We start from the raw sequence: 57671 nt of genomic DNA, 5'->3' as shown, positions 1-57671 counted from the left end.
CTTCCATCTACGATAAAGTTGTCAATTCTTTGGAAAGCCTGATTAGAAATAGCTCCTGAAACGAAAGCAGATAACTTATCATTGGAATATTCTAACTGTCCAAACCCACCATACCAAAGTACTTCACCATCGTTGTTGTAACCGATTCTGTTTTCAATCGGGTCAATTTTCCCTCCGAAAGGGTTCCAGTTTGGTTCTGCTTTTGAAGTGTTGGATACATAATTGTAACCAGGTGAAAATACGTTGTTGTTATTTGGAGCATAAAGATTTCTGTTTGCAGAATCTCTATAAGAAGTACCACCTAATAGATCACTTACTACCTGATAGTGGTATCCATAATAATATCTACCATCAATACCTACTGAAAAGTTTAAGTTGTCAGTGATTTTGTGATTAAAGCTGGAAATAATTCCATACCAGTTGTGAGAGTTGATAGATGCATTTCTGATAAGGATTCCCTTGTCTGCAGTTGAAGCCGCATTAGAAGCATAAATAGCATCCATATCTAAAATACCTTCACTCGTTACGAAAGATCTTTGAGTTGGATTGTAGTTGATAGATTTTCCGTTTGAAGTTCCCACGTTTCCTGTTCCTGCTCCTCTACCGAATGATGCATATGCAACAGTATTCAATTTAGACTTGCTTGAAATATTCCAATCCCAGTTAATTGACATTACCGGTTTGTGATAATAGTTTCTTCTTAAACTGAATTCAGATCCATTTAAGTAACCATAATCTGGATTGTATCTTGTATCTGGAGTTCCGTCTTTATCGGAATTATAGAAAATATAATTTGAAATTGGAGCATAAGTACTTCTTTGGTTGTGAGCTTGTGGAGCTCCAGTAATAGTAAACTGGAAATCATGTTTGCTTCCAGGCTTGTTATATCCTAAAGCAAAATAATAATTGTATCCCTCAAACTCAGTTCCTCTTGCAAAAGTTGATCCGGCGGCTCTACTCATTAAGAATGAAGAAGACCATCCTTTAGAACTTTTTCCTGTATTATACGCAAATAGAGTTTTGAAATAATCGTCATTACCAACTGTCAAAGAAACAACACCTCCTTGTTTTTTATCTGCTGCTCTGGTTAGGATATTGATTGTACCTCCAACAGAAGCAATTGCTAATTTTGAAGAACCAAGACCTCTTTGTACCTGCATAGATGATGTTACATCAGAAAGTCCAGCCCAGTTCGACCAGAAAACACGTCCGTTTTCCATATCATTTACTGGCATACCATTTACCATTACAGCAATGTTTTCTTGTGCAAAACCTCTAATGTTGATTTTAGAATCTCCGAAACCACCGCCTCCTTTAGTAGCATACACAGATGGAGTTGTGTTTAAAATTTCCGGGAATTCCTGATTTCCTAATTTCTCAACAATTTGTGCTTCTTTAATTGTTGAAACTGCTACAGGAGTTTTTCTGTCTTTAGCTATATCAGCAACACCTGTTAATACTACCTCTTCAATGTCCCTGGATTTCGAAACCGTATCCTGAACTTGTTGAGCATAATAAACGCTTGCTGTAGAAAGGGAAATAACTACAGTCAGCATTGATTTGTTGATTAATTTCATAATCGTTATAATAGTTAGATTTAAATTTTATGCAAAATTCGGGAAATAAATTTTAACTATTATTAACTCAATGTTAATTTTTAATCAGTCTTAATAAGGTTTAAAGTGTTGATTTTCAGCATTATGTAAAAAAGGCGCCATTTTTATGAAAAAAATCATATTATTTAATTTTTAATAAAACAGGGTCATTTTTGTTAAAAATACAATGCTATTTCACGGCTTTGAGGCTTAAATCTATGTTTTCGGCCGAGTGAGTAAGGGCTCCCGCAGAGATATAGGTAACTCCTGTAGAAGCAATTTCTTTGAGCATATCTCTGGTAATTCCTCCGGATGCTTCGGATTCACAAGAACCATTGATCATATCTACAGCGAGTTTCATGGTTTTCACATCCATATTATCAAGCATGATCCTGTCTGCTTTTGCTTTAATGGCTTCCTGGACTTCTTCCAGATTTCTGGTTTCAACCTCGATTTTTAATTTTTTCTTATTCTTTTTGATATAGTCTTTAGCCATTTTCACGGCATTAGTAATGCTTCCGTTATAATCGATATGATTGTCTTTCAGCATGATCATATCATAAAGCCCATATCTGTGGTTTGTTCCGCCTCCTATAGCAACTGCCCATTTTTCACATATCCTAAAATTAGGTGTGGTTTTGCGCGTATCTAATAATTTGGTTTTTGTTCCCACCAATCTGGAGTCCCACTCATGAGTAAGCGTTGCAATTCCACTCATTCTTTGCATACAGTTGAGGACAAGTCTTTCTGTAGAAAGGATTGATCTTGCGCTACCAGAAACAATGAAAGCAACATCGCCTATTTTTGCTGTTTCACCATCTTTGATAAAGGTTTCAACTTTCAGATTTTTATCAAAGGTTTTGAAAATGATCTCCGCCAATTCCACACCGGCAAGAATGCAATTCTGTTTTACTAAAAGTTTAGCGCTTTGCTTTAAATCCCCTGGAATGGTGGATAGAGTGGAATGATCACCATCCTGAATATCTTCTTCAAGGGCGGATTTTATGAACGTTTTTAATGCTTTATCAGTTACGTAGCTTGGTCTTTTCATATGGATGTGCTTTTAGGCTAAATCTTTATTGTAAAATGCTCCCTTGTTTTCTTTCATTTCCATAGATTGGGTAATGATAAGGTGAGCTACAGTGGTTAAATTTCTTAATTCTGATAATTGCGGGGAAAGAATGGAGTAGTGGTAAATTTCATCAACAGCCGCCGCAATTTCCTGGTGCTTTTGCAAAGCCATTTTTAAACGTCGGTTACTTCTTACAATTCCTACAAGGTCACTCATCATTTCCTGAAGCTGTTTTCTAAGGTAGCTGATGATCACCATTTCATCCATGATTTTCATGCCTTCTTCATCCCATTCGGGAACAGCCTTTAAATCCTCAAAATTGAAATTGTTTTCTTTCAATAATTCAATGGTTTTCATGGCAGCGTTGTGTCCGAAAACTAAGCCTTCCAACAAGGAATTGGACGCTAGTCTGTTGGCCCCATGTAGTCCGGAATTGGTACATTCTCCTACAGCAAAAAGATTTCTGATAGAAGATTGTCCGTCTTTATCAATTTCAATACCACCCATTAAATAATGGCAAGCCGGAACAACGGGAATCAATTGCGTGAAAGGATCAATACCTTCATCCTTACATTTCTTATAAATATTAGGGAAATGTTCTAAAAACTTATCGTGATTCATTTCACGGCAATCCAAGCCTACGTATTCATCACCGGTGATCTTCATTTCATTGTCAATGGCTCTTGCTACAATATCTCTTGAAGCCAGCTCTTCACGTTCATCATATTTATGCATGAACTTTTCGCCTCTTTTGGTTCTTAATTTAGCTCCGTCACCACGGACAGCTTCGGAAATTAAAAACAGCATTCCATCTATTTTACTATATAAAGCGGTAGGATGGAACTGGTAGTACTGCATATTGGAAACCTTACCTTTGGCACGGGCAACAAAAGCAATTCCGTCTCCGGTAGCAATGGTTGGGTTAGTGGTGTTCTTATAAACATGACCGGCTCCTCCGGTGGCTACCAATGTTATTTTTGCTGTAATTTTTTTGATGGTTTTGGATTTTTCATCCAGAATGTATGCTCCATAGCAGTGAATATCCCCTTCATTCAGTTCTTTTCCCGGAACGTGGTGTTGAGTAATAATGTCAATCACATAATGATGATCCAGGATTTCTATGTTGGGACTGTTTTTGGCAGTTTCTAAAAGCGCTCTTTCAATCTCAAACCCTGTGATGTCCTTATGATGAACAATTCTGTTTTCGGTATGGCCGCCTTCTCTTCCTAAAGCGAACTGGCCGTTTTTCATATCAAAATTGGCACCCCATTCTACGATTTCATTAAATCTTGCAGGGGCTTCTTTCACCACCATTTCTACTACATCGCGTTTGTTTTCGCCGTCACCGGCACGCATGGTGTCTTCAATATGTTTATCAAAATTATCTTTTTTGAAATCCGTAACGACAGCCAAGCCTCCCTGTGCATATTTGGTATTGCTTTCGTCTTCGTCTGATTTAGTTACGATAATTATTTTGGCTTCAGGAAATTGTTCAGAAACTTTTATGGCATAAGAAAGTCCCGATATTCCGGAACCAATTACCAATACATCCGCTTTTATCATATGCTTGCTTTAAGACAATTGTCTAAAATAATTAAATAAATTTAAACAATTTTTCATTGGGTTTTCTCACTTTTTTCATATGCTGAAAATGATCTTCCTCAGAACGGTATCCTAACGCAAGAGTTACGGTTACTTTTTCTGTCTCAGGATTGATATTCAATAGCTCTTCTATTACCTCTTGCCGGAATCCTTCCATCGGGCAGGTATCAATATTTTCAATGGCCGCGGCATACATTAAATTTGCCAATACAATATAAGATTGTTTTTCTGCCCAGTTGAAAATCTCGTCATTCGTTTTTTGATTAATATGCTGATTAATGCTGTTTTTAAAAAGATCAAGGGATTCCAGTGAAACCTCTCTCACTTCAGAAATATGATTGAAATAGCCACGGATATAATGTTCTTCAATTATTTTTTTTGAAATAATAACAATAAGATGTGAACACGTGGAAATTTGGGAAGGATTGTAAAATGCCGGAATTAATTTCTGCTTCATTTCCTCACTTTCAACCACTACAATCTTATAAGGCTGTAGTCCCATTGAGCTTGCGGCAAGCTTACCGGACTCAAGAATATTATGTAAGGTTTCCTGAGGAATAATTTCTTTATTAAATTTCTTTACAGAATATCTTCTGCTTAAAGCTTCCAAATAATTCATAGAACAAATTTAGGAATTGAATGTGAATAAATAGGTTTTCAAGGTAAATATATTGCCTTGATATATCGTAAAAAAAACTCCACTTCAATTTTGAAGTGGAGTTTTTATATAGAATGGTTGAAGGTTATTCTCTGTTTTTCACCATAATCCAACCTGAAAATTTAAATGGAGTGTTATGTTTATCATTTTCATTCCATGTTACGGAATACCAATAGTTTCCGGTAGGAACTTTTCTTCCGGCAGAAGTAGTTCCATCCCATCTGTATTTGTTGGTTTTATCACCCTGATGGATTTTGTACCCATATCTGTCGAAAATACTGAATTCCAGATTTTGTTTGTTCGCTAATGAAGAATAATCAATAGCGTCATTCACTCCGTCTCCGTTTGGTGTAATAACATTGATCAAATTAGGAACTGTAATATCAATATCTATAGGTTCACAATCGTAAGCATCTTTTACATATACGGTATGGTCTCCTCGGGAAATGTTATTAAAAATATTGGAGTCCTGCCAGTTTACATTATCCAGAGAATATTGATAAGGAGGAGTTCCACCAATGACATTTACAGTAATTGTACTGCTTGAAATATCAATATAAGTAACAACTGGCTGTTCAGCAGGATATACTTTTACATTCTGAGTAGTAATACAGTCTCCTGTTTTTAATTTCACCCAGTAAGTACCTACACCTACGCCTGAAACGGTTTGTGTAGTAGCTCCTGTACTCCAAAGGTACGAAGCAAAACCTGGTCCTGCATCTAGTGTGGTTTTATCTTCCATACAGATGATCTTATCTTGCAGAACAGAAGAATATACTGGCGGAAGTACGATAAGAGTTACTTTAGCTACGGCAAAACAACCATTGGCGTCTGTCACTTTTATATAAACTACTCCGTTAGGAGCGATATAATTGGTCGGATTTGAAATTTCATTGGTTCCGTTAAGCGCATCAGTTAAAGATGGATAATATTTCTTGGTTCCTCCCTGAGAAGTTACTGTAGCTACGGTAAGGTTGAAAGATCCCAATGAAGGATTAGACTCAATGAAACATGTTCTTAAAGTAGCATCATTTACTACAACAACAGGAAGAATATTCAAAGTAATCTGGGCAACATCCACACAGCCTTGTGGAGTGGTCACTTTTACAAATACGGATCCTGCAGCAGAAGGATAAGCTGTAGGGTTTGTGATTTGATTCGTTCCATTATTAAGATCAAATAAAGTAGGATAGAATGCTTTAGTTACCCCCGGGATATTAGTTACTGCGGCAGTGGTCAGATCAAATATAGCGACACCGGCATTATTATTATTACATCCCGATAAAGTAGCATCATCTGCTGCAAAAGGAGTTGGGTTAAGCTGAATGACTCCATCTCCATTATCACATAAAGTGGATGAAGGGTCTTTAACTACTACCGTAATGGTTGTGTTCCCGGTATATTGAAAACTGGTTGGATTCGCAATCGGAGTAGAATTACCCAATACGTAATAAGTGAAAATATAATTTCCAGGATTGTTTACAAATTGAGAATTGAACGAAGTTAAATCCACGGTTCCGTTTCCTGTAGCCGGGTTTACGCATACGAAAGGAGTAATGGTATTCTGTAAAATAGGAACTTTATCTATATAGATCTTAGCATTTTTGATGGAATGTCTTGCACTGGCTCCTCCTGTAGCTGCAGAAAAACCGAAATATCCTTGAGTCATTCCTATCGCACCGCCTGACGGAGCAAATGACTGGTTAACGATTTGTACACCATCAATTTTTATAGATATGATCCAGTTGGTAGGATTTGTTAAATCAGTTTGTCCATTCACTTCAACATGCTTATAGTTTGTTCCTACAAATGGCTGTGTAGGATTAAGGTCAGGAGAGTGGAATGTACTTCCTACAGTATTGTTATATTCTATGTTATTGTTGAGAGAGTTATTGGTCCCATATAAAAGATGGACCTTGCTCATTTGTCCTTCTGTAGTATTATTGAAAATATCGAAACCAACCATCAATCCTGATGCATTGGCAGGAATTCCAAGACCACCACCGGATACAAAGCCTGTAGGTGGATTAGCAAGATACCAAAAAGTAAATCCGTCACCTCTTCCAAATTGTGTGGTACCGTTTCCGTCTATCCTGAAATCAAATTCTACTTTCCATTTGTCACAATACTTCAAGTTAATAGGAGTAGACAATTTAATAGCACCATATTGATTTCCGACATCCTGGGTGAGTTGAATAAAATCAGTGTTAACGACAGCACTTGAAACCAAATCCCAACCTGTTGTAACAACAGGATTTCCTGTAAGCTGATACGTCTGGGCGAATCCATTTCCGGATACCCCTAATAATATGATTAAGAAATAAGAGTATAGAAGTTTTCTCATTGTACGTGGATTGGATATTGTTAATTTTTAAAAAATGATATACATCGTAATGTTTTGAGTATATATTATGAATTATCAAAAAAATAATAAAAATCACTCCAATGAGTGATTTTCAGACATAATTATTCTCTATTTTTTACCAATACCCAACCCGTATATTGTGTAGGGGTATTGTTTTTGTCATTTTCATTCCAGGAAATGGTGTACCAGTAAGTTCCGGTCAATATTTTTTTGCCAAAAGCAGTTCCATCCCATTTGAAATTTCTGATCTTATCTGCTTCATAAAGTTTATTGCCATATCTGTCATATACCACAAATGTTAAGTTCTTTTTATAAGCTAAAGCAGAGTAATCAATAAAATCATTTACATTATCTCCGTTAGGTGTAATAGCATTGATTAAATTAGGAACGGTAATAGTTACATCAATGGGTTCACAATCATACGAGTCTTTTACGTACACCTTATGATCTCCTCTTGAAAGTCCGTTGAATACATTAGAATCCTGCCAAGTGATTCCATCTAAAGAATAGTGATAAGCAGGTGTTCCTCCTTTTACATTCACGGTAATTGAACTGTTCACTACATCAATGCTTGAAATGACAGGCTGATTGGAAGGGTTTACCTTTACAAGCTGGGTTGTAATACAAGTTCCTGTTTTCAGTTTTACCCAATATAGCCCTACAGGAACATTGGAAATAGATTGTGTGGTGGCTCCTGTGCTCCATTCATAACCATCAAAACCAGGACCTGCATCCAATGTCGTTTTGTCGTCTATACAGATGATCTTATCTTTTAAAACAGAAGAAAACACAGGTGGAAGAACAATAAGGTTGATCTTGGCAATCATATAACATCCGTTCGCATCAATTACTCTTACGTATACAGCTGTGCTGGTAGAAACATAGATCGATGAATTGATGATTTCATTGGTTCCACTCACCGCGTCGGCTAATGTTGGATAATACTTTTTAATAACTCCTGCTTGTGCTGTTACATTTGCTGTTGTTAAATTAAATGAAGCAGTTGTTGGGTTTGATTCTATAAAACAAGAACGCAGTGTTGCTTCAGTTACTACTACTGATGGATAAAAGGCAAGTGTAATTTTAGCATTTCCGGTACATCCTTGTGGAGTCGTTACTTTTACGTATACTGTACCCGGTGCGGATGTGTAGCTGGCTGGATTTTGAATTTCATTAGTTCCGGCATTAAGATCGGCCAATGTTTTATAATATTTCTTTGTTACTCCGGGAACTCCGGTTACCACTGCGGAAGTAAGATTGTAAGTGGCCGTTCCTACATTGTTATTATTACATGCGGTTAAGGTAACATCATTGGCGGCAAATGGCGATAATGATAGTACAATTGTTCCGTCTGCATTGTCGCATAAAAGAGAAGAATTATCTTTAATCCTTACAGAAATCGTAGTATTGGTATTATACTGGAAGTTGGTAGGATTAGCAATAGGAGTAGGGTTACCTAAAACATAATACGAAAATGTATAGTTCGTAGGGTTAGCCACAAACTGTGAATTATAAGCAGTAAGATTTACGGTACCATATCCTGTTGTAGGATTAGGACAAACAGATTGAGTAACAGAGTTCTGAAGGATAGGAACTTTATCCGTGTAGATCTTCACATTTTTGATAGAATGTCTTGACCTTGCGCCACCTGTAGAAGCTGAAAAGCCGAAATAGCCCACAGTCATTGCAGCCGCAGTGCCTGAAGGTGCGAAAGACTGGTTGCAAATTACATTACCATCAATTGTTATTTTTACAATCCAGTTGGTAGGAGCTGCCGGATCAACCTGAGAGGTAACTTCAACATGCTTATAAGTAGTTCCCTGGAAAGGCTGGGTGGTATTCAGATCAGGGGAGTGAAATGAACTTCCCGCAACATTAAAGAACTCTACATTGTTGGTATCCGTTGTATTAGGAACTTGTCCGTAGGCGACATGCACCTTACTCATTGTAGCAGTAGTGGTATTATTGTAAGTATCAAAACCTACAATAAAACCCACAGCATTTTGAGAAACTCCAAGTCCGGAACCTAATATACTTGCAACAGGAGGGTTGGCAAGATACCAGAATGCAATTCCGTCTCCATTGGAAGTTTGGTTAGAATCCATTCTGAAATCGAATTCCACTCTCCACTTATCACAATATTTTAAGTTGATAGGGTCATTCAGTCTGATAGAGCCGGATTGGTTATTGGTATCCGGAGTAAGCTGAATGAAGTCCCCATTCACACTTGCAGAAGGAACCATTGTCCAACCTGTTGTGTTTACAGGGTTACCTGTAAGTTGATAGGTTTGAGATAAAAGTTTTCCAGATAAACAGAGTAAAATAAGGGTAAAATAAACTAGTAGTTTTTTATTCATTTAATACACACTTTTTAATTAGACACGTAAAGATATTAATTCCGAATTAATAAATGTGTATTTAATGTTAATAGTGTTAAAAATGACAAAATTTGATAATAAAATGCAAAAATATTAGAAGAATTTTAAATGAAAGTAGGGTATTGGTATGTGAAATTTTTAAAAAAGAGAATTGTTCTCTAAATTTTCAAAATAAATATCTACCTCCAGATCCGGAGATGCAGCGGCAGCTACGGCAAGCCTGTCGCAAAGTTCATTTTCAGGATGTCCAGCGTGGCCTTTTATCCAATGCATTTTGGGGTTATGCTTCTGATAAAGGGGGACAAATTTTTGCCATAAGTCCGGATTTTTCACGTTTTTCCATCCTCTCTTAATCCAGCCTGCAATCCAATTCTGATTGATAGCATCAGACACATACTTGCTGTCTGTGAAAATATGAATGTCATTTTCCGTGGATTTTAATTTTTCCAGAGCTGTAATTACAGCCAGAAGCTCCATTCTGTTATTGGTGGTTTTCCTGAAACCTTTTGAAAAAGTTTTCTGGTATCTTTTTTCAGGAACGCGCATGAGAATTCCATATCCGCCTTTTCCCGGATTTCCGCTGCAAGCACCATCGGTGTATATTTCGATTCTCAAAAATTATAATTTAAAAATGAAAGCATTTTTAGAAAGGGAAATCTTCATCATCATCAAAATCGTTCATGGACGATCCTGAAAGTTGAGAATTATCAGGAAGATCAAAAGCAGCACCCGGCTGAATGGTTGTTTTTATCTTGTCAAAACCACTCTGCTCATTCTGCTGACCAAAACTTTGGGATGGATACCCATAATCATTTCCGAAAACATCCAGATCTCCAAATTTGGCAATGTTTTTCATAAATGAAAGCCTTACATCAGCAGTTGCACCATTTCTGTGCTTTGCAATAATGATTTCCGCCTGATTTTCCGTTGAAGTTTCCTGTCCCGGTTCATCATTATCCCAAACCGAAATTTTATAATATTCTGGTCTGAAGATGAAAGATACAATATCGGCGTCCTGTTCAATCGCTCCGGATTCCCTCAAATCTGAAAGCTGAGGTCTTTTTCCCGGACGGTTTTCCACACTTCTGGATAACTGGGAAAGAGCAATTACAGGGACATTCAATTCTTTTGCAATCGCTTTTAATGAACGTGAGATCATTGCTATTTCCTGTTCACGGTTTCCACCACCTTTTCCACCACTGCTTGCGGTCATCAGCTGAAGGTAATCCACCATGATGATCTTTACGCCATGTTGCATTACCAGTCTTCGGCATTTGGCACGGAAGTCGAAGATGGAAAGAGAAGGAGTTTCATCAATATAGAGTGGAGCATTCTCCAGGTCAGAAACATTGGAAAACAGCCTTTGCCATTCATCATCGGACATGGTCCCTTTTCTTAATTTCTCGGATGAAATTCTAGTCTCGGAAGCAATCATTCTAGTGATCAACTGTACCGATGCCATCTCCAGAGAGAAAAGAGCCATTGGGATTTTATGTTCTACTGCTATATTTCTCGCCATGGAAAGCAGGAATGCGGTTTTACCCATCGCGGGACGGGCTGCGATAATAATAAGGTCAGAATTCTGCCATCCTCCGGTTTCTTTATCAAGATCCCTGAATCCTGATGGCACTCCGGAAAGCCCTTCTTTATCTTTTAAAGATTTGATAGTATCGATGGCCTGTTTTACCAAAGAGTTCGCCGTGTCAAATCCTTTTTTAATGGTTCCGTTCGTAATCTCAAAAAATGACTGTTCTGCTTTGTCCAGAAGTTCAAATACATCGGTTGATTCCTTGTAGGAAGAATCAATAACATTAGCCGATACATTGATAAGGCTTCTCAGGATGTATTTCTCAAGAATAACACGTACATGATATTCAATATGAGCGGAAGAGCTTACCCCCATGGTAAGGTCAATAATATAATGATCACCGCCGGCCTGGTTTAATTTATCTTCTTTTTTAAGATCCTGGATGATGGTCATTAAATCTACCGGATGGTTTCCTTCGTATAATTTTAAGATGGTTGTAAAGATCACCTGATGCCTCGGATCATAGAAAACTTCCGGAGTAAGAAGGTCAATGGAATAGTCAAGACCTTTTTTATCAATCAAAAAAGTTCCAATTACGAGTCTTTCAAAATCTACAGCATTAGGCGGCATTTTCCCGTCAGAAATTGATAATTCCTTCGCGAAATTTCCGTGTGTAAGAGATGATAGTGTTTCTTTCTGCGCCATACTGCAAAGATAATCGATTTGAAAAAAAATAAAAAAATAGTAACTAACATTTTACTGTCAAATTACGTTAAAATGCTTTACCAATATGTGATGAGTTATGTTGATAAAAAAATCACCCTGATTCAGGGTGATTTTTTATCTTATATAAAAACTGAATTATTCTCTGTTTTTAACCAATACCCATCCGCTGTATTGTGTCGGAGTATTGTTTTTGTCATTTTCATTCCAAGTGATGGTATACCAATAAGTACCTGTAAGGATTTTCTTGCCAAAAGCAGTTCCGTCCCATTTGTATCCTCTTGTTTTATCTGCTTCATAAAGCTTGTTTCCATATCTGTCGAATATTACAAGGACAAGATTTTTCTTATAGGCTAATTCAGAATAATCGATATAATCATTCACATTATCTCCATTCGGCGTAATTGCATTAAGAAGATTTGGAACTGTGATCTGCACCTCTATTGGAAGACAGTCATAAGAATCTTTTACATACACTTTGTTTTCACCTCTTGGAAGCCCTGTGAAGACATTAGAATCTTGCCAATTAACACCATCTAAAGAGTATTTATATGGAGCTTTTCCTCCGGATACATTTACAGTAATGGTATTGTTTGAAATATCAATGCTTGAAATCACGGGCTGTTGTGAAGAATATACCCTTACTTCCTGCATTGTATAACATTTTCCCGTCTGAAGTTTTACCCAATACAGCCCAACTCCAACACCTGAAATAGATTGTGTGGTGGCACCAGTGCTCCATTCGTAGCTGTCAAAACCTGGACCTGCATCCAGAGTTGTTCTGTCTTCCATACATATCGTCTGATCTTTTAGCACAGATGATTTTACAGGGGGAAGAACTTTCAATGTGATTTTAGCAATGGCAAAACATCCGTTGGCACTGGTTACTCTTACGTAAACATCGGTTGATGTTGTAACATAAGCATTGAAATTGGCAATTTCATTAGTAAGGTTTAATGCATCCGTTGATGTTTTATAATATTTTTTTGTCATACCTGTTTGTGAGTTAACAGCTGCCTGAGTTAAATCAAAAGAAGCGGTTGCAATATTAGTATCAATATAACAAGACTCAAGTGTGGCATTAGTTACCACTACTACAGGATAAAAAGCAAGTGTAATCGCAGCTGTATCAGAACATCCTTCATTGGAGGTTACTTTTACATATACTGTTTTTTCTGCCGAAGTATAAGCTGCCGGGTTTGTTATTTCGTTGGTTCCGGCATTGAGATCAGCAAGAGTAGGATAGTACTTTTTCGTTGATGGTCCTGAATAAACTGGTGCTGCTGTCAGGTTAAATGTTGCTGTACCGGCTCCGTTATTGTTGCAGGCATTAATAGTGACGTCAGCGGCTTCAATATTTCCTTGCTTGAATTTAAATTTACCGAGTTGGAAACATCCGTTCGCCGGGTTATTCGGATTAGCCGGATCCTGATATACAATTCTGTAATAATATACGGTAGTTCCATTGACAGTAGTTACTGTAAGTGGGTTTGCTCCTGTAATAGCATCATTCTGAAGACTGTGGTAAGTAACCGAGAAGTTTTGGTTACCATTCAGGATTCCAGGGGTTAATGTTGTAAAGTCAAATTGAGTCGGTAACTGGCATTTTAAGATTTCTCTAGGGTCATTAGGATTGGCAGCCGGGTTTCCTGGTGTGATGAAAGGATTCGGAGCCAATGCAGGATCGGAGAAAGCTGAAGTAAGCGTTGCAGTACCACTCCAGGTCAAAGAAAATCCGTTTGCGGAATTACTATAATTGTCAATAATTAAATAATACGTTTGTCCAGCTACTACATCCATATAAGCTCCCCAGTAAACGGAACCTGTTGGTGTAAGTTCAAGACCTGTGTTCCCTGTAGGAGATGATCCTGCAAAATTACATCTGATAGGAGCTCCTAAGTTGCTACATTGCACATTAGGCCCATAAACTGCAAAGTCATAATCATCACTGTTTACGTTAGAATCAATGGTGAAAGCCAATGTTCCTGAAGTAGCAATGGTAAAAGAATACCAAACTGAAAAGTTCTCATTATCATTCAGACATCCTAAAGTATCCAGATCTTCCAGGATATTTCCAGGTCCGGAAGGAGTATAAGAAATATTAGAATTTCCACATACCGGAATCGCAGTAGGGCAGTCTGATTGGGAAAAATATAGTTGAGTGAGTAAAATTGTTAAAAATAATAATAGTTTTCTCATTTTTAAATGATTTTATAAAACAAAAATAAGGAAAATAAAGAAAAAGTCGATGGTAAAGGATAGAGAAAAGAACCGCCTGAAGCGGTTCTTTGATTTATGTATTATTCTCTGTTTTTCACCATGATCCAGCTGGAGAATTTGAAAGGCGTATTATGCTTGTCATTTTCATTCCATGTTACGGAATACCAATAAGTACCGGTAGTAACTCTTTTGCTGCCATTAGTGGTTCCATCCCATTTGTAGCCATTGGATTTATCTGCCTGATAAATTTTGCTTCCGTATCTGTCATAAATGCTCAATACCAGATTTTGTTTGTGAGCTAATGCAGAATAATCAATAACATCGTTTACACCGTCGCCGTTAGGAGTGATCACATTGATAAGGTTGGGAACAACGATGCTAATATCTATCGGCTCACAATCGTAAGCATCTTTTACATATACTGTATTGTCACCTCTCGGAACATTTGTAAATACATTAGAATCCTGCCAGTTTACATTATCCATAGAATATTTGTAAGGAGCTGTTCCCCCTACCACAGACACAGTAACCGTGTTGGTAGCAATGTCAATATTAGAAACAACAGGCTGTTCGGCAGGGTAAACTTTTACAGTTTGGGTAGTGATACAATCTCCTGTTTTTAATTTCACCCAATAAGTACCTACTCCTACGCCTGAAACGGTTTGTGTAGTAGCTCCTGTACTCCAAAGGTACGAAGCAAAACCTGGTCCTGCATCTAGTGTTGTAGTGTCTTCCATACAGATGATCTTATCTTCCAATACAGAAGAATATACAGGCGGAAGTACTATAAGAGTCACTTTAGCAACCGCATAACATCCGTTTGCATTGGTTACTTTTATGTATACAACTCCACTTGGGGCAATATAGTTAGCAGGGTTTCCAATTTGGTTGGTTCCATTTACAGCATCTGTTAAAGAAGGGTAATATGTTTTAGTTCCTCCCTGAGAAGTTACCGTAGCTACCGTAAGGTTGAACAATGCTGTTGAAGGATTGGTTTCAATGAAGCATGATCTCAAGGTAGCTTCATTTACCACTACTACCGGATGGAACTTCAAGCTGATTTCAGCAATATCTGTACATCCGTACTGTGAAGTTATTTTCACATATACTGTTCCTTCTGCAGAAACATAAGAATAAGGATTGGTGATCTCGTTGGTTCCTGCATTCAGATCATGAATGGTAGGATAATATTTTTTAGTAACGGTTAAAGTAGGGTCAATAACATCCGCTGTAGTCAAGTCATAGGTAGCTGTACCCGCATTGTTATTATTACATTCCGTTAATGTATCATTATAGGCTTCAATGGTTCCATCCTTGAATTTGAAATTCCCATACTGTTTACATCTGTTAACAGGATCGTTCGGGTTGGCAGGATTGGTATAGTTAATACTATAATAATAAGTTTGCCCTACACTTACAGAAATTGGTGATGTAATAGGATTATTCCCTGTTAAAGCATCATTTTGGCTTGTATGGTATTTTACAGAGAAATTCGGGTTACCGTTGATGATACCAGCAGACAATGTACTGAAATCAAAAATAGCCGGATTTGAACAGATTACAACCTCTGGAGGGTCATTTGGGTTCACAGCCGGAATTCCTGGCGGAACAAACGGATGCGGAGTGATATTAGGGTCATTAAATGGAGAAGCCAGCGTTGCTGTTCCAGACCATGTTAAAGAAAATCCGTTAGCTGAATTACTATAGTTATCAATAATTAAATAATACGTTTCTCCTGCTTGTACATCTAAGTGCGGGCTCCACCATCCGTTAGGAGGTGCAGTTAGTGAAAGACCTGTATTTCCTGTAGGGGAAACTCCTGCGAAATTACATCTGATAGGAGCACCTAAGTTGCTACATTGTTTGTTGGGTCCGTAAACCCCAAAGTCGTAATCATCATTATCAACATTGGCGTCGATGGTGAAAGCTAATGTTCCTGAAGTGGCAATAGTGAAAGTATACCACACGGAAAAGTTTTCATCATCAATAAGACAGCCACCCAAATCTTCCAGGATATTTCCCGGCCCGGAAGGGGTATAAGAAATATTAGCATTCCCACAAACAGCAATTGCCGTAGGGCAATCTGATTGGGAAAAGAATATCTGTGACGATATCAGCAGAAAAAATAATAGAATTTTTTTCATAAAAGGGGAATTTTATAAAGCAAATATAAAAATTATTAATGGTTATTTGAAAAAAATGTAATATATTTAGTAGAATTATCTGTAAACTAGATTTAGTATTGCATTTTTCTTAATTTGGGATTGGTACTTCCTACAATTAATGCGATGAGAACTGTCATACTACCGCCAAATACAACAGAGCGCACCACTCCCATAAGCTTCGCCGCCAAACCGCTTTCAAACTGCCCCATTTCATTACTGGACATAATAAATATAGAATTGGCACTCAGTACACGTCCGCGAATATGATCCGGAGTTTTCAGCTGTACAATGGTTCCGCGAATCACTACGGAAATTCCATCAAGCATTCCGCTTAGTACAAGGAACATAAACGAAAGCCAGTATAGGTGAGATAACCCGAATCCAATAATACAAATCCCAAAACCAGCCACGGCAACCAGCAATATTTTTCCCTGGTTTTTTCTTAATGGAATAATTGATAAGATGGTAATGATGCACATAGACCCGATATCCGAAGCGGCATTCAGAAGACCTAAGCCGTCTGCACCTGTTTTTAAAATATCAGTAGCATATACCGGAATCATGGCTACAGCACCACCAAAAAGCACGGCAAACATGTCAAGGCACAAAGCTCCTAAGATTTCCTTTGTTTTGAAAATGTAAGACACTCCTTCACGCATGCTTTCAACCACATTCACTGATTCTTTTTTGTATTCTGAGTGCTGCTTATTCAATTGCCAGAAGAATAATGAAGCAATAATTATTAATACAATAACCGCCACCAATGTCCATTTGATTCCAAAGCCTTCAATAAGAAATCCTCCTAATGCATGGCCCGATACGGAAGAGATAAGGAAAACAGCCTGATTGAGTGTTATGGCATTGGAAAGATTTTCTTTTTTAACAATTTTAGGAAGCATGGCCGGAGCAATAGGCCCAAGGAATGCTCTTGCTATTCCGGTAAGAAAGATGACTCCGTAAATATAGTAGGTAATTTCATGCCCTGTAAAATGTAATTCAACATTGTAAAATGCAGGAATCAGCAAAAGGCCTATAAGAATAACATATGTATAATTGCAGATCAGCAAAAGCCGTTTCTTTTCATTCATATCGATAACGTGGCCTGCATACAAAGCACAGCTCACCGCCGGAATTACCTCCGAAAGTCCGATAAGACCAATCGAAAAAGGATCTTTTGTTAATTGATATACCCACCATCCCAGTAAAGTAGCGAGCATTCTAAAGGCTATTACAATAAAAAATCTTCCTGTAAGGAGATTCCTGAATTCAACATTTTGCAATGTCTTTAACGGAGTCAGTGAAATCATGCACAAAAATAGCCCTAAATATTTATTTAAGGCTATTGCTATAATATATTTTTAACTGATAAATCAAATATATCCTGAAAGATAAAATCTATTTAATCCGCTCTTGAAGAGCTTAATACAAGGGCTGCAACACCTGCTGCTCCAATTACAGTTGCGCCTGCAACTACACGGGCTTTAGACCTGTCTTTTACGGCAGCCACGTTAGATTTTGGAATAATTACTTCCGTACTATCTTTTTTTCCTGCTGTACCGACAATATTATCACCTTCTACATTACGGAATAATATTTTTTGTTTTTTAGAACCGTCTTTCAGGGTAACGATGTACATTCTTCCTGCTTCAAGATTAGAGTAATCGTTTTTGGAGACATCTTCGGAATACTTGGTAGTAGCACAAGATGAAATAACAAATAAAGACGTTAATAAAGATGATTTTAAAAGTACAGCTGCTTTCATTATTATTTTTTAGTTTTTCAAATTTATAATTTTTTTCGAATATACGTTTTTGTAATTGAAAAAATGTGTTTAAAATTTATAGATTTCCAATAAATCGGCAATTTTTCTGTCATTGGCGAGTCTTGGAATTTTATTCTGGCCTCCTAGTTTGCCTTGTGATTTTGCGTATTCATGGAATGCATTTTTCTTCAGCTGAGTAATATGAAGAGGTTGCAGAATATTTCCGGAGATCAGGTCATCATAATATGTATTGCGTTTTCTGAGCTGTTCGTCAAGTTCATTTCTGAAGGCATCCGGATTTTGAGGCTCTTTTTCAAATTCAATAAGCCATTCGTGGTAAGGAAGTCCTTCTGCCGGATTTACCTGTGGTGCTAAATGAAATTCTGTGATCTGAGCCGGATGTTTTTCTAAGGCAGCTTTCATAGCTTCTTCCACTTCAAAGGCAATCACGTGTTCTCCAAAAGCTGATGTAAAATGTTTAGTCCTTCCGCTTACGAGGATTCTGTGTGGGTTTTTATCAATAAATCGTACCACATCACCAATGGAATACGCCCATAGCCCTGAGTTGGTCGTTAAAATCAAAGCATAATCCTTATGAAGTTCAATATCTTTTAATGTTAGTCTTCTTGCATTAGGCTTTCCATATTCTTCCAGAGGAACGAATTCATAGAAGATTCCATGATTGGTTAAAAGGAGCAATCCCTCTTTGGTATAGTCATCCTGAAAAGCAAAGAAACCTTCTGAAGCAGGAAATGTCTGCACAATATCCACTTTTCCTCCTAACAGATCTTCCATTTTATCCCGATAAGGCTCATAATTAACACCTCCGGTGACAATCAATTGAAGATTCGGGAAAATCTGTTTGATTTTTTTGCCATGTTTATCAATTAATTTTTCAAAATACATGATCAGCCAGGGAGGTATTCCTGAGATCAGGGTCATATTTTCTTTCTCCGTCTCTTCTACAATTTTATCCACTTTAGTTTCCCAATCTTCCATAACATTGGTTTCCCAGCTAGGCAAACGGTTTTTTTGTAAGTAATTGGGAATATGATGAGCAACAATACCGGAAAGGCGACCTGTTTTTATTCCATATATTTCTTCCAATTCAGGGCTGCCCTGAAGAAATATCATTTTTCCTTCCACGAAATCTGCATTGTTTTTCCTGGCTATATAGTGGAACAAGGCACTTTGGGCTCCGGCTATCTGATAAGGCATTCCTTCTTTTGAAATCGGGATGTATTTAGAACCTGAGGTAGTTCCGGATGTTTTGGCAAAATATTCCGGATTAGCCGGCCATAAAATATTGGCTTGCCCCTTTTTCATCCTTTCTATATAGGGTTTCAGGTCTTCATAATCGGCAATAGGAACCCTTTTTTGATAGTCTTCTATGGAATGGATGTTCTCAAAATCATGTTCTCTTCCAAAAAGCGTTTTTTTTGCTGTTTCTACAAAAGAGAGAAGTTGCTCTTCCTGTTTTTTCTGTGGATTCTGTTTAAATGCTTCAGTTTTCCGGACATGCTTTTTGGCCCAGATCAGTGCTATTTTTTTCTTGAGGAAGTTTAACATGCTTCAAATTTATAAATAACTGTGGAAATCGTTGCGTTTTACCCAACAAAAAAACCGATGAATTGCTCCACCGGTTCTTCGAAATTTGATTATGAAAATAACAACTATATGATATGTTTATTTGTTCTCTTTGTACCTTTTGTCTGGGGTACCGTCTTTTTTAAGTTTTTGGTTTTCCTTATATCTTTTATCAGGGGTTCCGTCCTTCTTAAGCTTTACAGCAGGTTTTGCGGTTTTAGCTTCAGGAGCTTTTACGGTTTTTACTGTTTGATGAGCAGTAGTGCTTTTTGCAGGTGCGGTTTGCTGAGCGGTGGCAAGGCCTAATCCTAAAATTAGTGACATTGCAGATAAAAACTTTTTCATTGTAGCTTTTTTTTGTTGAGTAAAGGTATACAAAAACCGCACTGAAAAATCTGGTTTTTTGAAACTTAACTAAAGTTTATTACTGCTTAAAAAAATATTAAAGTTGCTTTATTTCAAAGATATAAAAAAACCTGTCTCCGGTGGAAACAGGTTAACCTATGTATGAAAAGTTGTTTTTAACGTGTACAGTTAGCTGTCCAGGTTCTACCATCTTTGGTGTACAAGATTTTCAGTTCATCATTATCAATTCTGATGTATGATGTAGCTGTAGAACCAATCATGACCAAGGTGTGATCTCCTTGTTGCTCAAACTCTATTCCGTTAAGATCCGGGATGCTGTTTGAAAATGCAAAATTATATTTTGTACCACTTGCTATTTTAGTTACAAATACACTTCCGTCATTAGTGCTTATATCCGTATCGGCATCTTTATAAGATATACTACCCTTATATGTCCCTGCAAAAAATTCGTTGTTAGCTGGATCATCATCATCACTACATGATACAATGGTCGTGACTGTAAAAAACATCAGCAAAAAAATACCTAAGATTCTAATTACTTTTTTCATAATATTATTCGTTTAAAGTTGTTATTCTAGGTAAAATTTCCAAACTTTATGCCATGCAGTGATAATAGATTTTTTTTAACTTTTAATTAAAAAAATTAGCAAAATATTATGAAAAAACGCTTCTTTTCATAAAGAAGCGTTGTAAAGTGAATGATTGAGGGTTATTTTACGAGTTTTCCTTTTTTCAACTCATCGCCAAATTGTCTCTGGAAGATCTGGGCGTCTGTTCGGATCTGTTTTAAGATTTCTCCCTCGGATAAAGGCTGTCTTAAAGATCCACCATTATATTTGGTATAATACAGCTTTCTTCCGTCTGCATTTACTTCATAAATAGTGGCATTGATGTTGGGAACTTCGAAAACAGAGATCGGAACATTCATATTATTAAACTGTCCTTTAATTTCTGTAAGGTCAGAAGCTCTTACATTATCGGTGATCTCATCCAATTGCCATCCTTTTTCATTTTTAGAAGTAGAGATTACGGTAACTACTTTTGTATTATCAACCAAAGGAGTCTGGCTTTTTTTGCTTTCTTCCGCTATTGAAGCCAAAGCAATGGAGTCTGAACGAAGTAATTTTTCAAAATTAACGTCAAAAACCGAGATCGGTGCTTCAGGTTTTGAACGTTCCAGTGCAGCTGCATCAATATTAAGATTGAATTCCTTATTGGTTTTCAGGATCGAAATAAGATCAGCCTTTCCTTTGTTCACTGCATCATTGGATGAGGTGAAGTTATTTTCTTTGATTTCATTTTGGCCGGAGTTTCCCATGTTGCTTTTATCATTACACGAAATTAGGAAAACTGATAGTAACAGAATGGCCAATATATGTTTTAGATTTTTCATTTTTTTTGGATTTTAAAATTATTTTTTTGCTAAATCATACCAGGTATTCCAGTGCGTGCTGCTTCCGGCAGGGTCTGCATAGGTTTCATAAGTGATCAGCCTTTCCTGTCCAACACATGGGCTCCAAGGATCATTCAATACTACATATCTTGTTCCACCTACTGTTATGTATCCTTTTACTACTACTACGTGTCCTACAACTCCAGGAGTTCCGTATGCATAGCCCATAGGTTTTTTTGAACAGAAGATCTGTTTCTGTAATTTTTCCCAGGTCAGGGCAGTAGTGCTTTCGCTGAATTTTAATCCAGCGAAGTCAAGCTCCAGCCAGCCGGGACGATTACAGTCTGCATTTTTAGGACATGATGTACCGGCAGTTTGAGGAGTACAGCAATTATTCACTCCGAAACGGTGATTGGCTAATGCACATTGGGTTACATTGATCTGAAAATGCTGAGCTAACATTTGAGTGGTTGCAGCCCAACACCAGTTGTTGGTTTCTTGTGGTCTTAATGTATTGGGAACATTGCCTATGATTTCTGGTTTACAACAGCTGATCAAGGTAAGTCCAATAAAAAACAGACCTAAAATTAGTTTTTTCATGGGGTTAGTTTTTCTGTTTCCTACTCTTTGGGCTTTTCGGATTCCGCCGTATTTCTTTTACAAAAGTACAGTACATGAAAGATCTCAACGTAAGGGTTTTACCTATTTCTGGGGTGGGGATTTTCCTGATTTATAATTCGTATCTTTGTAGAAACAAACGATTTCGGAAGCACCCGAAATCGCTTTTGTCGTTTATACTATTACTATCTATGCAGTTAAAAACCATTACCGAAAAGTTTCTTCCGGAGTTGCTTCAAAAAGAATTTGGGAAAGAAATTTTCACTCAGTTGGAAAGCAGTCAACATATTTCTGTAAAAGGAAGTGCCGGTTCCTCCGTTTCAGTTTTCGTGGCCGAACTTTTTTTAACCCAGAAGAAAAATATTCTGTATCTGGTGGATGATAAAGAAGATGCACTTTACATTAATACAGAAATGGAAGATCTTTTAGGAAAAGAGAAAATTCTTTATTTCCCGGCCACGCATCTGGAACCTTACCAGGTAGAGAAAACACAGAATGCGAATCTGGTTTTAAGAACAGAAGTTTTAAATAAGATCAATTCAGGTAAATCTCCCAAGGTCATTGTGGCTTATGCAGGGGCTTTATCAGAAAAAGTATTGAAAAAAGAAGATTTTAAAGCCATTTCCCATCATATAAAAGTAGGGGATCAGCTGGATTTTGATTTTGTGGACGAATTGCTTAATCACTATCATTTTCAGCAGGCTGATTTTGTTTCTGAACCAGGAGAGTTCTCTGTAAGAGGAGGAATTGTGGATGTATTTTCGTATTCCTATGAAAAGCCTTATCGTATCACATTCTTCGGAAATGAGGTGGAAAGTATAAAGACTTTTGATATAGAAACTCAGCTCTCAGTAGATAAAGTGAAAGAATTTCAGTTGGTTTCCAACATGAATTTTTCTGTAACCGGTTCCAAGGTATCTTTATTACAGCTTTTGCCTAAAGAAAGCTTTGTGGTTTGTAAAAACGGAGTGGTTGGACTTCAGAAAATTAAAAGTTTCTATGAAAGATCATTAGAGAAATTTGAAGCACTGAACAAAGACATTGCCCATAGAGCGCCACAGGAATTATTCATTTCTGACCAGGAATTTTTATTTGATTATAAAAAATTTAAAACCATTGATTTCAGTAGTGTTGCTATTGAAGGATTGCCAACAGCGGAGATCAAAATTGAGCAAACAGCACAACCCTCCTTTCATAAAAATTTTGAACTGCTGATCGAAGATCTGGAAGAAAAGCAGCATGAAGGCTTTGAAACGTGGATCTCTTTTTCAACAGAAAAACAAAAAGAAAGGCTGGAGTCTATTTTTGAGGAGCTTGAGCATGAAGTTCCTTTTAAAAGTTTTAAATCTGAACTACATGAAGGGTTTGTAGATAACAATCATAAAATTCTAGTATATACGGATCATCAGATTTTTGACCGTTATCAAAGATATAAGGCGAAAAATACGTTTGCCAAATCCGAACAGCTTACGCTGAAAGATCTAATGTCTTTGAAAGTAGGGGATTATATTGCCCACATTGATCACGGAATCGGAAAATTCATGGGGTTAGTGAAAGTAAATAATGACGGAAAGATCCAGGAGTGTTTTAAACTGACCTATAAAAATGGGGACTTGTTATATGTAAGTATTCATTCCCTCCATAAAATTTCAAAGTATAACGGACCGGACGGAAAGGAGATTGTTTTAAGTAAACTAGGGTCTCCTGCCTGGAAATCTTTAAAACAAAAGACGAAAACGAAGGTTAAGCAAATTGCCTTCGATCTCATTAAGTTGTATGCACAAAGAAAAACGGCACAAGGTTTTTCGTATTCGCCGGATTCTTATTTACAAAATGAGCTGGAAGCAAGTTTTATTTATGAAGACACTCCGGATCAGGAAAAGGCTACGATTGATGTGAAAAAGGACATGGAAGCTGTTACGGTGATGGACAGACTGGTTTGTGGAGACGTAGGTTTTGGTAAAACGGAAGTTGCTATTCGTGCTGCGTTTAAAGCCGCAACAGATGGAAAACAGGTTGCGGTTTTGGTTCCGACTACGATTTTGGCATTTCAGCATTACAGGAGCTTTAAAGAAAGATTGAAGGATTTCCCGGTGAACGTTTCTTATTTAAACAGATTTAGAACGGCTAAACAGAAATCGGAAACCTTGGAAGCTTTAAAAAATGGGAAAGTAGATATTATCATAGGAACCCATCAATTGGTTGGAAGTGGTGTTAAATTTAAAGATTTAGGCTTACTGATCATTGATGAGGAGCACAAGTTCGGAGTTTCGGTAAAAGATAAACTGAAAACACTGAAAAGTAATGTGGATACCCTTACTTTAACGGCTACTCCTATTCCGAGAACTTTGCAGTTTTCGCTGATGGCGGCAAGAGATTTGTCTGTTATCAAAACACCACCGCCGAACAGGCAACCTGTAGATACACAGATCGTTGGATTCAATGAAGAAATTATCCGTGATGCAGTTTCTTATGAATTGCAGAGAGATGGGCAAGTATATTTTATTAATAACAGAATTGAAAACCTGAAAGATATTGCTGGGCTTATTCAAAGGCTGGTTCCGGATGCTAGAGTGATTACGGGACATGGGCAGATGGATGGAAAGCAGCTGGAGAAAAATGTCCTGGATTTCATGGAAGGAAAATATGATGTCCTTGTTTCTACGACAATTGTTGAAAGTGGGGTAGATGTTCCTAATGCCAACACGATATTCATCAATGATGCACAACGTTTCGGAATGGCAGATCTTCACCAGATGAGAGGAAGGGTGGGACGAAGCAACAGAAAAGCATTTTGTTACCTTATCACGCCTCCGTTTGACATGATGACATCCGATGCGAGAAAAAGACTGGAAGCCATTGAACAATTCTCGGATTTAGGTAGCGGTTTCCAGATTGCAATGAAAGACCTTGAAATCCGTGGAGCCGGAGATTTATTGGGAGCAGAACAAAGCGGCTTTATCAATGAAATGGGTTTTGAAACATATCAGAAATTGATGCAGGAAGCATTGGAAGAGTTGAAAGATGATGAAAGCTTCGGAAACTTGTTCGAGAACGAGGAAGAGAGACAGAAATTATTCAAATCGGTAAAAGAAGTGAATATTGATACCGATCTGGAACTGATGTTGCCGGATTCTTATATTTCCAATACGGAAGAAAGGCTATTGCTTTATCAGAAAATTGCAGAAATTGATAATGAAAAAGATCTCCAGAAATTTGAGATGGAACTGATAGACCGTTTCGGAAGTTTGCCAAATGAAGCCATCAATCTGTTAAAAAGTGTTTCGTTGAAATGGCTGGCTGCTGAAATAGGTTTTGAGAAAATTGTAATGAAGAACGGAATATTCTTAGGGTATTTTCCAGATAATCCACAGGATAAGTTTTACCAGACGGAAAAATTCAGGCATATCATCAATTATCTGACCCAAAATCCTGCAGAAGCCCAACTGAAGGAGAAAATCGGTAAAGAGGGAAATCAGCTGATGATGAGAAAAGAAAAGGTAAAAAACGTGGATGAGGTGAATATTTTATTAAAATCAATCCTTGCTTCCCATTAAACGGTTTGTTTAATTTTAGAATAATTCTACTTTTATTAATGTGGATTATATGACATAATTCATTTATTTTTAATAAATTATTTAAGATAAATAAGGTTTTTTAGTTGAAAAAATATTTAACTTTGTGGCCTTATTATGAAAAACACAGTATATTATTTCGTGATTGGGCTGTTTTCAGCCTATGCTCACGGTCAGGTGGGAATTGGCACCAATGCACCAAATGCAACTCTTGATGTCAATGGAAAAACCACCTTAAGAAAAGAGCTTAGAGTAGGAGGTACCTCTGTCCAGGCTGGAAATGCCGGACTTAACGGTCAGGTTTTGGTTTCTCAGGGAGAAGGCCTTTCTCCTGAATGGAAATCACTGAATGTTTCCTTTATGGAGGAAGGACAGTATAAACTGATTAATTCTTATCTTTCCTCGGATCAAACAGGGATTACAACGCTTTCCAACGGAATTTCCGGTGACAATGTATACAAAAACAATGTCGGGGACAATATTACAGACACCAGCAAAGGGGCTTGGAATAAAATTGCCGGTTTGGAAAACAACTTCATCATCAAGAATGGCAAAAATCGTCTTACCTATCAGTTCCAGACTGGTGTGGAGATGAAGGCGCCTTCTGCCACGACTTCCCAAAACATCAGTTTTACGTGTGGTGTTTTCAGAAACGGGCAGCTTGTAGCAGTACGTCCCGATAAAATTTCTTCCAATAACAATTCTGAAAAAGCTGGAATCCAGGATTACATTTTTACGCTTAATTATACGGAACAGAATGTTCCTATAGGAAACCAGAAAGTTGAAGTGGCTTGTAGAAAAATAGATACATCGAGTCCCAATACTGAGTTTGCTATCGGGCGTAATGTCTCGGATGCAAATACTGTTTCCAATGCATTTTCTTTAGAGTCTATGATCAAGATAGACGTTATAGAATACGTGACTTATAAAAACTAAATAATAAAAAATGAAAAAATTATTTCTTACTCTGCTGATTTCAGCAGGGCTTCCTTTCTATGCTCAGATGGGCATCAATACAACCCAACCTAAAGCCGGATTAGACGTCAATGGAGATTATAATCTCCGAGGGAAATTGGTAGTTTTGAATGCTACAGATAATAGCCTTTCCGAAGGAACACATGATCAGGTGCTGGTCTCCCAGGGAGAAGGTTATCCTCCAATATGGAAAACATTAAGAATTCCTGAATATGAACCGAATAAATTTTACCTGATTTATAATAATTCTTTTTCTGACAGGACAGGCGTTACATTCAGCAGCTCCGAAGAATCTACTATTGCCTCCAGATCTGCAACCTTTACGAAAAATAATGCTTATGGCAGCTTTGCAGGCTTCAAAAAAATAACCGGATTATCACAACAAATCAATGTGTACAGTACGGAAAGCAAAACCTATTTTCAATTTGAAACGGTAGTTCAGGCTAATTTTCCGGCCAACGGAAGCACAGATACTTCCATAGATTATGCCTGCGGAATTTTTGTAGATGATAAGCTGGTGAATGTAAGACAGAGAAATTTAAAAGCGAGCAGTGCGTCCAATACCTTTATTACTCATAACCAGATCGGGATGGTTCAGGATTTATCCAAAGGATCACACACGGTAAGCGTAGCTTGTTCAAGACTTAAGTCTTATAATACAACGGCTGGGATTACTTTAGCGATAGGAATTAATGCGGCGAGTAACATTAATGACTTTATTTCGCAATCTTCCCTTAAAGTAGATGTTTACGAGGTTCCTCAAGTGTTTAACTCAATTATCAATTAAACTGATGAAAAAAATATTCTATATACTACCATTATTTTCTGCTGTGCTGTATAGTTCGCAGGTGGGAATTAAAACTACAACTCCGGTGAATACATTGGACATCAATACCGATTTGAATGTAAGAAAAGAAATAAGAACTGGGGGGACCAATATCATAAAAGGTTCTCCGGGAGCTGCAGGAACTATTTTTCATAATAATACAGAGCTTGCTGTCAATGACTGGAAAAATATAAAAATTGCAGACGGGCAGGGAAGTATGTCTTTGTATTCTATCAATACGGTTTCGGATCAGACAGGGGCTGCTTTTAGTGGAGCCAATGGTTCTACTTCTCCTTATAATGAGAATGCAGCGATCAGTAGTGAATGGGTGGTTCTTCCCGGAACAGTGGATACATTTTCCATTACCAACAATACCAATAAAGTGGTTTTTACCTTTCAAACGACTGCGCAAAAGAATGGAAACGGAGCTTCATCTGCCGGTTTTGCATGCGGTATTTTTGTAGATGATAAGCTAAGAGCTGTAAGGACAGATGTATTATTAGGAACAGATGGTACCAATAAGATTTTTAATCTGAACGCTACCCTTACGAATCTCATTCCCAAGCTTAATTATTCAGTAAAAGTGGCTTGTACCAAAAGAAATCTGAATTCAGGAACTTTAGGAATAGGAACCGTAGTTAATACGGCTTATCTGAATGCGGAAATGGCACAGTCCGTTTTAACAACCTCTGTATTGCAGCCATATTAATTTTTCAGTATGTATATGTATGATTGTCAATGTTCTTTGAGGAGCCAATCAGCAGATGTATGAAAGCAGAAACCATTCAAAAAAAATTATTAGTTTTTCGAGAATATAAATAAAAATATGCTTTTTATTCAAAAAAAAATTATATTTGTGGAAAAATAAACAATCACCTGGAAATGAAACAACTTTTCTACTTTATTTTATTATTAGCAGGGTTTTCCTCTATCCATTCATGCAAAGATATGGTAGATGAAGACGGCAATCCACTTATCGATCTGAATGGTAATGGCGGCCTGATTGGCGCCAGAGCATTATATAGAGAAGTTACAGATGCGGATACTATTGCTGAATATCATTACAGCGGACTTCTTTTGACTAAAGTAATTACAGACAGTGCTTCGATTACAGATGTAATGTACAGTGGTGACAAAGTAAGTAAAATCAATTTTAATGGTTTCCTTGATTCAGATCATGATGGAACCCTAGATACAGACAGTATCTCATACTCTCAATTGTTCACCTATGGAAACAACGGAAGATTAACTTCTATTTCTGAAAATCGTTGGATATACAGAAGAGATCCTGCTGTTCCGCCTGCAACATTAGGCCCACAAGTACTTTTCAGAAAAACAAAATCTTTATATACTCTGGGATATAATGCTACTACAAACAAGTTGGAATCTATTGTGATGATCAATGGTCCTGAAGCTCCGGCTACACCATTCGTTTACACAGATTATTCTAAAACAGCTTATACTTATTTAGGAGACAACGTTTCTAAGGTGGTAAGAGAATACGGACCAATGAATAATGGTGTGATCACTACAACAGTTACTAAGAAATATTCTTACGAGTACTTTAATTATGATAACAGAATCAGCCCATATTCTTTGCTTCCATCGGCATATAAGATTTCAGTATTGCTGTCCACAGAAGAAAATGATATGAGAAGTTTGATCTTATCTCCGAATAACCCGAAGAGATTTACCATAACAGATTTAATGGTTCCAATTCCAACTCCTGTTATTTATAGTACAAACTTTAACTACGATCCTCAAACGTATATGACAAGAGGATTTGGAGTATATTATTTCTATAAGCCATTATAAAAAATAATTTTTAATAATAGTAAACTCAATTCTTCACAGGATTGAGTTTTTTATTTTTTATGCCTTAATTTTGCAAAAAATTTCTACATGAAATATTTAATTGTCGGCCTGGGAAACAAAGGAGCAGAGTACGAAAATACACGTCACAATATAGGATTTAAAGTAGCTGAAAAAATAGCGGAAACACTAGAAGTTCCTTTCCAGTCTACTAATTTTGGTTGGATGGCAGAAGGGAAATATAAAGGCAGGAAAGTATTGGTTTTGAAACCTGATACCTATATGAACCTGTCCGGAAATGCTGTGAAGTATTGGATGCAGAAAGAAAATATTCCATTGGAAAATGTAATGATCGTTACAGATGACCTGGCTCTTCCTTTTGGAACATTGAGAATGAAAATGAAAGGCTCTGATGCGGGGCATAATGGACTTAAAAATATCCAGGAAGTATTACAGACTCAGAATTATGCAAGACTGCGTTTTGGGATTTCGGCAGATTTTTCCGAAGGAAGACAGGTAGACTATGTATTGGGAACCTGGAATGAAGAAGAAAAAGAAAAACTTCAGGAAAGAATTGAAAAGTTTTCTAAGGCATGCCTTTCTTTTGTGTTTGCAGGGATTCAGAATACGATGTCTGCATTTAACGGCAAATAATTGAAAAAAAGATGCTTTATCATCATCCGCAGGAATTTCATCGGATGAATGATGTAACTGATACCATTATAAGAAGACCACCGATTTCGGTGGTCTTCTTGTATTTAAAATTAAATTTCCAATCTATGCAATGATGATCTTTTACAACCAGGTTACCACGCCTGTTTCAACATCATAATTGGCTCCAACTATCTTTATCTTGCCTTCTTCTTCAAGCTTTTTAAGCGTTGAGCTTTGCTTGCGGATATCTTCAATGGCATTTTTTACATTTTGTTGATTCAGTCTTTCTAAAAGAGAGCTGTTCTTTGAAGAGCGCTCTTCGCCTTCTTCAATAATTTCTTTGATGGTTGTATCAAAATGACTCACAAGATGGTTAAGGTTATCCATTCCTAATCCTTCGATCTGTGCTGCATCAAGTCCACCTTTTAAAGCACCACATTTAGTATGCCCTAAAACTACCACAAGCTTGGAACCTGCAACGTTACATCCGAATTCCATAGAACCTAAAATATCCTGATTGACAAAGTTTCCTGCAATTCTGATGCTGAAAATATCTCCCAGTCCCTGATCAAAGATAAGTTCCGCAGACGTACGGCTGTCTATACAGCTCAAAATAACAGCGAACGGCCATTGTCCTTCACGGGTAGCATTTACCTGCTCCAAAAGGTCTCTGTTCGCCTTTAGATTATTGACAAATCTTTGATTTCCCTCCTTTAAAAAGTTTAATGCTTTTTCAGGAGTAATAGTTAACTGAGTTTCGTGTGTATGTGCTTTCATATATTCGTTTATTTTTTGAGTAATTTTTAAATATTTTAATAATAGTTTTACATAGCTCTTCTGTGAGTAACCAAGATGTGAGAATCTTCATCCTGCTCATAGTCTCTGTATGAAGTTTTGAAACCTAATAGTTCTACATCAATATCTTCTTCTTTTGCCCGTATATTGGCGAAATCCTGGATCATTTCCAGCACATCAGTAGCAATATAGGAAGTTCCTCTTGCATCAATGGTTACTTTAGAGTTAGGCTTTATATTTTTAAGTGTTTTTTTGATGGCCGCCTTATTCAGAAAAGAAACCTCTTCTGCAAGTTTAATATTGATCTCATCTGCGTCATCCAGGTTTTCCCTGCTCAGATAATAAGCACGTTTCATATTTCCCTGAAGGATATAGAAAACGGAAATAGCCAGACCAATTCCCACTCCTTTCAGTAAATCTGTAGAGACTACTGCTACTACTGTAGCAATGAAAGGGATGAACTGGAATTTACCCAAATGCCAGAAGTGTTTGAATGTAGCCGGTTTTGCCAATTTGTACCCTACTAAAATTAATACCGCTGCAAGAGTAGCAAGAGGGATTAAGTTTAAGATTACCGGAATAGATAATACACAGATTAATAAAAGAAAACCGTGGATGACAGTAGAAATTTTAGAGGTTGCCCCTGCATTTGCATTGGCAGAGCTTCGTACTACCACTGATGTCATCGGCAGTCCTCCAATAAATGCGCTTATCATGTTTCCGATTCCCTGGGCTTTAAGCTCAAGATTGGTATCTGTGATTCTTCTCTGTTTATCTAACCTGTCTGAAGCTTCGATGCACAATAAAGTTTCAACGGAGGCTACAATAGCAATCGTTGCACCTGTTATCCATACTTTATAATTAGTAAAACCAGAGAAGTCCGGTAAGGTAATAAGATTTTTCAGATCATCTATAGACTTTGACACGGGTAGTGGGACAAGGTGTTCAGACCCAATGGCTAAACTGCTTCCTGTCATTTTAAATACTTCATTCAAAATAATTCCTGTCACTACTGCAACCAATGCTCCTGGAAGCATTTTCATTCTTTTCAGAGCAGGAAGCTTATCCCAGGCTAAAAGAATTGCAACTGAAACCAAAGTCACTAAAACAGCACCTGGATGAATTGCTCCAAATAGTTCCGTAAAATAGTTGAAATTTAATCCTTTATCGAATATGGATTCGTGGCCCTCATAGTCTTTGTCAAACCCAAGTGCATGGGGAATCTGCTTTAGAATGATAATAATACCGATCCCGGCAAGCATTCCCTCAATAACATTATTGGGGAAATAATTGGAGATACTTCCGGCTCTTATAAATCCTAAAGCCAATTGGATAATTCCCGCAATGATTCCGGCACAAAGGAATATTTCAAAGGCTCCCAAATCTGTAATAGCAGTAAGTACAATAGCCGTTAATCCTGCGGCTGGCCCTGAAACTGAAATGTTTGAATTACTGATAGTTCCTACTACCAAACCGCCTACAATACCCGCAATGATTCCGGACAATGGCGGAGCTCCCGATGCTATAGCAATTCCTAAACATAAAGGAAGTGCCACTAAAAATACAACGAGTCCTGAAGGGAAATTTTCTTTAATTCCTCCTATTAATGATGTTTTTTTCATGATTGTTTTGAAAAATACTATGGTTATAAGTGATTGATAAATAGCCTTTACCATCAATTATAAAAAGATTGGAAATTTAATTTTAAAACACATGCATCCAATATCAGTTCTGATATGAATGTTGTAAATAAAGAATGATAAAATTAAGCTTCCGGAGGCGGAGAAAATATGGTGAGTAATGGTGACAGATGAAAAGAATCATCAATCAGCATAAAAGACTTGCCTTCCAGATCAGGTTCAAAAAACTTCAGATAATCATAGACATCCAAAGTTTTGGGAAGTGTCTTTTCGTACACTGTAAAAGAGGTAGGGTGGGAATGGGGTTCTTCTTCGTTCACTATCACATTAGTCTGAAGCAAATCCCAACCAGCAACCGCAGCAATACTCGGTAGCGCCGTAAAGTTGAAAAAAATCAGTAATGTAATAATACTCCAAAATTTCATTCCAAAATTGTTTAAGAAGATTACTTCTTTCTGCTCATCACCCAATCAGATTCGGTAAGGTTATAGATTTTCTGGATATCTTTCAATAATTTCTCGAAATCAATCTCCAGATCAATAATCTTTCCGGTTCTTAGGTCGAACACCCAGCCGTGAACAATAGGAAATTCTTCTAAAATATATCTTTCCTGTACACAAGCCATTTTAATTACGTTGATGCACTGCTCCTGAACATTAAGCTCCACAAGTCTGTCATAACGCTGACCTTCGTCTTTGATAGCGTCTAATTCAGCCTGATGCAATCTGTATACATCACGAATCGTTCTCAGCCATGGATTCAATAATCCCAAATCCTGAGGCGTCATCGCTGCTTTTACACCCCCGCAGTTGTAATGTCCGCAAACAATAATGTGCTTTACCTTCAAGTGTTCTACAGCATATTGAATAACAGCTGTTGAACTCATGTCCAAAGTATTGACAACATTAGCAATGTTTCTGTAAACAAATACTTCTCCCGGTTTAGCACCCATCAGTTCTTCCGCAGTGGCTCTGCTGTCTGAACATCCAATGTATAAATAATCCGGATGCTGAGTTTTAGCAAGTTCATGAAAGAAATTAGGGTCTTGTGCTATCTTAGATTCTACCCATCTTTTATTGTTCTCGAAAATAACTTCGTACGATTGTGACATAATGTAAATCTTTTAATGTTGCAATTATTTATTTCGTTAAAATTATTTTCAATTTCAATAGACTAAATCAATAATCATGCAAAAATATAATTTTTGTTGAAAAACCAACTACTTTTAACAAAGTTTAATATGACTATATGCGTAAAATCATATCGACTTTGACAATAGACTGGTAAAATAATTTTGATGCCCTGATTAAAAGATAAAATTACAAACTAAAAATCAGAAAAAAAGAATGAGGAATTAAAATATTATTAAATAGTAAAAATTTTAAGGTAAGGCTTAGATTTTATTATTGATATATCCCTCTGTAGCATTTTCTTTAGGATAAATTTTGGCTGGATTTCCCACTACAATGGAATCGGAAGGAACATCAACATTGACGTAAGCATTGGGTGCGATCAAAACATTGTCTCCAATAGTGATTCCTCCTACTACCACTGCATTCGTGCCAATCCATACTTCATTGCCGATTGTAGGAAAACCTTCATATTTTCCACGGTTTTGCTGGCCAATCGTTACACCCTGAGCAATATTGCAATTCTTCCCTATTTTAGCTTTAGGATTAATCACTAAAGCTCCCCAATGTCCTAAATAAAAGCCTTCTCCGATTTCGGTTTCAGGATAAATCTGAAAGCCATATTTGATCTGATGATGTCTCAGCACGAGTCTCCAGAATGCACCAAGCACAGATTTTTTTCTATACTGTTGATTTTTTCTCAGAATATAAATGAAATGGAGATTAGGATTAACACATTTAGCCCATATCTCAAATTGGGAAAGCCATTTTCCACTCTCGCGATAAAAATCTTTCTGAATAAGGGTGTGTTTTTCTGACATATCACAAAGTTAGAGCCTGTTTTAGAGTGGCAATTTATAAAAAAAACTTTAGAATTAAATCAGAGAAATTAAAATGAGAATAGATAAAAAAGGCTGCTGTGAAAACAGCAGCCTTATGGTAGAAGCGGTTACAATCTTGAATTGAATTTAATTTGTCCGCTGATATCTCTCGAATAGCCATTCATATGAGGTCCGGTACTGCTCCAATGTAAAATGATCCCTTTGTCATAATAATTATCGGCAGAGCGGTATTGGTAAGAAGCATTAAATCCATTATTATTGATATCTGTGAATCTTACCCCGGTCGGCCAGGAATCTTTTTCAAAAATCACATAATTGAATGCATCACCTTGCCACCCTCCTACATTATTGGGGCCCGGGTCCCATGATCCGGCATAACCACAAACCACGTACAAGGATGTATTAGGAATCATATATCGCATAAACTTTCGGATAAAGACTTCTCCATTAGCATTGTTGGTCCACATGATTTTTGGTAAAGAGGAGTTGCATGGGTTTACACCATTCGGAGTGTTCCAGCCGGTATAGGTTTTAGTCCAGATATCACTTTTCCCGGCAAGGAATGACTCATTATGCTTTCGTATGGTCATATTCTCAAAATATGGCCAATAATGGATTCCGTCGTAGCAACGATCGTCCGGTGGTGGCGGTGGTCCTGTTGGACCTTTCAGAACAACTGGCGGTGCATCTTTAGGAAGAATGGATAAATCTATGTTGTCAACAAAAGTTTCATTTAATGAGAATACCCATACTTCTTCATTGGTAACTGCCTGTTCATCTACCATTTTTACAAACTCCCAGTTTCCGGATGCATTAAGTTTATAAGCTTTTGCATCAGTGGGTACTTCATCACCGGTATAAAAAACAGCTAAAATGGGATTGGATGCGCCTATCTGGCCTGAAGCTTTTAAGTTGTTATAATTGTAAATGAAAATTTGGGGGAAATATTTATTGCCTTCCAAATCATTAAATGGAAGAAGGCTATTCTTAAAACCAACATTATTGTATAGAGCAGGAATATCCTTGTAGAAAATATCAATTAAAGCATTATCATCTCCATCAATATTTTTTTCCAATTCCGTATAGATGGTGTTTCTTGCTTCTGCATTTCTCTGGGCTTCAAATACAATGTATTTGGCAGTAGTCATCATGATAGATTCCAGATAAGCCATTTTATCTGCAGAAGACATACTTGAAAGGCTTGCTTTCATAATGGTAGACTGATTGGTTTTCTGATCTTCTGTGGGTTGTGTTTCAGACTCATTATTACACGAGGAAAGAATGAGCCCGATCGTGACTAAGGATAAGACAACTTTTTTCATAGTTTTTTAGATTTTGGTGGTCCCTTACTTCTTTTTAAGGTTGCTTTTCAGGGTTAATTCCAACCTTTTAGGTTTTGAGATAAAGAAATTGCATGATTTATTCACAAATGTGGGATATGGATCTGTGAAAACAAAGCCAGATTTAATAAGTGTAGAAGATGAGTAAATAAGTGTAACACTTCATGAGCTTCTCGTAAAGAAAATAAGCCTGAACACAGAGTCAGGCTTAGAAAATATAAGTTGTTATTTATATTATAAACTATTGAGGATTGAAGTAATCTTATTCACGGAGTTTTCAAGATTAAAAGGCATTTCATAGTCCTGTAATCTATTTTCATATCCGGTGAATGCTTCAGGATGTGAAAGGGCTTGTTTCATTCCCTGATAAATTCCTTCTTCTGAGTTGTCTACAATGAGTCCTAACTCTCCGTTGTTAAGCATTTCTCTTGCTCCGGAAACTTCAGTGGAAATAATTTTCTTTTTCAAAGTAATCGCTTCAAATAGAACAGTAGGGAAACCTTCATATCTGGAACTAAGAATATAAAAATCCGCATTTTTAAAGTAAGGATAAGGATTGTCTGTAAATCCTAGCATTGTCGCTGTTTCATCTACTCCAAGTTCTGTTTTTAATTTTTTGATATTTTCGAAATCATATCCGTCACCAATGATTAAAACATTATGTTTGAAGCCTTCGTCCAATAATCTTTTATGAACCTGTAAAAGCCTGTCGAAACCTTTTTGTGGAAATACAGTCCCAACAGAAACAAAAGTAGGTACAGAAGGATCAAACGTATAATTGATCACGGGTTGCTCAGCTTTAGCTAAAAATTCTCCGGTATCCAGTGGATTATATATTCTGATGATTTTCTGCTTCTCATCTTCGTTACAGGCCAAACTGTGAAATAACTGTTCAATCTTTTCAGAAATCACCATGATGGCGTCAAAACCGAAAAATTTGCGGATTTCCTGATTTGTGTAGCCTTTTACTTCGGAAAGATCATTATGAATCCATACGATTTTCTTGGAGGACTTTAGGGGAGAACCCAGGATTTCATCTCTCATCCCATGAATGGCGGCAAACTCAATATCATATTGCTTGTTTTTTAATTTGCCTTTATAGAGAAGATTCGGGAATTTCTTTAGTACTTTTTCATGAATTACCCTCGCCGCCTTTCTTGGAATATCTTGTGGGCGGTTGGTGGTGATCATTTCTCCTTTATGAAGGTAGACAATATTGATCCAATCCGGAATTTCAGAGAGGTATTTCCCGGAATGTAAATTTAAAAGTAAATCAATTTCGTATTGATGTTGAGGGATATTTTTCAGAAAAGTTGCCAATACTTTTTCAGCACCTCCGTGACGCAGAGAGCCGATACGGATCAGTATTTTCTTTTTTTCAGCCATTTATTTTTTTACAGGTTTATAAATATGAGGGAGATGTTCTTTGATGTAAGCGTCTAATTTGGAACGCGTAGGTTCCAGTTCTCTGGGGTAAATAGTGTTATTTTCAAGCGCCTTATCTCCATATTGTTCAATGGTGCATATGAATTTGGCAGGAACTCCTGCATACACTGAATTGTCTGGCATGGAAGAATTAAGAACAGAACCCGCCCCTAAAATACAATTATTCCCCATTTGCGAACCGGGAAGAAGGGTACAGCTATTTCCTATAAAACAATTTTCACCAATTTTAATTCTGCCGAAATTTCTTGCATCTTCATATTTTTCCATGCTTCTGATAACATACATGGCTCCATCATGAGTAATGAAACGGCAACCGGCTGTAATTTTTGTTCTATCTCCAATTTCTATTAAATAAGGCTCAGAGCCGAAATCGGGAGCTTCAACAAAAATTACATCATTCCCAGCTTTCATTCCACGTTTTTTGGATACTTCAATATAGGCCCTGTCATAAATATTTTGGGAAATAGTATGCAGTTTTACAATGATTCTGTACAATAAAGTCATCATAGATTACAAATTTCGGCTTAATTTTTTACTAAGTTAGTGATGATATTTTCAACAGCATCAAATATTTTCTGATTATCAAATTGCTTTTCAATATCCGTCAGATTATATTTTATTTCAGAGATTAATTCCGGATCAGTTAAAAATTTCTTCATCGCTTCATACATTTCATCCGTTTCATAATTGATGAGATAGCCGGTTTTTCCATGAGAAATCATTTCCGGAATCCCTCCTACATTGGTGGAAATAATTGGCTTTTGAAGAATCAATGAGTCTGCAATGATGAGAGGCCAGCTTTCGGATTCGGAGGGAAGAATGAAAAAGTCAGCATTTTTTACATACGGATAAGGATTCATTAAAGACCCCAGGAGTTCAAAACTATCTGTAACCCCTAATATTTCTGCCTGTTTTTTTAAATTTTCCTTTTCCTCTCCATCTCCGATGATGATGATATGATGGTCAAACCCGTCTTTCAATAAACGGGCATGAGCCTCCATCAGCTTATGAAATCCTTTCCTGCTGTGTAACCTTGCCACGGATGCAAAAATGGGTTTCCTAGGGAATTCGGGGGTAAAAGCTAACGCTTTCTGTTTCAATTCTTCTATCGGAATGGCATTTAAGATTACCTGGTTTTCCGGTATAGGAAGATCCGGATACGTTTCAATCAGGATATCTTTAGTCTGTTGTGATCCGAAAATAAAATAATCGAATTGTGGAATTTGCTTTAAAATTCCCGGAACCAGAGGTTGAAGTTTTGGTAATGTAATATCTGAATGGAACCAGCCTATTTTCTTTGATTTTGTATTGGTAGAATTCAAAACAGAGTCAAATGCCGCATATGTAGGAGCAATTTCCACGTCATAATTTTCATTCAGCAATTTATCAGCAATCTTTGGATTTTTCTGGGCATTTTGAAGCTTTAATCTTCTCTGGGCAAGTTGTACCTTTTGGATAATTGTATTTTTAGAAAAGTCTTCTCTCCCGTCTGTAAGAAAAACTTTCCTTACATATTCCGGAAACTCATCGCGAAGCTCACCCTGATTCATGTTTAAGCAGACTGTCATTTCAAACTTATCTTTATTGAGATGATTCAGCATACTTAAAATCACCTTCTCCACGCCGCCCATTTCCATAGAGCGATGCCTGAAAAGAACTTTAATTTTTTTAGATTCTGCCATTACCCGAAAAGTTTTTGAAAAGAGATCAGGATTTTTTTCTTTATTCTAAAGGTAATGCTATTTTGGTATTCCAACAAGTCATAGATTTCCTTTGGATTTTGATAAGATTCCGGGACAGGTTTTCCGTTGATGGTTTTTAGATTCCTGCGTTTCATGGCATTAAAGATCACCTTGGCAAAATACTCCCTCGATTTTGGTCTGTTATCGTTCTGAGAAATTCCTCCGGAATGGATTCTGTACAGGTAATTCGGTTCATCTATGAACTGTACTTTACCTTTTTCATACATTTTCAGGTACAGATCCTGATCTTCTGCAATGCGCATGGAAGTGTCCATTTTAGAGGTCTGCTCATAAATATTTTTCCTGAAGCAGACAAAATGAACAATGTGGACGGGGCAATTGAAAAAATACGGAGAATTATTCAAAACCTGCATGGCAACAGTGGAGACTTCAACCGGATTCAGGTGCTCATCGCATTTTACGAATTTGGAATAGGTGAGGACTACTTCTTTATCCTTTTGGAATATATCAATACTTGATTGTATAGCATTTGGTGTAATGGCATCATCCGGATCTACAAAACCACAGATTTCTCCGGTAGCAAGCTCTATCAACTTACTTTTGGTAATCCCAACTCCGCTGTTGACTTCATTTTGATAGATCTTGAAGCGGGAATCTTCTCCAATGATCTCTTTGATAATCTCTAAGGAACTGTCTGTAGAAGCATCATCAAGAATTACAACTTCCCAATGATCATAATTTTGAGCTATGATGGAATCATAACACTGCTTGAAAAATCTGCCGTTATTATAATTGGCAATTAAAATGGAAAACGTCATCATTTGTTGTGTACAAATTTCTGCAAAGATAATTATTCTTAAAAAGTTAGGGAAAAATCTTTATTTTTGTGGCTTAAAATTAACACAGTGAGCGAAATAGTACGAGTTCTCAAAACATTAGTGGCTTATCTTAAAAGGCCCGATCTTTATCCCGAACTGGGAAGGAAAATTGTAAAAAACACCATCAACAGAGGCAATGCTTTTAAAGGTAAAGAAAAAACTAATTCCTGGGCTTCTTCTAATGCCATTTCCCAAAAAGAAGCAGTTTCCCAGCTTTTTGGATTAGATATAAATCCTTTTCAGTCTGAATATCAGGAAATTCTCAGAACATCCGCACAAAAGGAAAAAGAGTGTCCGATAAAAATGGGTGGGGCAGGAGCTTTGGAGCTGATCTATTATGCCTGCGAATTCACTAATGCCAAAAATGTGGTGGAAACGGGAGTTGCATACGGATGGTCGTCTTTAGCGGCTTTGTTTTCCCTTGAAAAAAGAAATGGAACTTTATACAGTTCAGATATGCCCTATTTAGCACAGGATGGAGATCAATATGTAGGATATGTGGTTCCTGAAAACCTTAAAAAATTCTGGAAATTGTTCCGTTTTGCAGATAAGGAGTCCTTACCAAAAATTTTCGCTGATCAACCGACTTTTGATGTGGTGCATTATGATTCGGATAAGAGCTATAATGGACGGTATTGGGCTTATAATGAATTGTATAAACATTTAAGAATTGGAGGCGTTTTCATCAGCGATGACATCGGTGACAATTCGGCATATCAGGATTTCTGTGAAAAGAATAATATAGCAACAACCGTGGTGGAATTTGAAGGCAAATATGTAGGTGTCTTTATCAAATAAACCAAGCAAGTAAATTTTTCAGTGAAAATAAGTCAGATTACCTTTACCCGATTTGTAGCGGCGATTGCCATTGTCATTTCGCATTTTAATAAAGACTTATTTTTATATCAGATCCATTATATCTCGGATATTTTCCTTCGGGCAAATGTAGGAGTGAGCTACTTTTTTATCCTTTCAGGATTCATTATGATTGTGGCTTATCACAAGAAGGAGCAGATAGATTATCTTGATTTTTACAGGAACAGATTTGCCAGGATTTACCCATTATATATTGTTGGGCTGTTATTGTATCTTATTACAAAATCTTCCAATTTCAGTGTATTTAAGCTGATTCTGTACTTGTTCGGAATTCAGAGCTGGATTCCGGGTGAGGCTTTGGTCCTTAATTTTCCTGGGTGGTCTATTTCTGTAGAATTCCTTTTTTATTTGCTGTTTCCTTTATTGTACAATCGATATTATTCCAAACAGAACAAAAGTATTTGGGTTATCGCAATTATCATTTGGGTAATTACGCAGGTTTTTTCCAATTTTTATGTGGGCTCGTCGTGGTATGAAGGTCCACATACCAAAAGCCATGAGTTTGGGTTTTATTTCCCGCTGCTACACCTCAATGAGTTTTTGGTTGGGAATCTGGCAGGAATGTTTTTTGTAAGACATCATAAGCAAAAGAATTATGATCTTCAGGTTATCCTTCTTTTTGCGGCGATATTGCTGGCTCTTATCTTTATTCCGCTTAATTTCCATAACGGTCTTATGGCGGTGCTTTTTATTCCGTTGATTATCCTGATCTCATATAATAATGGACTTCTCACTAAGATATTCTCCCTGAAACCGTTGGAATATTTAGGCGAAATAAGTTATGCGATCTATATTGTACATATTCCGGTTCTCTATATCATACGGGAGATTTTGAAATGGAAACACCAGCTGCTTGATATCAATCTGGTTTTCTGGATATACATTGCTGTTCTGTTGATTGTTTCTGCATTATTCTATCAGTGCATTGAAAAACCTTTAAGAGATTATCTGAAAAAGGTGAAGATAAAGTGAAAATTTTTACTTTTGTTAAATTAAAAATACAACAAACACATGAATGAAACCAAAGTTCCCAATTATTCCCCGGATATTCTTTTACTGTTAATCTTATAAGTATTAATTATTTGAAGAATATCTATGTTATTTAATTCCGTTGGCTTTTTATTTTTTCTGCCGATCGTATTTATATTGTATTGGTTCGTTTTCAGAAAAAAATATCAATACCAGAATTTGCTGTTACTATTGGCAAGTTTCTATTTCTATGCTTGTTGGGACTGGAGATTTCTGTTCTTGCTGATGTTTTCCATCGGGTTGGATTTTGTTTCCGGACTTCAGATTGAAAAAAGTAAAACAAAAAAGGAGGCCACTTTCTGGTTGACCCTCAGTATCGTTATCAATCTGGGCTTCCTGGGCTTTTTTAAATATTATAATTTCTTTGTGGAAAGCTTTGCTGAGCTGTTGAACGGATTCGGATTTAAAATCAATGTCTGGCTATTGAATATTGTTCTTCCCGTAGGAATTTCTTTTTATACTTTCCACGGTCTTTCCTATGTCATTGATATTTATAAAAAACGGATTAAGGCTGAAACTAATTTCATAGATTATGCGGTTTTTGTAAGCTATTTTCCGTTGCTTGTTGCCGGTCCTATTGAAAGGGCAACCCACCTTTTGCCACAAATACAGAAGAAAAGAGTTTTCAATTATGATCAGGCCGCAGATGGAATGAGACAAATTCTATGGGGATTTTTCAAGAAAATGGTGATTGCGGATAATTGCGCGCCCCTTGTTAATGAGATCTTCACGAATTATCAAACGGAAAGTCCGGCTACTCTGGTGATGGGTGCTGTTCTGTTCGCATTTCAGATTTATGGGGATTTTTCAGGATATTCCGATATTGCACTGGGAGTTTCAAAATTATTTGGGATAGAGCTTCTGAAAAACTTTGCATTCCCTTATTTTTCAAGGGATATTGCCGAATTTTGGAGAAGGTGGCATATTTCATTATCATCCTGGTTCAGGGATTATCTGTATATTCCTTTAGGAGGAAGTAAAGGCGGGCTAATGATGAAGATCCGGAATACATTCATTATTTTTCTTGTATCCGGATTTTGGCATGGAGCGAACTGGACTTTTATCATTTGGGGCGGATTGAATGCTTTGTATTTCATGCCCTTATTGCTAGCTGATAAAAACCGGCAAAATCTGGAAGTTGTAGCGATGGATAAGCTTTTACCATCTTTTAGAGAATTTTTTAAAATCCTGCTTACTTTTGCGCTCACTTGCCTCGCATGGATTTTCTTCCGGGCGGAATCCGTTACTCAGGCTGTTTTGTACATCCAAAGAATAATAGATCCGGCTTTGTTCTCTATACCGAAACCATTTCCGGTTAAAGTTCTTGCGTTAGTTGGGTTTATGCTGATCATTGAATGGATGAACAGAGGGAAAGTTCATGGGTTGGAAATTGACAGGTTTAACCCCTGGATAAGAAGGATTCTATACCTTATTGTGATCTACATCATTCTCCGTTACGCCAATTTTGGGAATAATGAATTTATTTATTTTCAGTTTTAGCATGAAAAAGTTTTTATTTAAAATATCATTGTATATCATCGGAGTTCTACTGATATTTGGAATTCTGGGATCGTTTGCAGATGGGAATACTGATGACAATTACATGCATTTTGCTGTGAAGAAACCTCAGAATATTGTTCTGGGAGATTCAAGAGGTGCGCAGGCCGTTCTTCCGGAGCTTTTAAGTCAAAAGCTAGGAAAAGAGTTTGATAATTTTTCCTTAAATGTGGTACAGTCTCCTTATGGCGGAATCTATTATAAAGCTCTGCAAAGAAAATTGGATCCGGAAACTAAAAATGGACTTTTTATCGTAACCGTTGATCCTTGGAATGTATCTTTAGATAAAAATATAAAAAAAGAAAGTGATTTCCCGGAAGAGCATTCCCCACTAAAAAACATGCATTTCTATGATCTGTCTCCGAATTATGAATATCTGTTGAAAAATTACAGCCGTAGCTGGTTTAAACTTTATGCAGAAAGGGAAGCAGCGGGTAAATCCAGTACTTATCTGCATAAAGATGGATGGATGGAAGTATCCGTCAATATGGAAAAAGATTCAGTGGCCAAAAGAGAAACTGAAAAAGTGAATTTCTATAGGGACCTGGCAAAAAAACAACATATTTCTCCAACCCGGATTAAAGCATTACAGGATATCATTGCCTTCCTTAAAAGCAAAGGAACAGTTTGCTTGGTAAGAATTCCTGCTTCGGAAAAAATAATGGAGATTGAAAAAACATATTCGCCGGAATTTAGTGAAACAATGAAGCATATCGCCCTAAAACACGGCATTCATTTCTTTGATTTTTCATCCAAAGGCAATGAATATCAATATACAGACGGCAATCACATGTATAAGGAATCCGGGAAAGTATTTACGGCTCAGATAGCAGATTCTATTCTCGGGAAAACAAAAAATTTAAAATAGATATTTCCTGAAATTAATATTATACAGTCCGGAACGAATGCTCGGATAATCTGTGACAAGATATTTCAGGATCATGCTCCATTTTTTCAGTACTGGAGCATTGGCAATTTCAAAGCTGCGGTGCATCCTTTTGATGTGAAGCTTCATGTGAGAAGGAATAGTATTCTCTGTTTCTGCCCAATTTTTTACTTCTTTCCAAAGCAAAACTCTTGTGGTGGAAGGCTTTATTTTCTTAGAATCCACTTGGGTAATTCTATTATCTTCATGTACCCCTCTCATCGCAATGGCCTGGTCTAAAATCCCCGGATAAAGATCCAGATAATAAGATAAGCGGAACAGAAATTCCGTATCCTGATGCAATCTTAAACTTGTTTTAAACAATGGATTGAGCTTTTGCAGTAAAGGCTCTTTTCTGATTGTTAAAGTATCAATACTGAATAACCCAAAACTTCCCAACATATTCATCTGTCCGGGAAAAACCTCTTTAGGGTCATGAATTTTATAGACTGTGGTTAAACGGTCCTGAAAAAGACCATAATATTGTTCTTTCGCTTTTTCCGAGTAATAATGAACCCCCAGTGCACCATAAACACCTTCAACCTCCGGTCGTTTGAAAAGTTCTTTTTCAGCATCAAACCTGTTGGGAAGGTAATAATCGTCTGCATCCAGAAACGCAATAAAATCTCCTGTAGACTTCTCAATGCCAAGATTTCGAGTAGGCCCGGCTCCATGATTTCCTTTGTCGGGATGCTGATAAAGTTTTACCCGGTCATATTTTGCAGCCAGCTCTTGACAAACCTGCAATGCATTATCAGGAGATTTATCCTCAACCAGGATCACTTCATGTACTTCCTCAAATTGTAAGGCGGACTCTACGGCCTGGGTTACATATTTTTCGGCATTATAAACGGGAGTGATAACGGAGATTTTCATTTGTGTGTTAATTAATAAAAGTTACGCTGCGGTGTTCAGCCTGTAAATAAATAAGTTGATGTTTCTGAATGCTTTCGTTGAGATTTTTTACCATACCTTCCGGAGTCAGATACTGTTCGTAATAATCCAGAACGTTGTTTCTCATTGCTGAAATTTCCGGTTCAGAATAATGAAAAATTTCTTCTGAAAGAATATGTTCAAGATGAGGGAGGTCTTCAAAAACAATGGCATTTTGTCTGTGCTGAAGATGAGGATACATTACTTCTGCATATTCTTTCTGGATGAGGGGAATTGTGCCTACAGACATAGCCTCAATGACATTATGGCAAAGGGGCATTACCACACCGGGACAACAAAGATAAAAGTTGAAATAAGAAAGCAGTTCGCGAACATCTTCCATGGCTAATGCAAAATTTTCTTTAATGGCAAAAGCATATTTTTGATCAAGAGAATGATCTCTTATTTTTTCTAATGTTTCTTTTTTTCCGGGCAAAGCCATGAAATTTTCCTGATTGCTGAAGAATTCTAAAAGCTCGGTTCTTGGAATAACAGAAAAACCGGTACGTTTGATTTCAAGGTAGGCTTTGCTGTCAAAATTTCCATAGCAGAAAATAGAATTCACACGTTTTTTATTAAGATCAATCATATTATTCCATATTCCCTGGTGATACATAAACGGGTGAAAGCTCATGGGAACATGAAAACAATCCTCTTCCTGATTATTTTTATTGAAATAGGAATTAAAATAATCCGGACTGAACATGGTATCTTCTAATACAATAGCATCAGAAGGAAAATCCTTATTCTGAATGCTTAAAAAATCTTTTTCACGAACGATCAAGCCAAGATATCTGTCCTTATTTCGAAGATTCCTGAATCTGGCAAAATCCATCGGATAATAAATCGTATATCCGGCAAGTTCATAAAACTTTAACAGCAGATAGAAAAAACGATGATAGATATTAGGATTCTGTACATGAACGACTACTGTTTTTTCATTCGCCACAGGTTGATAACGTTTCAGCTTTTGAAATGCCAAAACATCACTCACAAGACGTTTTACCTGTTGTATTTTTTTACGAATCATAGTGTTTATTTAAGGCGTGAAAACGGTATCTTGTTTTTAAAAATTCAGGGTTCAGCAAACTTGTCGTCACAAAAGAGAACCATTTTTTCAGTCCATTTTCATTGGCGATTTTAAAACTAAGGTAAGTCAGCTTTATTTTTTTTGAATATAATGGATCAAGAGGCAGGGATCGACTCCACTGATAAAGTGATTCATGCAAAAGAAGATTGTTCTTATAAAATTTGGACGAATACGTCTTGATTTTGGTGATCCTGTTGTTGTCGTGAACTCCTCTTACAGCAACTGCTTCGTCAATAATCCCTGATTTCAGATAGCAATGATAAGCCAGTTTAATGATAAAATCCGAATCCTGATGTACACGGAGATTTTCATTAAATCTTAAATTATTTTTGACTATTGAAGACTTTCTTGTTGTTAATGTATTCAAGTGAAAAAATGAACCGAAAGTTTTCGGTGTTAAACCCAGTAGTCCTTTGAAAACTTCTTCTCCTTCTGCAGGATAATTAACGGTGGTAAGCGTAGAGTTGTTGAATTTATGCAAATATTCCTCTTTCCCTTTTTCTGAAAGATATTCCACTCCGATGGCTCCGAAAATCCCTTCTATTTTGGGATCATTGAAAGCTGTCCTTTCGACATCAAAGCGGTTGGGAAGATAATAGTCATCCGAATCAAGAAATGCAATGAATTCATATTGAGCCTTTTCCAGTCCTAAATTTCGAGTAGCTCCTGCTCCGTGATTTCCTTTGTCAGGATGTTGATAAAGCTTAATTTTTGGATTTTCAGCGGCCAATCTGTAACAAATTTCCAAAGAGTTATCTGTGGATTTATCTTCAATTAAAACCACTTCTTTCACTTCCTCAAACTGTAAAGCGGAATTCACCGCTTTTTCCAGGAATTCGGAAGCATTGTAAACAGGTATAATAACAGACAGGGCTAAACTCATGCAGTAATTTCTAAAATGGTACTTTTTGTATAGCTTTCCAAAAACTCCTGTGGAATATCAAAGGATTCCTGACTTTCAGCCTCATTCACATGTCTTCCCGCAATGGCTATTTTATCGGTAGCTTTTTTCAGGAACCACATATATTCAATATCAATATGTCCGATATCAATTCCCCAGTATTTAATTTTAGCGAGATCATAAGCCAGAATGGTGGCTGTAGGTCCCAAAGCAATTAAAATCAGTTTATCTTTTCCATATTCTTTAGCTGCATGATAGATTTTATCATAATGAGCGAATGCATTTTTCTCCGGACATAAGATTCTTTGCAGTGAATGTACATTGTCAAACAAATCATTTCCCACTCCCAATCTGGAATATCTTCCTTCAATAATAAGCACCTCCTTGTTCTCCCAGATTTTCTTTAATGAGCGGACGATCTCCCGGTTTCTTTTTTCTGATTTATCTTCATAGCCGAGATAAAACCGTGTGATAAAAGAATTGCCATAGATTTTGTTTTTATCTAAAAAAGGGGATAATCTGATCCCATATTTATTAATAAACTTTTTCCACCAGTATTTGGTAGGAATATCAAAAGCGGCAACCGAATCAAGTTGTTCCGGTAAACAAACCATATGGTTTTCTAAATCGAATCGCAAAACCTGGCTGAGTTTTTCCCTTATCTCTTCACTGTTTTCCTGAAATTCAAGGTAATGTTCCGGGAAAATCAGCCTGAATTCGCCATCCCCGAATCTGCTTACGGATTTTTTGTGCGTAGTAATTTCTTCAATGGTCTTTTGAATGGATAATACTTTATATTGAGGGACTCCACGGCGCAGATTCCTTGTACTGAACAGCCATTGATAATAATAAAACCTTGAAGAGAGCGCTTTTTTCAATCCCATGGTTATAAGTATTTGCTGTTATTATCGGCCCAAAGAGCCAATTGTAATAGATTCCAATGTTTTTGACCTTTATCCAGGAAATTTTGAGTGGCTTTAAAATCTATAAAGCTAAAAACTTTGTGGTTGGGATTTTTGAGAAGGTCATCGGAAAAACTGATCAGGTTATCTTCTTCAAACCAGCCTTCTATTGCCACACCAAAACCTTGCTTGTTGCGGTTTCTGATGGTTTCTGTCCAATAAGAGCCCATTGCCTCACGAAGAATAATTTTATCATTTTCGTTGTTGATCTTTAATTGTTCCGGTAACTGAATGCAGAACTCCGCAAAATCAATATCCAGGAAAGGGGTACGGACTTCCAGTGAATTCGCCATGGCCATACGGTCTGATTTTACCATCATATTTCCCGGGACGAATTTTTCCAGATCCACTCTCATAATATCATTCAGAGAATCCGGATGGGGAGAAAAGCTGTAAGGTTGCTGATATTTTGCGGTGATTCCCAATTGTTTTTTATCTTCATCAGAAAAGAAATTTCTCACAGAGTTTTGATGAAAATCCAGGATGTCCGGATGTTCTATATTCTTTTGGGTAATAAAAGAGGTCTGTTTAATATTCTGATAAAGCTTTAAGCCGAACTTAGCCACAGCATTTTTATAACTGAAGTGCTTTCTTAACTGATTTTCGGTATTATAAAAGCTGTAACCACCGAATAATTCATCCCCAACATCGCCGGAAAGTACAACAGTAAGGCTTTTCCTGGCACTTTTGCAAATTTCAAAATGCGGGATACATGATCTGTCTGCAAACGGCTCATCCAAAAATGGAGAGACTTTGAGCAAAGAAGTAACGAGGTCTTCCTTTTTTTCATGGATCTCAATATGATGAGTCTTATATTTTTCTGCAATTTCTTTGGCGTATTTTAATTCACTGTCTTCATGATCATATCCGAAGCTGATAGTGGTTTGATGAGGTAAAAACTCATCCACCAAGGCAACAATAGAGGAGGAGTCCAATCCACCACTTAAAAAACTTCCTACTTCTACATCGGCAACAAGTTGTTTTTTTACTGCATTTTTAAGCAGATAGGTAAACTCTTCTTTAGCATCGGATAGACTGATGCTTCTGTCTCTGGCGGGAAGACTGTAATATCTCGAAACTTCTATTTTTCCTTCTTTCCAGATCAACTGATGAGCAGGAGGTAGCGTAAAGATATTGCTGTAAATGCTTTGATAAGTACTTACATAGCCATATTGCAGGTAATGGGAAAGCGCTTCCGGGCTTACTTTCGGTTGAATTAAACCTGAAGCTAAAATCGCTTTGATTTCTGATGCAAAAATGAATTCATTATTAGGCCCGATCGCATAATAAAACGGCTTTTCTCCAAACCGGTCCCGTGCACAAAACAATTGCTGTTTTTCTTCATCCCAAATGGCAAAAGCGAACATTCCAGGAAGCTCATGAATGAGTTTTTCCTGCTTTCTCTGATACATGGCAAGGATGACTTCCGTATCAGAAGTTCCGCGATAAGAATATTCAGGGTACTGGCTTTTGAGGGTTTGATAACCGTAGATCTCACCATTTAATACAATACATTCGTTCTTATTATGGGAAAACATGGGCTGAATCCCATTTTCAGAAAGGTCTATAATAGAAAGCCTACGATGGCCTAAAATGGCATTTTCATAAAATTCATGGTGTGAAGAATCCGGACCGCGATGCGCAATGGCATCGGTCATTTTCCTGATCTCATCCTGATAGTTTTCTGCATTATTGGCAATAATACCAGCTATTCCGCACATACTCCTGAAATTTTAATTATGAATACCAGGTTTTTCACAGAAAAAAAGATCTTCTTCGGGGTTGACTCCGAATTTTTTGTATTTCTCTGAAATATTTATTCTGTGTACTTTAAAACCTACACTTTCTAATCGGGTAACATAATCTTGCCCATAAATTCTCACATGATCAAATTGTCCGAAAAGCTCTTCTCGCTTTTTACGGTCAGAAATCGTGAAATCTTCATGGGTAATTTGATTATTGGCGGAAATCGGAACCTGAAGGATCGCTTTTCCGTTCGGTTTCAGCACTCTGAATATTTCTCCCATTGCTTTAGTATCTTCGGGAATATGCTCCAATACATGATTACAAATGACCAAATCGAAGTGATTATCTTCATAAGGAATATCTAAAACATTCATATTCTGAACGTAGTCAGGATAATCATATCCTACAGTAAATAGATCTCCACAGATATATTCTTTGAAGTTTTGCTTTAAAAGTATGCTGGATAATTTCGGTTCAGGAGCAATATGTAATATACTGCTTTCTTTGGGAAACTTTAATTCTTCTATAATAAAAGCATATAAAAGTCTTTCCCGGTCTCTTGAGTGGCACTGATAGCATCCTGCAGCTCTTCTTCCACCGCCAATAACATGTTTTTCTCTTAATACGGGGAGATCATGGCCCACAATTTCAAGGTCTTTGGAATCATAGCCGCAGAAAGGGCAATGATACGTTGTGCCTGAATGGGAATAAAGTTTGATTTTGTTTTTGAGCCTGTTTACAATAGACATCCTGTTTGTGTTTTAAAGTTATTTGTTATAAAAATACGGGAATAAATTTATACTTTCAAAAAGGTGGGGCCTGTTTGCCTTACCTGATGTTGAATTTCGAGCAGTTTTTTCTCTTCTCCGGAGATTTTTTTGTATTTCTTTGACAGCTTTTGGGAGACGTCGAAATTTCCTATCAGAACATTTTTGAAAATACTTTGTTTAAGCGCTTTTTTCTCCCGCTGAAAAGCATTCTGAAGATTGGGATTTAAAATGTTGGTTTCCACACTTAAATCTTCATATTTGTTGTAATCCACCTTGCTTAAAGATTGTTTGCCATCATGGATCACTTTACTGCCGGGAACAAGAAAGATTTTCTTTTGATGAAAATGAACACGATTGGCATATTCCACATCTTCTCCATAGTGGAAAAAATAAGGATTAAATCCACCTACGGTTTCTATGGTATGTCTTGGAATGAACCAATGAGCTGCGTTGATGAATTTTACTTCATAGAAAGGCTTGAGATTCTGAAAATATAGATCTGAGATCAACCTGGTTTTTTCAAAATTAATGGCTATATATTTATCCAGGAAAATATCCAGCTGCTTTTCTGTTCCGTTGATGTGCATTGGGCTTAGAATTCCGATTTCTTTTTTAGCAGGATAATCGTCATATATCGCCAATAGTTTTTCTATACTATCCGGGTAAAGCCAGGCATCCTGGTTCATCAGGTAGAAAAATTCAGAGCCTTCTTTGTAGGCTTTTTCTATTCCAATATTGTTGGCTTTTCCAAAACCTAAATTATCTTCAGACTGGATAAACTCCACTTCCGGGAAATGGGTTTTTATATATTCCTGAGTGCCGTCCGTAGAACCATTATCAATCACAATACATCGTACCGGAACGGAAGACTGTCTTAAGCTGTTAAAACATCTTTCCGCCCATTTCATGGCGTTGTAAGTGACAATGATACAAGAAACTTTCGGCATTGGTGTCTGTTTTAAATATATTTTTGAGCTAAGTTTTTGAGATAATTTTCCGGACTAATTCCTGAAAAGAATTCGTCAATGCTATCATCAAAAGTTACCTTATAGAAATCGCCTTCATTGATCTCGTCATAACGAGCCGGCTTGTTAATTTTTTCCTGAATGGCTCCCACAATCTCTTTCAAATCATAATAATACGGGTATGCCAGATTTATGGTTTCCTTGTTCAAATGTGTACAATTGGAAACTATGAATCTGGAAATGTCATCAATGTCTAATAAGAGCCTTCTTGCCTTTTGATGGATCACAAACTTATTGTCATTCATGATCTGGGTTTTAAGAAAATTAAAGAGGGTATTTGGATTTCCTCCGTTCCCTACAATATTTCCAATTCTTAAGATTAAATAGTCCGCAACATGATCTTTGATGTAATTTTCAATTTCCAATTTATGAAGAACATAATGACTGTCTTGCTTTGACTGGTCATTAATACTAAGAGTTGAAAAATAAATAAGCTTTCCAGTATTATTTTCAAGGGTATTTTTCAAAAGAGTAAATTCTCTTTCAAATTCAGAGCTTCTGGTCTCTAATGAATTAGAAACTCCTGAAGCGAAGAACAACATGTTGCCTGAATTAATATTGTTTAATGCTTTGGCAATAAGTCCTGAACCTATGATCATATTTGTGTTTATTACTTTTAAAATCCTTTAAGAATGGTTTAAATTTTTGGGTTTATTCTTTTATTAATTCTTTTAGAATACCTTATATAATTAAAATATTTTTTGATAATCAATAATTGATCCTTAAAATTAAGTTTTTTAGGATAAAATCTTAATGTATCAAGAATGTTTTTTATGTTGACAGGGTAATATTTATAATAGTTGTACAGAAATCCTAAAAAAACTTTTGTTTCAGTTTCAGAGTCAATTTCTTTTTGAAAATCTGAGCCTATGTTTTGCTTGACCAATATGTTATTATCCATCCACTCTTTATTGAGATTTCCTGCTGAAAAATGTTCAATAAGAATATCATCAACTACATAATTTTGAAGTTTTTTTGAAACTCTTAAGCTAAAATCAAGGTCATATCCGTGAAAACCTTTTAACAGTTTTTCATTGAATTTAAAATTTAAATAATTTTCCTTATTTATTGCTATAAAAACACCATCTACTGCAAAGACCTTATTCCTGTTTTGGTGGGTAGTATGAATATGAAAAGAATCTGTATTTTCTTTACTGCCTTGTAAAATGTTTGCAAAGTTGTATTTCTCGGAAACCGTCCAGCTTGAGGGTGCAGAAGGAACATACGAGGATCCTGCTACCCCAATGATACCGGTTTTACTCTCATTAAGATGACTGATTAATTTCTCTCCCCAATTCTGAGTTTGAAATAAAATATCTTCATGTATGAACAAGAGTAGATCATATTGAGCCCTATTCGCTCCTTTGTTATAGGCTTCACAAATACCCATTAATCCGGGATTGTCAATTTTAATAATTTCATATGTTGCGCCAATAGTCTCTGCAATATTTTTTTGTAGAGCAGAAAAGTAATGTGGTAAATAAGATGAAATTATTATTGAAATCATACACTGTTTAAATCAAGGAATTAATTATATGGAAGATTTCAGCAGTTAATTTTGTGTCAGAATATTCTTCTTCCAATCTTTTGTGGATATTTTTTCCATAGCTTTCTCTTAATTTAGAATCATTTAATAGTTTAATGATTTCTGAGGCCATTGTATCTAAATCTAAATAAGGAATGAGAATACCATGATTATCTCCCAAAAATTCCACAGCGCCTCCGCTTTTTTCAAAAGCCACAATTGGTTTCTTGAGTTTTGCTGCTGTTAACATTACCAAAGGAAAAGGATCTTCTCTCGACATCAAAAGAAATATATCAAAAAGATTAATATAATCGTTAGGGAATTTATTATGATCAACAAAGATTAGGGTATCATCTATACCCAGTTTTTCAGCATCTATTTTGGCACATCTCACAGCAGGATTTTTGGATGTTCCTCCTAAGTTGATAAATTTGAAGTTGATATCAGTTTTTTGTTTGATTTTCTTAACAAGCAAAGGAATCATATCTGTTCCTTTTCGCAGTTCTTGCGAACTTGCAATTCCAACGATTAAATCATCATTTTTTATTCCCAGTTCCTTTCTAAGGCTCTCTTTATCTTTTTGAATGGTAAGAACGGAATCAACAAAAGAATGTACAACATTTATTTTTTTCGGATCTGCTCCATATTTTGTTACAAGATTATCTCCAACTGCCTTTGAGCCTGCAATAATCTTTGTAATATTTGAAATGTTTTCTAAAACAAATTCTTTGGGGTAAGTACTTTCTATTCCGAACGAAAGTTCATGAATGGCTACAATTGTCGGAATATTTTTTTTGTAAAAAGGAATGGTCCACTCCAAGGACTCCATGGTATTCCCATAAACGAGATTGTATTTATTTAAAATCAGACTTGAGGTAATTTTATCGATCTTATCCTGATGGTTTTCTTTTTTTCTGAAAATGATAGATTGGATTCTCTTCAAGTTTCTCTTCACAAAGGAGAATGATTGAAGATGATAATGAGCAACAATAATATTATTTGAAATTTGAGCAAAATCTTCATATAATTCTCCTCCTCTAATCAACAATACATCAATTGTATAGGTTTCTTTTTCTTGTTTTAATCTTTTCAATAAATTTAAAACAAGAATGGGAGCACCTGATAGAGATGCTTCATGTGAAATGAATAATATTTTTTTTGGCATATTCATTTTAGAGGGATTCATAAATTAAATTTTGATTGTGTTTTACAATAGTATTCGGAGGGACAGATTTATGAATAATACAACCTGCTCCTATTACGGAGTTATCCCCAATCGTTACTCCTTTTAAAATCACTACATTACTTCCTATCCAACAATTTTCCCCAATTTTTATAATATCTTTTGTATATTTTTCTTTTTCTACATGAATTACAGAACTTTTTTCAATAAGATGGTTGTGATCATAAAGCTTTACTCCTTCCCCGAATATAGTGTCATCTCCAATTTCAATTCTTTCCAGACAGTTTACAGAACAGCAGTTATTAAAAAAAACACCTTTTCCAATAATGAGTTCTGCATCTGGATAAACTAAAATATTACAATGTTCTCTCAAAAGGACATGTTCATCGATTCTGATATTTCCAATTTTTTTGTTATCTCCTTTGAAGACCTGAGTATTCTGAGGAACAAAAGTAGGATGAATATTAATGTTAGGATTTGATAAAAATTCCTGCCACTTTTTCAATTGCTTTTTACTTTCATTTCTGTCGACCAAAGAAATTATTTTTTCTGAAATATATTTTTTTAATTTATTTAGCATTAGAAAAATTTATATTTAAGGTGATACAATTTAATTGGCAAGCCATATTTCAAACAACAATTTAACCAAGGTTCTCTTCCTTTATATTGGGAATATTTTTTAGATACCTTTTTTATTTCTTCTTTCTCCGTTGAGGTGAGATAAATCTTTCTTATATCGTTGTTTATTTTTGATTTATTCTCTAGAGATGTATCATATTTTAATCTTAACAAGATTTCTTCTACAAAAACTATTCTTTCTTTTATTTTTGAAATATTTCCCTCATGTTTCCTATGATATGCAAGATTTTTCGGAATAAAATCGATAAAATAATTTTCATTGATTCTCAACCATCTGTCATAATCTTCGATAAGAATATTTTTATCATAAGGCCCTGTTTCCAATAATACACTTCTCTTTACTAAAGTACTCAGGGCGGGAATATAATTCATTTTTTTCAATATAGTTCTGAAGTGATTTTCATTTTCGTAAAAGTCAAAATTTTGATGATAATTAATTAGCTTCTTTTCTTCGGTTAATATAAAAGAACTGGAGAAAACCATTCCAAAATTATCATTTTTAGACTCAAGAGAATGTACGCATTTGCTTAGAAAATCGGGGTGAAAATAATCATCAGCTGCTATGATGCTTAGATATTTTCCTTCAGTCAAAGTGATACATTCATTCAATGTTGTGGCAAAGCCTTTATTTTCAGAATGGAAATTAGTTTTAGCTAAAATATTGTTTTCTTTTAGCCATTTTTTAGCCACCTCCATAGAATTATCTGTGGAAGCATCATCAGCAATAATAAGTTCCCAATTTTTATAAGTCTGATTTTTTATACTGTCTAAACACTCAGTAATAAATTCTGAGTGGTTATACGAAACAACAATAAAACTTACAAGTGGGCTTTCCATTAAAAATTGTTTATGAGTTGTATAATTTTAGCAATTTCTTCTTCACTCATTACAGGAGACATTGGCAGGCTTAGAACTTCATTGTGAATTTTTTCACTAATAGGAAAGGATAAGCTATTCCAATCTTTATAGGCTTGTTGTTGATGAGGTGGAATAGGATAGTGAATAAGTGTTTGAACACCATTTTCACTAAGATATGATTGAAGTGAATCTCTATTTTCCGTTCGAATGACAAAAAGATGCCATACATGTTCTTTTTCGTTTTCCGGGTTTTCCGGCAAAATTATTTTAGTATTTGAAATATTACTGATAAAATGTTTGGCAATAGTTCTTCTGATATCATTTTCATGATTGATATACTTTAATTTAATGTCTAAAACACCTGCCTGGATCTCATCTAATCTTGAGTTTAATCCTTTGTAAATATTGACATACTTTTGATTAGACCCATAATTTGCTAGCGCTCTGATTGTTTTTGCTAAATTTTCATCATTTGTTGTTATCGCTCCTGCATCCCCCAAAGCTCCTAAATTTTTGCCAGGATAAAAGCTGAAGCCTGATGCATCACCTAAACTTCCTGTTTTTTTGCTGTTCCATTCAGCTCCAATTGCCTGAGCATTGTCTTCAATGATCTTCAAGTCATGCTTCTTGGCTAATTGTTCTAATTCGGCCGAAAAAACTACCCTTCCATAAAGATGGACAATTAAAATTCCTTTTGTTTTAGAAGTGATTTTTTCTTCAATTTTAAAAACATCAATATTATAGTTGTTAATGTCTGGTTCCACTAAAACCGGAATTAGACCATTATCTGAAATAGCAAGAATAGATGCAATGTATGTGTTGGAGGGAACTATTATTTCGTCACCTGGATTCATTAATCCCATTTCGATATAAGCCCGAAGGATCAAACGCAGAGCATCTAGACCATTGGCAACTCCTATAGAATATTCGGTACCAATATATTGAGCAAGATTTTTCTCGAACATTGCGAGTTCGCTCCCCATTAGATACCATCCGGACCTGAATACTTGTATTAACTTAGCTTCGATCTCATCCTGATATTGTAGGTTGATTTTTTGTAAGTCAAGGAACTTAATCATGAGAATAAATTTTTTATTTTTTTATTAAACGGTTTTTCTATAGTCTCAAAAGCAAAGATACTAGTAATGAGTGTGATAATGAACATTACAGTAGCTAATGTCATTCCTTCTAAATGGATCCCTTTAAAACCATTGTATTTAAGAGTATATGTTATTACTAAATAATGAATCAGATAAAATCCGAAACTTATTTCGCCTAAATATACAAGCCATTTCCCTGAAAGAAATTTCGATATAAACGTTTCTTTTTTCTCTAAAAAAAGAGAATTGCCAGCCATTAAAATGATCAGACACATTGGTAGCCAATAATAAATAGAATATCTGTAGCTGATTGGAAAATAATTCTTGAATGTAAAGAATAAAACCAAAATTCCCAGTGCCCCGATTTCTAAAAAAGTATATGCGCTTCGATTGAAATTTAAGCTTATTTTTTTTAGATAAAGGGAAACATCAAATAATAAAATTCCCAAAATAAAGTCGAAAATTCGGGTAAATGGCGATATGTATAGCCAATAATGAGTTTTCTGTTCCGGTAATAGATTATTCAATATAATCACCAAAGAAACAAAAGATATTGCCAGTAGAATCTTAAAAATCATTTTGAACCTATAGCTAATTGAAATCAAAATGGGGAAAAGTGCGTAAAAGAATATCTCATCCGAAATACTCCAGGAAGGGGCATTATATGAGAAAAAATATTTTTGATCTGGAAAATAACTCTGAACTAATAAAATATTATATAATAAAATTTCAAAAGTACTGTATAATCCGGGTATAGCAGCTAATATTGTGAGAAAATATAATGGATAAATCCTTGCGAATCTTGCAAGATAAAACTTCTTTAAAGTGATGCTTTTGTTTTTAAATTTTTCTCTATAATTTAAAGAAAGTATGAAGCCGCTTAATATGAAAAAGAAACTAACTC

General features: G+C 36.2%; 51 protein-coding genes (2 of these 51 only partly in view). 10 read left to right on the top strand and 41 right to left on the bottom strand.

Features of this window, described 5'->3' with window-relative positions; genetic code table 11:
• The 17 genes from EGI05_RS14955 to EGI05_RS14875 all read right to left on the bottom strand — a co-directional run.
• On the bottom strand, positions 1–1577 hold the 5' portion of the coding sequence (locus tag EGI05_RS14955) for a TonB-dependent receptor (protein WP_123263836.1). The gene continues 1108 nt to the left of window position 1, outside the view; 1577 of the gene's 2685 nt are visible here — the first part of the coding sequence; it begins with the start codon at positions 1575–1577; its stop codon lies beyond the left edge, outside the window.
• Positions 1578–1785: 208 nt separating this feature from the next.
• Positions 1786–2646 (bottom strand): carboxylating nicotinate-nucleotide diphosphorylase, encoded by an 861-nt coding sequence (gene nadC / locus EGI05_RS14950; protein ID WP_123263835.1) that lies wholly within the window; start codon positions 2644–2646, stop codon positions 1786–1788.
• Positions 2647–2658: 12 nt separating this feature from the next.
• Positions 2659–4230: an L-aspartate oxidase gene (nadB, locus tag EGI05_RS14945; RefSeq protein WP_123263834.1), complete on the bottom strand. Its 1572-nt coding sequence runs from the start codon at positions 4228–4230 to the stop codon at positions 2659–2661.
• A gap of 31 nt (positions 4231–4261) precedes the next feature.
• On the bottom strand, positions 4262–4888 hold the full coding sequence (locus EGI05_RS14940) for an NAD(P)H-dependent oxidoreductase (RefSeq protein ID WP_123263833.1): 627 nt from the start codon (positions 4886–4888) through the stop codon (positions 4262–4264).
• A gap of 124 nt (positions 4889–5012) precedes the next feature.
• Positions 5013–7271 carry a T9SS type B sorting domain-containing protein gene (locus tag EGI05_RS14935; protein ID WP_123263832.1) on the bottom strand — a complete coding sequence of 753 codons (2259 nt, stop codon included), beginning with the start codon at positions 7269–7271 and terminating at the stop codon, positions 5013–5015.
• Positions 7272–7393: 122 nt separating this feature from the next.
• Entirely contained in the window at positions 7394–9649 is a 2256-nt protein-coding gene (locus EGI05_RS14930; RefSeq protein WP_123263831.1) for a T9SS type B sorting domain-containing protein, read from the bottom strand.
• A gap of 159 nt (positions 9650–9808) precedes the next feature.
• Positions 9809–10285 (bottom strand): ribonuclease HI, encoded by a 477-nt coding sequence (gene rnhA, locus EGI05_RS14925; protein WP_123263830.1) that lies wholly within the window; start codon positions 10283–10285, stop codon positions 9809–9811.
• Between the two features lie 28 nt (positions 10286–10313).
• The gene (gene dnaB, locus EGI05_RS14920; RefSeq protein ID WP_123263829.1) at positions 10314–11903 is read right to left on the bottom strand and encodes a replicative DNA helicase; all 1590 of its coding nucleotides are present in this window, start codon (positions 11901–11903) and stop codon (positions 10314–10316) included.
• A gap of 156 nt (positions 11904–12059) precedes the next feature.
• Complete coding sequence (locus EGI05_RS14915) at positions 12060–14120, bottom strand: T9SS type B sorting domain-containing protein (protein ID WP_123263828.1); 2061 nt, start codon at positions 14118–14120, stop codon at positions 12060–12062.
• 101 nt (positions 14121–14221) lie between these two features.
• Entirely contained in the window at positions 14222–16285 is a 2064-nt protein-coding gene (locus EGI05_RS14910) for a T9SS type B sorting domain-containing protein (RefSeq protein ID WP_123263827.1), read from the bottom strand.
• Between the two features lie 92 nt (positions 16286–16377).
• The gene (locus tag EGI05_RS14905; RefSeq protein ID WP_123263826.1) at positions 16378–17613 is read right to left on the bottom strand and encodes an MFS transporter; all 1236 of its coding nucleotides are present in this window, start codon (positions 17611–17613) and stop codon (positions 16378–16380) included.
• A gap of 92 nt (positions 17614–17705) precedes the next feature.
• A complete protein-coding gene (locus tag EGI05_RS14900) occupies positions 17706–18068 on the bottom strand; it encodes a hypothetical protein (RefSeq protein WP_123263825.1) in 363 nt (120 codons plus the stop codon).
• A 69-nt stretch (positions 18069–18137) separates the two neighbouring features.
• Positions 18138–19637 (bottom strand): GH3 auxin-responsive promoter family protein, encoded by a 1500-nt coding sequence (locus tag EGI05_RS14895; protein WP_123263824.1) that lies wholly within the window; start codon positions 19635–19637, stop codon positions 18138–18140.
• A 117-nt stretch (positions 19638–19754) separates the two neighbouring features.
• On the bottom strand, positions 19755–20000 hold the full coding sequence (locus tag EGI05_RS14890) for a hypothetical protein (RefSeq protein ID WP_123263823.1): 246 nt from the start codon (positions 19998–20000) through the stop codon (positions 19755–19757).
• A gap of 176 nt (positions 20001–20176) precedes the next feature.
• Positions 20177–20569, bottom strand: coding sequence for a hypothetical protein (locus tag EGI05_RS14885; RefSeq protein WP_123263822.1), 393 nt, complete (start codon positions 20567–20569; stop codon positions 20177–20179).
• Positions 20570–20730: 161 nt separating this feature from the next.
• Positions 20731–21414 (bottom strand): hypothetical protein, encoded by a 684-nt coding sequence (locus tag EGI05_RS14880; RefSeq protein WP_134197467.1) that lies wholly within the window; start codon positions 21412–21414, stop codon positions 20731–20733.
• A gap of 18 nt (positions 21415–21432) precedes the next feature.
• On the bottom strand, positions 21433–22014 hold the full coding sequence (locus tag EGI05_RS14875; RefSeq protein WP_123263820.1) for a papain-like cysteine protease family protein: 582 nt from the start codon (positions 22012–22014) through the stop codon (positions 21433–21435).
• A gap of 209 nt (positions 22015–22223) precedes the next feature.
• Here EGI05_RS14875 and mfd point away from each other — a divergent pair, with 209 nt between their 5' ends.
• The 6 genes from mfd to pth all read left to right on the top strand — a co-directional run bounded on the left by mfd (position 22224) and on the right by pth (position 29874).
• On the top strand, positions 22224–25589 hold the full coding sequence (gene mfd / locus EGI05_RS14870; protein WP_123263819.1) for a transcription-repair coupling factor: 3366 nt from the start codon (positions 22224–22226) through the stop codon (positions 25587–25589).
• Between the two features lie 135 nt (positions 25590–25724).
• Positions 25725–26543 (top strand): hypothetical protein, encoded by an 819-nt coding sequence (locus tag EGI05_RS14865; protein WP_123263818.1) that lies wholly within the window; start codon positions 25725–25727, stop codon positions 26541–26543.
• Between the two features lie 10 nt (positions 26544–26553).
• On the top strand, positions 26554–27369 hold the full coding sequence (locus EGI05_RS14860; RefSeq protein WP_123263817.1) for a hypothetical protein: 816 nt from the start codon (positions 26554–26556) through the stop codon (positions 27367–27369).
• Between the two features lie 4 nt (positions 27370–27373).
• On the top strand, positions 27374–28117 hold the full coding sequence (locus EGI05_RS14855) for a hypothetical protein (RefSeq protein WP_123263816.1): 744 nt from the start codon (positions 27374–27376) through the stop codon (positions 28115–28117).
• Between the two features lie 173 nt (positions 28118–28290).
• Positions 28291–29223 (top strand): hypothetical protein, encoded by a 933-nt coding sequence (locus EGI05_RS14850; protein ID WP_123263815.1) that lies wholly within the window; start codon positions 28291–28293, stop codon positions 29221–29223.
• Positions 29224–29310: 87 nt separating this feature from the next.
• Complete coding sequence (pth, locus tag EGI05_RS14845; protein ID WP_123263814.1) at positions 29311–29874, top strand: aminoacyl-tRNA hydrolase; 564 nt, start codon at positions 29311–29313, stop codon at positions 29872–29874.
• Between the two features lie 141 nt (positions 29875–30015).
• On the opposite strand, the gene EGI05_RS14840 is transcribed toward pth, so the two are convergent.
• The 10 genes from EGI05_RS14840 to EGI05_RS14795 all read right to left on the bottom strand — a co-directional run bounded on the left by EGI05_RS14840 (position 30016) and on the right by EGI05_RS14795 (position 39591).
• Positions 30016–30651, bottom strand: coding sequence for a carbonic anhydrase (locus EGI05_RS14840; protein ID WP_123263813.1), 636 nt, complete (start codon positions 30649–30651; stop codon positions 30016–30018).
• A gap of 47 nt (positions 30652–30698) precedes the next feature.
• On the bottom strand, positions 30699–32291 hold the full coding sequence (locus tag EGI05_RS14835) for a SulP family inorganic anion transporter (RefSeq protein WP_123264379.1): 1593 nt from the start codon (positions 32289–32291) through the stop codon (positions 30699–30701).
• Between the two features lie 143 nt (positions 32292–32434).
• Positions 32435–32734, bottom strand: coding sequence for a hypothetical protein (locus EGI05_RS14830; protein ID WP_123264378.1), 300 nt, complete (start codon positions 32732–32734; stop codon positions 32435–32437).
• 20 nt (positions 32735–32754) lie between these two features.
• A complete protein-coding gene (locus EGI05_RS14825) occupies positions 32755–33420 on the bottom strand; it encodes a carbonic anhydrase (RefSeq protein ID WP_123263812.1) in 666 nt (221 codons plus the stop codon).
• Positions 33421–33702: 282 nt separating this feature from the next.
• Entirely contained in the window at positions 33703–34260 is a 558-nt protein-coding gene (locus EGI05_RS14820; protein ID WP_123263811.1) for a serine acetyltransferase, read from the bottom strand.
• A gap of 128 nt (positions 34261–34388) precedes the next feature.
• Positions 34389–35603, bottom strand: coding sequence for a hypothetical protein (locus EGI05_RS14815; protein ID WP_123263810.1), 1215 nt, complete (start codon positions 35601–35603; stop codon positions 34389–34391).
• A 252-nt stretch (positions 35604–35855) separates the two neighbouring features.
• Positions 35856–37007 carry a glycosyltransferase gene (locus EGI05_RS14810; protein WP_123263809.1) on the bottom strand — a complete coding sequence of 384 codons (1152 nt, stop codon included), beginning with the start codon at positions 37005–37007 and terminating at the stop codon, positions 35856–35858.
• Positions 37008–37574, bottom strand: coding sequence for an acyltransferase (locus EGI05_RS14805; RefSeq protein WP_228428623.1), 567 nt, complete (start codon positions 37572–37574; stop codon positions 37008–37010).
• Positions 37575–37591: 17 nt separating this feature from the next.
• The gene (locus EGI05_RS14800; RefSeq protein WP_123263808.1) at positions 37592–38749 is read right to left on the bottom strand and encodes a glycosyltransferase; all 1158 of its coding nucleotides are present in this window, start codon (positions 38747–38749) and stop codon (positions 37592–37594) included.
• Entirely contained in the window at positions 38749–39591 is an 843-nt protein-coding gene (locus tag EGI05_RS14795; protein ID WP_228428622.1) for a glycosyltransferase family 2 protein, read from the bottom strand. The genes EGI05_RS14800 and EGI05_RS14795 overlap by 1 nt, the downstream gene beginning before the upstream one ends.
• A gap of 84 nt (positions 39592–39675) precedes the next feature.
• Here EGI05_RS14795 and EGI05_RS14790 point away from each other — a divergent pair, with 84 nt between their 5' ends.
• The 4 genes from EGI05_RS14790 to EGI05_RS14775 all read left to right on the top strand — a co-directional run bounded on the left by EGI05_RS14790 (position 39676) and on the right by EGI05_RS14775 (position 43978).
• Complete coding sequence (locus EGI05_RS14790; RefSeq protein WP_123263806.1) at positions 39676–40446, top strand: class I SAM-dependent methyltransferase; 771 nt, start codon at positions 39676–39678, stop codon at positions 40444–40446.
• A gap of 21 nt (positions 40447–40467) precedes the next feature.
• Complete coding sequence (locus EGI05_RS14785; RefSeq protein ID WP_123263805.1) at positions 40468–41496, top strand: acyltransferase family protein; 1029 nt, start codon at positions 40468–40470, stop codon at positions 41494–41496.
• Between the two features lie 123 nt (positions 41497–41619).
• Positions 41620–43053 (top strand): MBOAT family O-acyltransferase, encoded by a 1434-nt coding sequence (locus EGI05_RS14780; RefSeq protein ID WP_123263804.1) that lies wholly within the window; start codon positions 41620–41622, stop codon positions 43051–43053.
• A 1-nt stretch (position 43054) separates the two neighbouring features.
• The gene (locus EGI05_RS14775) at positions 43055–43978 is read left to right on the top strand and encodes a hypothetical protein (RefSeq protein WP_228428621.1); all 924 of its coding nucleotides are present in this window, start codon (positions 43055–43057) and stop codon (positions 43976–43978) included.
• Here EGI05_RS14775 and EGI05_RS14770 read toward each other — a convergent pair.
• The 14 genes in view from EGI05_RS14770 to EGI05_RS14705 are tightly spaced (at most 47 nt apart) and all read right to left on the bottom strand, a layout consistent with a single transcriptional unit that may run on beyond the window.
• Positions 43970–44911 carry a glycosyltransferase family 2 protein gene (locus EGI05_RS14770; RefSeq protein ID WP_123263802.1) on the bottom strand — a complete coding sequence of 314 codons (942 nt, stop codon included), beginning with the start codon at positions 44909–44911 and terminating at the stop codon, positions 43970–43972. The two genes, EGI05_RS14775 and EGI05_RS14770, sit on opposite strands and share 9 nt — an antisense overlap.
• 7 nt (positions 44912–44918) lie before the next feature.
• On the bottom strand, positions 44919–45998 hold the full coding sequence (locus EGI05_RS14765) for a hypothetical protein (RefSeq protein WP_123263801.1): 1080 nt from the start codon (positions 45996–45998) through the stop codon (positions 44919–44921).
• Positions 45988–46941 carry a glycosyltransferase family 2 protein gene (locus tag EGI05_RS14760; RefSeq protein ID WP_123263800.1) on the bottom strand — a complete coding sequence of 318 codons (954 nt, stop codon included), beginning with the start codon at positions 46939–46941 and terminating at the stop codon, positions 45988–45990. Before EGI05_RS14760 ends, EGI05_RS14765 begins: the two co-directional genes overlap by 11 nt.
• Positions 46938–47843 (bottom strand): GT-D fold domain-containing glycosyltransferase, encoded by a 906-nt coding sequence (locus tag EGI05_RS14755; protein WP_123263799.1) that lies wholly within the window; start codon positions 47841–47843, stop codon positions 46938–46940. Before EGI05_RS14755 ends, EGI05_RS14760 begins: the two co-directional genes overlap by 4 nt.
• A gap of 2 nt (positions 47844–47845) precedes the next feature.
• Positions 47846–49642, bottom strand: coding sequence for an asparagine synthase (glutamine-hydrolyzing) (gene asnB, locus EGI05_RS14750; RefSeq protein ID WP_123263798.1), 1797 nt, complete (start codon positions 49640–49642; stop codon positions 47846–47848).
• 12 nt (positions 49643–49654) lie between these two features.
• Complete coding sequence (locus tag EGI05_RS14745; protein ID WP_123263797.1) at positions 49655–50416, bottom strand: class I SAM-dependent methyltransferase; 762 nt, start codon at positions 50414–50416, stop codon at positions 49655–49657.
• A 47-nt stretch (positions 50417–50463) separates the two neighbouring features.
• The gene (locus EGI05_RS14740) at positions 50464–51384 is read right to left on the bottom strand and encodes a glycosyltransferase family 2 protein (protein ID WP_123263796.1); all 921 of its coding nucleotides are present in this window, start codon (positions 51382–51384) and stop codon (positions 50464–50466) included.
• 11 nt (positions 51385–51395) lie between these two features.
• Positions 51396–52061 (bottom strand): NAD-dependent epimerase/dehydratase family protein, encoded by a 666-nt coding sequence (locus EGI05_RS14735; protein ID WP_123263795.1) that lies wholly within the window; start codon positions 52059–52061, stop codon positions 51396–51398.
• A gap of 38 nt (positions 52062–52099) precedes the next feature.
• Positions 52100–52969: a glycosyltransferase gene (locus EGI05_RS14730; RefSeq protein ID WP_123263794.1), complete on the bottom strand. Its 870-nt coding sequence runs from the start codon at positions 52967–52969 to the stop codon at positions 52100–52102.
• A gap of 7 nt (positions 52970–52976) precedes the next feature.
• Positions 52977–54173: a glycosyltransferase family 4 protein gene (locus tag EGI05_RS14725; protein ID WP_123263793.1), complete on the bottom strand. Its 1197-nt coding sequence runs from the start codon at positions 54171–54173 to the stop codon at positions 52977–52979.
• On the bottom strand, positions 54160–54750 hold the full coding sequence (locus EGI05_RS14720) for an acyltransferase (protein WP_123263792.1): 591 nt from the start codon (positions 54748–54750) through the stop codon (positions 54160–54162). The genes EGI05_RS14725 and EGI05_RS14720 overlap by 14 nt, the downstream gene beginning before the upstream one ends.
• Positions 54750–55646, bottom strand: a complete 897-nt coding sequence (locus EGI05_RS14715; protein ID WP_123263791.1) for a glycosyltransferase family 2 protein — start codon at positions 55644–55646, stop codon at positions 54750–54752. Before EGI05_RS14715 ends, EGI05_RS14720 begins: the two co-directional genes overlap by 1 nt.
• Entirely contained in the window at positions 55646–56746 is a 1101-nt protein-coding gene (locus tag EGI05_RS14710) for a DegT/DnrJ/EryC1/StrS family aminotransferase (RefSeq protein ID WP_123263790.1), read from the bottom strand. The genes EGI05_RS14715 and EGI05_RS14710 overlap by 1 nt, the downstream gene beginning before the upstream one ends.
• A protein-coding gene (locus EGI05_RS14705; RefSeq protein ID WP_123263789.1) for an acyltransferase family protein crosses the window boundary here: on the bottom strand, positions 56743–57671 show its 3' portion. Its footprint extends 130 nt past the window's final position; 929 of the gene's 1059 nt are visible here — the last part of the coding sequence; the start codon falls outside the window, past its right edge; the stop codon is at positions 56743–56745. The genes EGI05_RS14710 and EGI05_RS14705 overlap by 4 nt, the downstream gene beginning before the upstream one ends.

The sequence above is a fragment of the Chryseobacterium daecheongense genome, from assembly GCF_003729955.1.
In the GTDB taxonomy this organism is placed as follows: domain Bacteria; phylum Bacteroidota; class Bacteroidia; order Flavobacteriales; family Weeksellaceae; genus Chryseobacterium; species Chryseobacterium daecheongense.
The sequence above is the reverse complement of the archived record's forward strand: the minus strand, read 5'-3'. Positions and strand labels throughout refer to the sequence as shown.

Coding starts and splice junctions, on each gene's coding strand:
- EGI05_RS14765 (WP_123263801.1), bottom strand. CDS start 45,998: ATGATTCGTAAAAAAATACAACAGGTAAAACGTCTTGTGAGTGATGTT.
- EGI05_RS14730 (WP_123263794.1), bottom strand. CDS start 52,969: ATGATTTCAATAATAATTTCATCTTATTTACCACATTACTTTTCTGCT.
- EGI05_RS14850 (WP_123263815.1), top strand. CDS start 28,291: ATGAAACAACTTTTCTACTTTATTTTATTATTAGCAGGGTTTTCCTCT.
- nadC (WP_123263835.1), bottom strand. CDS start 2,646: ATGAAAAGACCAAGCTACGTAACTGATAAAGCATTAAAAACGTTCATA.
- dnaB (WP_123263829.1), bottom strand. CDS start 11,903: ATGGCGCAGAAAGAAACACTATCATCTCTTACACACGGAAATTTCGCG.
- EGI05_RS14935 (WP_123263832.1), bottom strand. CDS start 7,271: ATGAGAAAACTTCTATACTCTTATTTCTTAATCATATTATTAGGGGTA.
- EGI05_RS14745 (WP_123263797.1), bottom strand. CDS start 50,416: ATGTCTATTGTAAACAGGCTCAAAAACAAAATCAAACTTTATTCCCAT.
- EGI05_RS14860 (WP_123263817.1), top strand. CDS start 26,554: ATGAAAAAATTATTTCTTACTCTGCTGATTTCAGCAGGGCTTCCTTTC.
- EGI05_RS14835 (WP_123264379.1), bottom strand. CDS start 32,291: ATGAAAAAAACATCATTAATAGGAGGAATTAAAGAAAATTTCCCTTCA.
- EGI05_RS14900 (WP_123263825.1), bottom strand. CDS start 18,068: ATGAAAGCAGCTGTACTTTTAAAATCATCTTTATTAACGTCTTTATTT.
- EGI05_RS14840 (WP_123263813.1), bottom strand. CDS start 30,651: ATGAAAGCACATACACACGAAACTCAGTTAACTATTACTCCTGAAAAA.
- EGI05_RS14855 (WP_123263816.1), top strand. CDS start 27,374: ATGAAAAAAATATTCTATATACTACCATTATTTTCTGCTGTGCTGTAT.
- EGI05_RS14740 (WP_123263796.1), bottom strand. CDS start 51,384: ATGCCGAAAGTTTCTTGTATCATTGTCACTTACAACGCCATGAAATGG.
- asnB (WP_123263798.1), bottom strand. CDS start 49,642: ATGTGCGGAATAGCTGGTATTATTGCCAATAATGCAGAAAACTATCAG.
- EGI05_RS14885 (WP_123263822.1), bottom strand. CDS start 20,569: ATGAAAAAAGTAATTAGAATCTTAGGTATTTTTTTGCTGATGTTTTTT.
- EGI05_RS14915 (WP_123263828.1), bottom strand. CDS start 14,120: ATGAGAAAACTATTATTATTTTTAACAATTTTACTCACTCAACTATAT.
- pth (WP_123263814.1), top strand. CDS start 29,311: ATGAAATATTTAATTGTCGGCCTGGGAAACAAAGGAGCAGAGTACGAA.
- EGI05_RS14825 (WP_123263812.1), bottom strand. CDS start 33,420: ATGTCACAATCGTACGAAGTTATTTTCGAGAACAATAAAAGATGGGTA.
- EGI05_RS14940 (WP_123263833.1), bottom strand. CDS start 4,888: ATGAATTATTTGGAAGCTTTAAGCAGAAGATATTCTGTAAAGAAATTT.
- EGI05_RS14880 (WP_134197467.1), bottom strand. CDS start 21,414: ATGAAAAATCTAAAACATATATTGGCCATTCTGTTACTATCAGTTTTC.
- EGI05_RS14795 (WP_228428622.1), bottom strand. CDS start 39,591: ATGATGACGTTTTCCATTTTAATTGCCAATTATAATAACGGCAGATTT.
- mfd (WP_123263819.1), top strand. CDS start 22,224: ATGCAGTTAAAAACCATTACCGAAAAGTTTCTTCCGGAGTTGCTTCAA.
- EGI05_RS14815 (WP_123263810.1), bottom strand. CDS start 35,603: ATGAAAAAAGTTGTCTTATCCTTAGTCACGATCGGGCTCATTCTTTCC.
- EGI05_RS14770 (WP_123263802.1), bottom strand. CDS start 44,911: ATGAAAATCTCCGTTATCACTCCCGTTTATAATGCCGAAAAATATGTA.
- EGI05_RS14890 (WP_123263823.1), bottom strand. CDS start 20,000: ATGAAAAAGTTTTTATCTGCAATGTCACTAATTTTAGGATTAGGCCTT.
- EGI05_RS14930 (WP_123263831.1), bottom strand. CDS start 9,649: ATGAATAAAAAACTACTAGTTTATTTTACCCTTATTTTACTCTGTTTA.
- EGI05_RS14725 (WP_123263793.1), bottom strand. CDS start 54,173: ATGAATCCCTCTAAAATGAATATGCCAAAAAAAATATTATTCATTTCA.
- EGI05_RS14830 (WP_123264378.1), bottom strand. CDS start 32,734: ATGAAATTTTGGAGTATTATTACATTACTGATTTTTTTCAACTTTACG.
- nadB (WP_123263834.1), bottom strand. CDS start 4,230: ATGATAAAAGCGGATGTATTGGTAATTGGTTCCGGAATATCGGGACTT.
- EGI05_RS14780 (WP_123263804.1), top strand. CDS start 41,620: ATGTTATTTAATTCCGTTGGCTTTTTATTTTTTCTGCCGATCGTATTT.
- EGI05_RS14710 (WP_123263790.1), bottom strand. CDS start 56,746: ATGATTAAGTTCCTTGACTTACAAAAAATCAACCTACAATATCAGGAT.
- EGI05_RS14775 (WP_228428621.1), top strand. CDS start 43,055: ATGAAAAAGTTTTTATTTAAAATATCATTGTATATCATCGGAGTTCTA.
- EGI05_RS14905 (WP_123263826.1), bottom strand. CDS start 17,613: ATGATTTCACTGACTCCGTTAAAGACATTGCAAAATGTTGAATTCAGG.
- EGI05_RS14715 (WP_123263791.1), bottom strand. CDS start 55,646: ATGGAAAGCCCACTTGTAAGTTTTATTGTTGTTTCGTATAACCACTCA.
- EGI05_RS14810 (WP_123263809.1), bottom strand. CDS start 37,007: ATGGCTGAAAAAAAGAAAATACTGATCCGTATCGGCTCTCTGCGTCAC.
- EGI05_RS14720 (WP_123263792.1), bottom strand. CDS start 54,750: ATGCTAAATAAATTAAAAAAATATATTTCAGAAAAAATAATTTCTTTG.
- EGI05_RS14865 (WP_123263818.1), top strand. CDS start 25,725: ATGAAAAACACAGTATATTATTTCGTGATTGGGCTGTTTTCAGCCTAT.
- EGI05_RS14875 (WP_123263820.1), bottom strand. CDS start 22,014: ATGAAAAAACTAATTTTAGGTCTGTTTTTTATTGGACTTACCTTGATC.
- EGI05_RS14755 (WP_123263799.1), bottom strand. CDS start 47,843: ATGGGATTGAAAAAAGCGCTCTCTTCAAGGTTTTATTATTATCAATGG.
- EGI05_RS14760 (WP_123263800.1), bottom strand. CDS start 46,941: ATGAGTTTAGCCCTGTCTGTTATTATACCTGTTTACAATGCTTCCGAA.
- EGI05_RS14805 (WP_228428623.1), bottom strand. CDS start 37,574: ATGATGACTTTATTGTACAGAATCATTGTAAAACTGCATACTATTTCC.
- EGI05_RS14800 (WP_123263808.1), bottom strand. CDS start 38,749: ATGGCAGAATCTAAAAAAATTAAAGTTCTTTTCAGGCATCGCTCTATG.
- EGI05_RS14735 (WP_123263795.1), bottom strand. CDS start 52,061: ATGATCATAGGTTCAGGACTTATTGCCAAAGCATTAAACAATATTAAT.
- EGI05_RS14910 (WP_123263827.1), bottom strand. CDS start 16,285: ATGAAAAAAATTCTATTATTTTTTCTGCTGATATCGTCACAGATATTC.
- EGI05_RS14820 (WP_123263811.1), bottom strand. CDS start 34,260: ATGTCAGAAAAACACACCCTTATTCAGAAAGATTTTTATCGCGAGAGT.
- EGI05_RS14895 (WP_123263824.1), bottom strand. CDS start 19,637: ATGTTAAACTTCCTCAAGAAAAAAATAGCACTGATCTGGGCCAAAAAG.